The sequence below is a fragment of the Streptomyces sp. NPDC028289 genome, from assembly GCF_055565975.1.
Genome location: NZ_JBVHTI010000001.1, coordinates 55,382 through 111,557, shown reverse-complemented (window position 1 = coordinate 111,557; position 56,176 = coordinate 55,382). Strand labels below are relative to the sequence as shown.

Here is a 56,176-nt window from a genome sequence, read left to right as displayed (position 1 = left end):
TGCCCGAACACGGCGGCGGGCGGGCCCGTTCGGTGCCCGCCCGCCGCCGTGGGTGACCGTTTTCCGCCGCCCGGCGTGCTGCTCAGTACGGCCAGACGGGCGGGTCGTCGACGAAACGGCCGCCGAGGTGGGTGTGGGCGGGCTTCTCCGGGTCCAGTTCGCCGTGCTCGGCGATCAGCTTCGCGGCGAACTGCTCGGAGTCGTCCTGCGGCTCGTAGCCGAGCGTCCGCGCGGTGCTCAGGTCCCACCACAGCCGGGTGTTGGCGGAGGAGCCGTAGACGACGGTGTGGCCGACCTCCTCGGCGGTCAGCGCCGCGTGGAAGAGGCGGGCGCCGTCGGCGGGGCTCATCCACACCGAGAGCATCCGTACGTCGGCCGGTTCCGCGAAGCAGGAGCCGATGCGGACGGAGACCGTCTCCAGGCCGTGCTTGTCCCAGTACAGCTGGGCGAGGTCTTCGCCGAACGCCTTGGACAGGCCGTAGAAGGTGTCCGGGCGGCGCGGGGTGTCGACCGGGATCAGCGGGTCGCCCGCGGTCGGTGCCGGGGTGAAGCCGACGGCGTGGTTGGAGGAGGCGAAGACGATGCGCGGCACGCCGGCCTCGCGGGCGGCCTCGTACAGGTTGTAGGTGCCCTCGATGTTCGAGCGGAGGATCTTCTCGAAGGGCGCCTCCAGGGAGATCCCCGCGAGGTGCAGGACCGCGTCCACCCCTCGTACGGCCTCCCGCAGCGCGTCCCTGTCGCCGAGATCGGCGGTGATCGCGTCCGGTTCGCCCTCGACCGGACGCACGTCGAACAGGCGCAGCTCGTAGCCGTACTCCGGGAGCAGGGACCGCATCAGGGTGCCGAGTCCGCCGGCGGCACCGGTGAGCAGTAGCGTGCGGGGCGTGGGCATCCACGGTCTCCTTGGATCGGTGCCGGTCGCGTCCGTGTATGGCATTCACATTCATGGACACGCTAGGGAGATATGGCGTACCGAGTCAAGTGTGCCGTGGAGTGCGGCAATCCGCTCGACTGTTGGTCGTTTGTCGCCTTGACCGGCCCTAAGGCGGCCTCGTAACGTGGTCGCGTTCATGAATATGGACGCCGATCAGAGACATGCATCAGCAGCACGATCTGCGTCGACCGCCTCGACAGGGAGCGCCCGTGACGCCAGCCCCTCTCGCCGCCCGGCTCCGTGACCCGCGCGGGCCGCTCTTCTTCCCCGTCACCGCCTACGGCCCCGACGGCTCCCTCGACCTCGACGCCTACCGCGAGCACGTCCGCCGGGGCGTCGAGGCCGGCGCCGCCGCCGTCTTCGCCTGCTGCGGCACCGGGGAGTTCCACGCGCTGCTCCCGGAGGAGTTCGAGGCCTGCGTGGGCGCGGCCGTGGAAGCGGCCGGCGGGAGGGTACCGGTGGTGGCCGGCGCCGGCTACGGCACCGCACTCGCCGTACGCTACGCGCGTCTCGCCGCGGCCGCGGGCGCCGACGGCCTGCTCGCCATGCCGCCCTACCTGGTGGTCGCCGGCCAGGAGGGCCTGCTCCGGCACTACCGCGAGGTGGCGGCGGCCACCGAGCTCCCCGTGATCGTCTACCAGCGCGACAACGCCGTGTTCACCCCGCCCACGGTCGTCGAACTCGCCCGCACCGAGGGCGTCATCGGCTTCAAGGACGGCCTCGGCGACCTGGACCTCATGCAGCGCATCGTCAGCGCCGTCCGCACCGAGGTTCCCGGCGACTTCCTCTACTTCAACGGCCTGCCCACCGCCGAACAGACCCAGCTCGCCTACCGGGCCATCGGCATCGACCTCTACTCCTCCGCCGTCTTCTGCTTCGTCCCCGAGATCGCCCTCGCCTTCCACGCCGCCCTGCGCGAGGGGGACCGGGCGACGGCCGAGCGCCTGCTGGACGGCTTCTACCGCCCGTTCGTCGAACTCCGCGCCCAGGGCCGGGGATACGCCGTCTCGCTGGTCAAGGCGGGCGTACGGCTGCGCGGCCTGGACGTCGGCGAGGTCCGCCCCCCGCTGCACGAGCCGGCCGAGGACCATGTGAAGCAGCTCGCGCAGCTGATCGAACGCGGGTACGCACTGCTGGAGGGGAACGCGTGACGCATCCCGGAGAGAGCCGGGCAGGGCGGCTGAAGACGTCGGCGTTCGTGTACCCCTGGGACGTCAACGGGGACCCCGCGGCCGCCGACCGCATCGCCGCACTCGGCGTCGACCAGGTGACCCTGGCCTCCGCCTACCACTCCACCCGCGCCCTGACCCCCCGCCACCCCCGCCACCGCATCGTCACCGCCGAACACGCGGCCGTCTACTACCCGGCCGACGATCGCTGGACGGGCCGGGAACTGCGCCCGTACCCGGCCGGCGACTGGGCCCCCGGCGACGCCCACGGCGAGGCGGCCGAAGCCCTGCGCGGCGCCGGCCTCGAAGTCCACACCTGGGTGATCCTCGCCCACAACTCCCGCCTGGGCGCCGAGCATCCGGACACCTCCGTCATCAACGCCTACGGCGACCGCTACCCCTGGGCCCCCTGCATCGCCCAGCCCGCCACGCGCGCGTACCTGGCCGACCTCGCCGCCGAGGCCGCCGTACGCCCGGGCGCGGCCGGCACCGAACTGGAGTCCCTCGGCTGGTACGGCCTCCAGCACCTGCACGCCCACGACAAGACCGCCGGGGTCGGCCTCGGGGACGCCGGCCAGTACCTGATGGCGCTGTGCTTCTGCCCCACGTGCCGGGCCGGGTACGGCGAACAGGGACTGGACGCCGACGAGCTGGCCGCCGCCGTACGGGAGGCCCTGGAGCCGCTGTGGCGGGGCACGGGCGACGAGGCCGGCTGGCCGACGGTGGAGAAGCTGCTCGGCGCACCGGTGGCGGCGGCCACGCGCGCGTGGCGCGACGGACAGGCCCGCACGCTCCAGGAGACGGCCGTCGCCGCGGTGCGGGCGGCGGCCTCCGAAGGCTTCCAGGTGCTGCTGCACGCCGACCCGGTGACGTACCACTGCGGGGCCAACGCGGGCGTGGACCCGGCCTGGATCCTCTCCGTGGCGGACGGCGTCGTGGTCCCCTGCGCGGGCGGTACGGCCCTGCTCGCGCCCTTCGCCGGACACGCGCGCGCGGACACGGTCCTGGCCGCCAACTTCACGGTGGTCTCCGGGATGGGCGGCAGCCCCGGGACCCTCGCGGTCGACGCGGACCGCGCCCGTGCGCTGGGCGCGACCGAACTACGGCTGTATCACGCCGGGTTGGCGTCCGACGGCGACCTGGCGGCGGTGCGGGAGGCGCTGCGCTGAGCCAGTGAGCCGGCGGTGAGGAGCAGCGCCCCGCCGAAGACCGGCAACAGCAGCCGGTGGTCCACGAGTTCGACGAGGGCGGCCCCGGCGGCCAGTCCGGCCACGTTCGGTGTGAACATCAGCGTGTCGGCCGTCGCGGTCGCCCGCCCCAGCGCGGCGGCCGGGACCTCGCGCTGTACGGCGGTGTAGGCGGCGATCAGCACGCAGGGGAGGCCCAGACCGCCGGCGAGACTGCACGCGAGGAGTGCCATGTCACATGGCACCACCCGCCCGGCCACCGCCACCCCCGTCAGCGCGATCCCGCACGCCGCGAACCGCCGCTCCCCGAGCCGCCGCAGCGCGGGCCCAGCGACCAGCCCGGCGCCGACCGAGCCGACACCCTGGACGGCGTACATCACCCCCGTGTAGGCGGGGGAGTGCCCGAGGGCGTCCACGACGGCGTAGTTCATGCTGCTGCCGAGCGAGGCGAGGCACATCGTGGCGCCGCCGGCGCACACCAGCGGCCGCAGGGCCGGATGCGCCCAGAGCAGCCGGACCCCCTCGGCCGCCTGCCCGCGCCGGCTGCCGGGCGCCGCCCGTCCGGGTCGCTCGTCCCGCACCCGGAGCAGCGCGCACAGCCCTGCCGCCAGCACGAAGGTGCCGGCGTCCAGCAGCGCCACGCCCGGCCCGCCGTACGCCGTGTACAGGGCCGCGCCGGTCAGCGGAGCGACCAGCTTCATGCCCTCGCGGGCGGTCATCCGCAGCCCGTTGAAGTCGCCGAGCAGAGCCGGGTCGACGGCGGTGACGACCAGCGCGGAGCTCGCCGCGTCCTCGATGACGCCCGCCGCGCCGTAGAGCACGAGGACGGCGAGGAGCAGCCAGACGGAGGCGGGGGAGGAGACCGTCCACAGGGGCAGCAGGAGAAGCGCGAGGGCGAGGTTCGTCCGGACCACCAGGGGTTTGCGGCGGACGCGGTCGGCGAGGGCGCCGAGGACGGGGCCGAGCAGGGTGGGGGCCCAGAGGGCGGCGGTGCAGAGGGCGGCGAGCCCGTCGGAGCCGGTGAGGTCCTTGACCCAGACGCCGGACACGAGCCAGAGCGCGGAGGTGCCGAAGCCGGACACCACGACACCGGTGAGGTACAGGGCGGCGTTGCGATCACGCAGCAGGCGGGCCACGGCCCAGGAGGTGGTGGTCGTCATGCCTGGTCATCGTGGGCCTAAGGCGGGGGCGGGGGGATCGGGAAGGTGCCTTAGAAGGACGCCGGAACGACGCCGGAACGAGGCTGGAACGACGCCGGAACGGGGCGAGAGCGAGGCGGGAACGAAGCGGCGAAACGTCGGTGGACAGAGCGCGGGCCCCCTGCGGCCCGCCCGGCGGAAATCCGTCGGAACCTGTCGGCAATGCCCATGGGGCGGGTGCGGCCGCGACCCTACCGTCGGCCTCATGCGCTACATCGCACCGATCCTCATCGGCCTCGTCTACGTCCTCCTCATGTCCCTCGTCCGCGAACCGCACCGGCGCCGCCTCAACGCGGTGATGGTGGCCGGAGCGGGCGCCGCAGTACCTGAGCGGCGGCGGCCTGGGCGGCTGGGAGTTCGCGTTCACCGCACTGGCCACTCGTGTCGCCTATCGCGGCCTGGACTCCTGGACCTTCATCGGCGTCGGCTGGCTGATGCACACGACGTGGGACATCGTCCACGACATCAAGGGTTCGCCGCTGATCCCGTTCTTCCTCGACTCGTCGTTCGGGTGTGCGATCTGCGACCCGGTGATCGCGCTGTGGTGCTTCCTGGGCGGGGTGTCGGTGTGGCGGACCGATGAGTTTCGGAAGGCCGTGCGGTCCACCTCCTGACGGAGACGGAGCAGACGACCGAACCGGTGCACCGGGAGGCAGCACGATGACTGGTACGACCATGATCGACCTCGCCCCGCAGACGAGGATCGTGGCGGAACTCGCGGAGCGGGTGACGGACGGGCAGCTGGCGGTGCCGACGCCCTGTCCGGACTACGCCGTCCGCCACCTGCTGGGCCATGTGGCGGGCCTGTCCGTGGCCTTCCGGGACGCGGCCCGCAAGGATCTGGGGGCCACCACCGACCACCGCCCCGACGCGTCGCTGCCGGCGCTCGTACCGGAGTGGCGGCAGGAACTGCCCAAGGCGCTCGACGCACTGGCGGAGGCCTGGCGGGACCCGTCCGCGTGGGACGGCATGACGCGCGCGGGCGGGATCGACCTGCCGGGCGGGGTGGCGGGCGCGGTCGTCGCCGACGAACTGGTCGTCCACGGCTGGGACCTGGCCCGGGCCACCGGCCAGGAGTACGTCCCCGATCCCGCGGCCCTGGAGGCGGCCTACGGCTTCCTATGGATGGCGGCGGAGGGCGACCGCGGCCCGTTCGGCCCCCTCGTGCCGGTGCCGGAGGGCGCGCGGCTGCTGGACCGGGCGGTGGGGCTGAGCGGCCGGGACCCGGGGTGGAAGCCGTAGAAGGACGCAAACGGTGAGCGGGCGAGGACCAGGATCCGTACTCTCCTCGCCATGCCCTTGAGCCTCACCGTCCTCGGCACCGCCTCCCCCTACCCCCGACCCGGCCGCCCCTGCTCCGGGTACCTGGTACGGGGCGGTGGCGCCGAGGTATGGGTGGACGCGGGGACCGGGACCTTCGCGGAGTTGCAGCGGCACACGGATCCGGCGCGGCTCACGGCGATCTGGCTCTCGCACCTGCACGCGGATCACAGCGCGGATCTGCTGGCCGCCGCGTACGCGTACGCCTTCGGTGGCCTGACCCCGGCCGCACCGATCCCGGTCTACGCGCCGCAGGAGTGCGCGGCGCGCCTGGCGGGCTTCTTCGGCCGGCCGGACCCGGGCTTCCTGAGCGGAGTCTTCGACTTCCGGCCCCTGTACGACGGCCACGCCGTCCAGCACTGGAACCTGCGGCTCGCCGCCCGGGCGGTGTCCCACGACACGGAGGCCTACGGGCTGCGCGCCGAGTGCCAGGGGAGCGTGCTGGCGTACTCCGGCGACAGCGGCCCGTGCGCCGCCCTGATCGAACTGGCCACTCGGGCGGACGTTTTCCTGTGCGAGGCCGACCTCGATCGGCATCGCGAAGGCGAACGCATACACCTCACCCCCGAAGACGCGGGACGGATCGCCCGGGAGGCCGGAGTACGCGAACTCCTCATCACCCACGTGGGCCCCGCCCTGACCCGCGAGATGGCGGCGGCCCGGGCCGGGGCGGCATCGGGACGGCCCACCGGTGTGGCGCGGGAGGGGGAGGCGAGGGGGTTCTGAGGCGGCCGTGGCCGAAGCCGCGTCACTCTCCGCGGGCCGCCGCGCCCCGCTCCGCCCACCATGGCCGCAGGCTCCGCTCCGCGGCGCTCAGCACCTCGCCCGGAGGCAGCTCGTCCGCGCGCTCGATCACCACGACGTTCCACCCGTTCCGGGCGACCGCGGCGAGGGTCACCGCACGCTCGCGCGCCAGGTACGTCACCGCTGACGCGACATCCGTCACCGGCGGGCGCACCTCGTACCGGGCCAGCTTTCCGACATACCGGTCCAACCATCCCTCCCCCTCCCTCCCGGCGGCTCGGGACAGGGCGGACCCGGCGTTCCCGTCGAGAAAGACCATGACCGGGGAAACGGGCGCGAGCACCCTGGTGAGGTCGGTCAGGAACGCGTCGATCGTCTCCTCGTCGTGGCCCATGGCCAGCAGCGTCGGCACGAACGGCACCAGGGCGTCGGCGATCACCACGTCGACGCCGCTCGCCAGGACCGAGTCGACGAACTCGGCGGTCGCCGCGATCAGCAACCCCGGGCCGACGGTGCCGGTGGTACGGAAAGCCTCGGCCACCGCCGCGAACTGGGGCCTGGTCAGGACCTCCTCCTCACGGAAATGGTCCACCCGCAGTCCGGCGTCGGCCAGCCGGCGGGCCAGTCCGCCGCACAGCGTCGACTTGCCCACCCCGGGAGACGCTCCCCACACGCTGATCAGAACCGTCATGGCAGGCGAGCCTATGGTCCGGGCTCCCTCTCCCCGGCCACCTTTGTCAGAAGCATTGACGAAACACAGCCGCCCTCCTACCTTCGTCCGCGTCGTACTTCATACGTCATATATGAGACGCGATATGCGAGATCAGATACGTCAGATCAGGCTCCGTACCTGATACGTGACCCCGAGAGGCGCGCATGACCTCTGTGCCCATGCCGATTCCGTCGCGCACGCAGTTCGTGCTGGACGCGATCAAACACCGCATCCTGACCGGGCAGCTGACGCCTGGTCAGGCCCTGGTGGAGACCGAGCTCGCCGCGCAGTTCGGGGTGTCCAAGACCCCCGTGCGGGAGGCGCTCAAGACCCTCGCCGGGACCGGGCTGGTCGTGATGAGCCAGTACAAGGGCGTCACGGTGCGCATGGTGGACGCGGACATGGCGCGGGAGGTCTACGACGTACGGCTGCTCCTCGAACCCGAGGCCCTCCGGCGGGCCGTGCAGCGCGCTGCTTCCCTCGACGCCGCCCGCGACGCCCTCACCCGCGCCGACAACGCCACCGACACCGCCGAACGCTCCCTCGCCAACCGCGACTTCCACCGCGCCCTCTACCTCCCGTGCGGCAACCCGCTCCTCGGCCGGATGCTCGACGAGGTCCGCGACCAGGCCGCCCTCGTCTCCGCCGTCGCCTGGGCCGCCTCCCCCTCCTGGGAACAGGAGGCCGGTGAGCACCGCGAGATCCTCCGGCTGGCGCTGGACGGCGACGCCGACGGCGCCGCCCGCACCCTGCACACCCACATCGCGTCCTTCGTCGACCGGGCGTTCCCCCGGGCAGCCTCCCAGGAAGGCCGGCAATGAGCAGCGTGGCGTTCGAGACCCAACGGGCTGCCCTGGCCGACGTGGTGGCCATCCCGGTGACCCCCTTCGCCGCGGACGGCAGCGTCGACCAGGACGCCCACCGGGCCCTGCTCCGCCGGCTCCTCGACGGCGGGATCCGCACCCTCACCCCGAACGGGAACACCGGCGAGTTCTACGCCCTGACCCTCGAAGAGCGGCGGCTGGTCACCGAGCTGACCCTCGACGAGACCGGGGACCGGGCGGTCGTCCTGGCCGGGGTCGGGCACGACGTCGCGACCGCCGTCGCCGCCGCCCGGCACGCCCGCGCGCACGGCGCACAGATGGTGATGGTCCATCAGCCCGTCCATCCGTACGTCTCGCAGGCCGGCTGGGTCGACTACCACCGGGCCGTCGCCGCGTCCGTCCCCGAACTCGGCGTCGTCCCGTACGTCCGCAACGCCCAGCTCTCCGGCGCCCGCCTCGCCGAACTCGCCGACGCCTGCCCCAACGTGATCGGCGTCAAGTACGCCGTCCCGGACGCCGCCAAGTTCGCCGCCTTCGCCCGGGACGCGGGGCTCGACCGCTTCGTCTGGGTCGCCGGGCTCGCCGAGCCCTACGCACCCTCCTACTTCTCGGCCGGCGCCACCGGTTTCACCTCCGGCCTCGTGAACGTCGCCCCGGCCGTCTCGCTGAACATGATTGAAGCGCTTCGATCCGGCGACTACCCGGCCGCCATGAAGGTCTGGGAGCAGATCCGCCGGTTCGAGGAACTCCGGGCCGCGAACGGCTCCGCCGACAACGTCACCGTCGTCAAGGAGGCCCTCGCCGCCCTCGGCCTCTGCCGTCGCGACGTCCGTCCGCCCAGCAGGCAGCTGCCGGAGGAAGGGCGCGCCGAGGTCGCCGCCATAGCCGCCGGGTGGTCCCTGTGAGCCGCAGCGAGAACACCCCGCGCAAGCTGCCCGAGGAACTCCGCAGCCACCAGTGGTACGGCACCGAAGGGCTCCGCTCCTTCAGCCACCGCGCCCGCACCCGCCAGCTCGGCTACCTCCCCGAGGAGCACCTCGGCAAGCCGGTCATCGCGATCCTCAACACCTGGTCGGACATCAACCCCTGTCATGTGCACCTCCGTGACCGGGCGCAGGCGGTCAAGCGGGGCGTGTGGCAGGCGGGCGGATTCCCGCTGGAGTTCCCGGTCTCCACCCTCTCCGAGACCTTCCAGAAGCCGACCCCGATGCTCTACCGCAACCTCCTCGCCATGGAGACGGAGGAGCTGCTGCGGTCGTACCCGGTCGACGGGGCCGTGCTGATGGGCGGCTGCGACAAGTCCACCCCGGCCCTCCTCATGGGCGCGGCCTCGGTGGACCTGCCGGCCGTCTTCGTGCCCGCGGGACCCATGCTCCCGGGCCACTGGCGGGGAGAGGTCCTCGGTTCGGGCACCGACATGTGGAAGTACTGGGACGACAAGCGCGCCGGTCTCATCGGCGACTGCGAGATGGCGGAGCTGGAGAGCGGTCTGGCCCGGTCGCCCGGTCACTGCATGACCATGGGGACGGCCTCCACCCTCACCGCCGCCGCCGAGGCACTCGGCGTGACCGTGCCGGGCGCGTCCAGCATCCCGGCCGTCGACTCCGGGCACGACCGCATGGCCGCCCGAGCGGGGATGCGGATCGTCGAACTCGTCCACCGCGACCGGCGGCTCTCCCACCTCCTCACCCGCGACGCCTTCGAGGACGCCGTCACCACCGTCCTCGGGCTCGGCGGCTCCACCAACGCCGTCATCCACCTCATCGCCATGGCCGGCCGGGCCGGGGTACGGCTCACTCTCGACGACTTCGACCGCATCGCCCGCACCGTGCCCGTCCTCGCCAACGTCCGCCCCGGCGGCCGGAAGTACCTCATGGAGGACTTCCACTTCGCGGGCGGCCTCCCCGGCTTCCTCTCCCGCATCCCGGACCTGCTCCACCTGGACCGGCCCACGGTGTCGTACGACACCTACCGCGAGCAGCTCGCCGGCGCCCGGGTGCACGACGACGACGTCATCCGGCCCCGCGGCAACCCGGTGGCCGCCGAAGGCGGGGTCGCCGTGCTGCGCGGCAACCTCTGCCCGGACGGCGCCGTCATCAAGCACATCGCCGCCGAACCGCACCTGCTGAAGCACACCGGTCCCGCCGTCGTCTTCGACGACTACCGGACCATGCAGCGCACCATCGACGACCCCTCCCTCGGGATCACCGCCGAGAGCGTGCTCGTGCTGCGCAACGCCGGGCCCAAGGGCGGTCCCGGCATGCCCGAGTACGGCATGCTGCCCATCCCCGACCACCTCCTCAAACAGGGGGTGCGGGACATGGTGCGGATCTCCGACGCCCGGATGAGCGGCACCAGTTACGGCGCCTGCGTGCTGCACGTCGCACCCGAGTCGTACGTCGGCGGGCCGCTCGCACTCGTCCGCAGCGGCGACTCCATCACCCTGGACGTCGAGGCACGCACCCTGCAGCTCGACGTGGACGACGAGGAGCTGGACCGGCGCAGGGCGGAGTGGACACCGCCGCCCGTGCGGTACGAGCGCGGGTACGGCGCGCTCTACGACCAGCAGATCACCCAGGCCGACACCGGCTGCGACTTCGAGTTCCTGGCCCGGCCGGGAGAAGTCCCGGATCCGTACGCGGGCTGACCCCCGTACGACGATCGTCGAAGCGCTTCAACCACGTGCATAGAGCAAGCGCTTCCCACACGCACCGTAACCGCCCACCCGTCACCCGGCCACCACCCCTCCCGGACGCCCTTCGGGCGGCCCCTGTCCATCGCGAACGGAGAACAGGTCATGGCCCAAGCCGCAGCCGTGGCGAAACCGCCCGCGCCACCCCGGCGGCGCCGTGCCTCCGCGACGCCGCGCAGACTGCCGTATCTGCTGATCGCCCCGGCGGCCCTGCTCATGCTGGGCTTCATCGCCTACCCGGTGCTCAGCGTCTTCTACTACAGCCTGCAGAACTACAACCCGACCAAGCCGTGGCGCAACGGGTTCGCGGGCTTCGGCAACTTCACGCAGGCCTTCGCGCACGACCCGCAGTTCTGGGACACGCTGACCTTCAGCGCCAAGTGGGTCGTGGTGGAGGTCGGGTTGCAGCTGCTGTTCGGGCTCGCGCTCGCGCTGATCGTCAACCAGACGTTCGTGGGGCGGGCACTGGGACGGGCGCTGGTCTTCTCGCCGTGGGCCGTCTCCGGGGTGCTGACCTCCGCGATCTGGGTGCTGCTCTACAACTCCCAGACGGGCATCACGCGTTACCTCGCCGACGCGGGCATCGGGTCGTACGGCACCAGCTGGCTCTCCGACCCCTCGACCGTCTTCCCTGCGGCCGTGGTCGCCGACCTGTGGCGGGGCGTGCCGTTCTTCGCGATCCTCATCCTCGCCGACCTGCAGTCCGTGTCCAAGGACCTGTACGAGGCGGCGGAGGTCGACGGGGCGAGCCGCCTCAAGCAGTTCTGGCACATCACCCTGCCGCACCTCAAGGACGCCATCGTGCTGTCCACGCTGCTGCGCGCGGTGTGGGAGTTCAACAACGTCGACCTGCTCTACACCCTGACCGGCGGCGGCCCGGCGGGGGAGACCACGACCCTTCCGCTCTACATCGCCAACACCAGCGTCGACGCCCACGACTTCGGCTACGCCTCCGCGCTGACCACGGTGGCCTTCGTGATCCTGCTCTTCTGCTCGATCGTCTACCTGCGGCTGAGCAAGTTCGGAGGCGAGGCGAAGTGATCACCGAGATCGCCCCCGAGGCCGAACCCTTCGTGTCCGCGCCCGCCCGGCCGCACCGGCGGCGCCGCGCCTGGGACGAGGTCCCCCGCTGGCAGATCTACCTCCCCCTCGGGATCTACCTCCTCTTCACGCTGGTCCCCTTCTACTGGATCCTGCTCTTCGCCCTCCGCCCGGCCGGCTCCACCTCGCTCGTCCCCTGGCCGGTCACCTTCGACCACTTCCAGAAGGTGTGGACCGAGCGCAGCTTCGGCACCTACTTCACCAACAGCGTCTACGTCGGCGTCGCGACCCTGCTGCTGACCACGGTCGTCGCGCTGGCCGGCGGCTACGCCCTGGCCCGCTTCGACTTCCGGCTCAAGCGCGGCTTCATGCTGGCCCTGCTCTGCTCGCAGTTCGTGCCGGGCGCGCTGCTCCTGGTCCCGCTCTTCCAGATCTTCGCCAGGCTCCAGATGATCAACTCGCTCGGCAGTGTCGTCATCGCCGAGACGGTCTTCCAGCTTCCGCTGTCGATGATCCTGATCAGCGGCTTCATCAGGAACGTGCCGTACTCCCTGGAGGAGGCCGCCTGGGTCGACGGCTGCAACCGGCTCACGGCCTTCCGGATAGTCGTCCTGCCCCTGCTGCGGCCGGGGCTGGTCGCGGTCGGCTCCTTCGCCTTCGTGCACGCCTGGAACCACTTCCTGTTCGCCCTGATGTTCCTCTCCGACCAGAGCAAGCAGACCATCCCGGTCGGCCTCAACACCCTGATGAGCGCCGACAGCGTGGACCTGGGCGCGCTGGCCGCGGGCGGGATCATCGCCGCCGTACCCGTCGTGATCGTCTTCGCCTTCATCCAGAAGTGGCTGATCACCGGCTTCAGCGCGGGGGCGGTGAAGGGATGAGACACCTCGCGGACGGACCGGGGCAAACGCTTACCCTGCACCCAAAGATCGACAACGCAGGGAGGACGCTGTGAACACTTCGCCCATCGACCTCGTTCTGGCAGGGGCGCGCGGACACGGCCGCTGGCACCTGGAGAACATCCGACGGCTCCAGGAGAAGGGCGTCGTACGCCTGGCCGGCATCTGCGAGCTGACCCCGCTGGGCGCCGACGAGCTGCCGGAAGGGCTCGGGCAGCCCGCCCAGTCCGCCGACTTCGGTGCCCTGCTCGACGCGACCGGCGCCCGGATCGCCGTGATCTGCACGCCCATCCCCACCCACACGGACCTCGCCCTGACGGCCGCCGAGCGGGGCGTGCACCTGCTCCTCGAGAAGCCGCCGGCGCCGTCGTACGCCGAGTTCCGGCGGATGGCCGACGGGGTCGCGAAGGCGGGCGTGGCCTGCCAGATCGGCTTCCAGTCGCTCGGCTCGCACGCCGTGCCCGCGATCCGGCGGCTGATCGCGGACGGTGCCGTCGGCGACGTGGTGGGGGTGGGGGGCGCGGGCGCCTGGGCCCGCCCCGAGGCCTACTACCGGCGGGCACCCTGGGCCGGCAGGCGGCGGCTGAACGGCGTCGACGTCGTCGACGGGGTCCTCACCAACCCCCTCGCGCACGCCGTCGCCACCGGCCTCGCCCTGCTCGGCACCGACCGCGCCGAGGACGTCACCCGCATCGAGACCGAGCTGCTGCGCGCCAACGACATCGAGTCCGACGACACCTCCTGCGTCCGCGTCACCACCCCGCGCGGCCCGGTCACGGTCGCCGCCACGCTCTGCGCCGAGGAACCGGGGGACCCGTACGTCCTGGTGCACGGCACCGGCGGCCGGATCACCCACTGGTACAAGCAGGACCGGGTGCTGGTGCAGCGGGCGGGCCACGGCCCGGAGGAGATCGAGTACGGCAGCACGGACCTGCTGGAGAACCTCGCCGACCACCTCACCACCGGCGCCGCTCTGCTGGTGGAACCGGACGCCACCGGCGCCTTCATGAAGGTCGTTGAAGCGATTCGACTGGCCGACGACCCGGTCGCGCTGCCCGCCGACGCCTGGCACCACCTGCCCGAGGACGGGCGCCGGGTGGTGACCGGTATCGACGGACTCGTCGCGGCCTGCGCCGACACCCTCTCCCTCTACTCCGAACTGGGCACCCCCTGGGCCCCGCCGAACGAGGTGAGCCCATGACCGATGACGGACAGACGTACACCAACCCCGTCCTGAACGCCGACTGGTCCGACCCGGACGTCGTCCGCGCCGGCGACGACTTCTACCTCACCGCCTCCAGCTTCGGCCGCGTCCCCGGTCTGCCCCTGCTGCACTCCCGCGACCTGGTCAACTGGACCCTGGTCGGCCACGCCCTCGAACGCCTCGAACCCGAGGAGCGGTTCACCGCCCCGCGCCACGACCGCGGGGTCTGGGCACCCTCCTTACGGCACCACGACGACCGTTTCTGGATCTTCTGGGGCGACCCCGACCAGGGCATCTTCCAGGTCAACGCCCCGGAGATCAGGGGCCCGTGGAGCCGCCCGCACCTGGTGAAGGAGGGCCGGGGACTCATCGACCCCTGCCCGCTGTGGGACGACGAGACCGGCGAGGCGTATCTCGTCCACGCGTGGGCGAAGTCCCGCTCCGGCATCGACAACCGGCTGACCGGCCACCGGATGCACCCCGACGGCACCTCGCTGCTCGATGCCGGCAAGGTGATCGTGGACGGGGACCGGATACCGGGGTGGTTCACCCTGGAGGGCCCCAAGCTCTACCGGCACGACGGCTGGTTCTGGATCCTCGCCCCCGCCGGGGGAGTGGCGACCGGCTGGCAGGGCGCCCTCCGCTCCCGGGGCTTCTTCGGGCCGTACGAGGAACGGATCGTACTGGAGCAGCGGGACACCGACGTCAACGGACCGCACCAGGGCGGCTGGGTGCGGACCCGGGGCGGCGAGGACTGGTTCCTGCACTTCCAGCAGCGGGGTGCGTACGGCAGGGTCGTCCACCTCCAGCCGATGCGGTGGGGTGCGGACGGCTGGCCGGTGCTCGGGGACGCCGGCGCGCCCGTCGCCGTACACCCGAAACCCGCGCTGCCGGCGCAGCCGCCGGCCGCGCCCGCCACCGGCGACGACTTCCCCGGCGGGCGGTTCGGCCGGCAGTGGCAGTGGACGGCCAATCCGGGTGCGGGCTGGGCCACCCAGCACTCGGGGGACGGTCTGCGGCTGGCGTGCGTGCGCTCGGGGGATGCGCACGACCTGCGCCGGTTGCCGCATGTGCTGACCCAGCGGCTGCCCGGGGCGCCGTGCGCGGTCGAGGTCGGACTTCGGCTGGACGGCGCCGAGCCGGGGGCGCGGGCCGGGCTCGCCGTGCTCGGGGACGCCTTCGGCTGGATCGGGCTGGAGTGCGGGCCGGGCGGCGGCGTGCGGCTCGTGCACCGGTTCGCGCAGGCCACCGCCATGGGGGCGCCTCCCACGCCTTTCGGGCCGTGGGGGAGCGAACGGGACGCCGGTCCCGCACGGCCCGCGCCCGAGGGGCGGGCCCGGCTGCGCATCGACATCGGCGCGGGGGCACGGTGCCGGTTCTCGTACGACGTCGGAGCGGGCCTCGTGCCGTCCGGACCGGTGTTCGCCGCCACGCCCTGGCGCTGGGTCGGCGCCCTGCTCGGCCTCTTCGCCGCCGCGCCCGAGGGACCGGGCGCCGCCGGGGCCGCCACCTTCACGCACTTCCGCGTCACTCCCTGCTGACCCCAGACAGAAGAGAGCCGATCAATGAAGAGCAGCATCCGCAGAAGCAGGCGCGCGGCCGTCGCCGTCGCCCTGGGTTCCGTGCTCGCGCTGACCGCCACCGCCTGCGGCGACGACGGCAGCGGCAGCGCGGGCGACAAGGGCGGCGAGGGCTCCGGGAAGGGCACGATCACCTTCTGGGACAACAACGGCGGTGTCCGCACCGACGTCTGGAAGGAGATCATCGCCGACTTCGAGAAGCAGAACCCCGACATCAAGGTCAAGTACGTCGGTGTGCCCGCCGCCAGTGTCCAGTCCAAGTACGACACCGCCATCCAGGGCGGCGGGCTGCCCGACGTCGGCGGGGTCACCACCGCGATGCTCGCGGAGGTCGCCGCACAGGGCGCGCTGGAACCGCTGGACAGCCGGCTCGCGAAGAGCTCGCTGAACGGCAAGCTCAACGAGAAGTTCCTGGAGAGCGTGAAGTCGGCGGGCGGCGACGGAAAGACATACTCCGTGCCGACCTCCGCGAACAACGGCACGCTCTGGTACCGGACCGACCTGTTCAGCGCGGCCAAGCTGGACCCGCCGACCACCTGGACGAACTTCTACGCGGCCGCCGACCAACTCACCGACCAGGCGAAGAACAGGTTCGGGTACACCATCCGTGGCGGCGAGGGCTCCATCGCCCAGGCGCTGGACGCCACGTACGGGCAGAGCGGGATCACCTCCTTCTGGAACGGTGACAAGACCACCGTCAACGACCCGAAGAACGTCACCGCGCTGGAGAAGTACGTCGGGCTGTACAAGAAGGACACCCCGTCCGCCGACGTCAACAACGACTTCACCAAGATGGTCGCGCAGTGGGATTCCGGCACGATCGGGATGCTGAGCCACAACCTCGGTTCCTATGCCGACCACGAAAAGGCGCTGAGCGGGAAGTTCAAGGGCATTCCGAATCCGACGCTGGACGACGGGACCCGGGTGCAGGTGTCCAACCCCGTGGACGGGCTCGGTCTCTTCAAGTCCGGCAAGAACAAGGCCGCCGCCTGGAAGTTCGTCGAGTTCGCCGCGGCCCACGAGGCCAACAGCAAGTGGAACGAGTCGGCGGGGCAGGTGCCGGCGAACAACGAGGCGGCACAGGACGCGTGGGTGCAGGCGTCGGAGCCGACGAAGCTGGCCGCCGAGGCGCTCAACGGGGCTACGACGAAGATCGTGCAGCTTCCTTACTATCTGCCGGACTGGAACACGATTTCCAAGGCCGACAACGAGCCGAACTTCCAGAAGGTGCTGCTCGGGAAGATGACGGCGAAGGAGTTTCTGGACACGCTGGCCGATCAGCTGGACAAGGCCCAGGCGGACTGGAAGAAGAACCACTGAGATCGGGTGGTTGCGGTTGTGGGGGACTGCGGGCTCGTTGTGGGCGGTCGCGCAGTTCCCCGGGCCCCCAAAAGAAACCTGAAAGGTGGACCCTCATGTCACTCACCCGCAGACAGGTAACCTCGGCCGCCCTCGCCGCCGTTCCTCTCCTAGGGCGTTCTCCCGAGAACAACCGGCGCACTCTCTATATCGCCGGCGATTCCACCGGCGCCCAGAAATACGCCGACGCGGCGCCCGAGACCGGGTGGGGAATGGCGCTTCCCTTCTTTCTCCGGAAAGAGGTCGCCGTCTCCAACCAGGCGGTCAACGGCCGGAGTTCCAAAAGTTTCGTCGACGAAGGGCGGCTCGACGCCGTCCTCGCGGCCATCCGGCCGCACGACCTGCTCCTCGTCCAGTTCGCGCACAACGACGAGAAGAGCGACGACCCCACCCGGTACACCGAGCCCTGGAGCACGTACCAGGACTACCTGCGGCTCTACATCGAGGGCGCCCGCGCGCACGGTGCCCGGCCGGTGCTCGCCACGCCCGTCGAGCGGCGGCGGTTCGACGCCGACGGCAACGCCGTGCCGACGCACGGCGACTACCCGGCGGCGATGCGCGCGCTCGCCGCGCAGGAAAGGGTCGCGCTGCTCGACATCGAGGCGCTGTCGCTCGCGCTGTGGCAGGCCCTCGGGGCCGAGGCGACCAAGACGTACTTCAACTGGACGGACACCGAGCAGGACAACACGCACTTCAACCCGCCGGGGGCCATCGCCGTGGCCCGGCTCGTGGCGCAGGAGCTGCTGCGTACCCGGGTGCTGGCCCGGCACGACGTCGTCCGGCTGCACAAGGACATCCCCACCTCCTGGATCACCTGGCCACCCGCAAGCTGAGGAGACCCGCACAGTGCGCACACAGAAATGTCATGGACGCGTCATAACTGCGGTGGCGGCCGTGGGCTGCACCGCTCTCGTGCTGGCCGTGACCGGAACCGCCCAGGCCGCGGCCCCCCACCGGGTCGCGCCCGACCGGCAGGTGCTGGCCGCGAACGACGGCTGGGGAGCGGCCACCACCGGGACCAGCGGCGGGGCCGCCGCCGACGCCGCACACGTCTACACCGTCACCACCTGGGACCGGTTCAAGGCCGCCCTCGCCGACGGCGGCAGCGCGCCGAAGATCATCAGAGTCAAAGGGACGATCGACGCGGACGGGCCCGGCTGTGACTCGTTCGCCGTGCCCGGCTACGACTTCGACGCCTACCTTGCCAAGTACTCACCGGAGGCCTGGGGCCACTCCACCAACCTCGACAACGAGCCCGACGACAGCCCGGAGGGGCTGCGCCGCGCCTCCCAGGCGCAGCAGGACGCCTACATCAAGGCGTACGTCCCGGCCAACACCACCATCGTCGGCATCGGCAAGGACGCCGGCTTCAAGGGCGCCAGCCTGCAGATCAAGGCCGTCGACAACGTCATCGTCCGCAACCTGGGCTTCGAGAGCCCCCTCGACTGCTTCCCGCAGTGGGACCCGACCGACACCGCCGACGGCAACTGGAACTCCGAGTACGACAGCGCGGTCATCTACGGGTCGACCCATGTGTGGATGGACCACAACACGTTCACGGACGGTGATCATCCCGACAGCACGCTCCCCTATTACTTCGGGCGGATCTACGAGCAGCACGACGGTGAACTGGACATCGTCAAGGGTGCCGACTACGTCACCGCCTCCTGGAACGTCTTCGCGGACCACGACAAGACGATCCTCATCGGCAACAGCGACAGCGCGTCCACCGCGGCCGTCGACCGGGGTCACCTCAAGGTCACCTTCCACCACAACCTGTTCTCCAACCTGGTGGAGCGGGCACCCCGGGTGCGGTTCGGACAGGTCGACTCCTACAACAACCACTTCGTCGCCGAGGACGGCTACGGCTACAGCTACGGCATCGGGATCGAGTCCCAACTCGTCGCCGAGCACAACGCGTTCACCCTCCCCGACACCGTCAAGGCGGGCTCGGTCCTGAAGAAGTGGAACGAGTCGACGCTCACTGCCGACGACAACTACGTCAACGGTGAGCCGACGGACCTGATCGCCGTCCACAACGCGCAGATCCCGGCCGAGACCCTCACCGCCGGCTCCACCTGGACCCCGACCCTGCGGACGAGGATCGACCCGGCGCAGGCCGTGCCGCGCATCGTCGACTGCGGCGCGGGCGCCGGTCACCTGCGCTGACGCGCGTCCGTCGCGGCCGGGGCGCCCACCGGAGGCCGCCCCGGCCCCACCCCACCAAGGAGTACCGCCACCCCTCTCTCCCCTGAAGGAGCACCCGCATGTCCTCGCCCCACCCTCCCCTGTCCAGACGGGGTTTCCTCGCCGCGGGCGCCGGGGCGGGCGCCGCGCTCGCACTGGCCGCCCTGCCCGCACAGGCAGCCGCCCGCCCCTTCGGGCGGTACGGCTCCCCGGAACGCCGCCGCAGTCCGCAGACCCTGTACGTCGACCCGCACGGCCGCGGCGACTTCACCACCGTCCAGGCGGCCGTCACGGCCGCCGCCGGCAGCGGCTGGATCCTGGTCCTCGCCCCGGGCGTGTACCGGGAGACGGTCGCCGTCGACACCACCCGCACCGAGGCCACCTGGATCGGCGCCGCCGAGAACCCGGGTGCCGTCGTCATCGTCCACGACCACGCGGCCGGTACCCCCAAACCCGGTGGCGGCACGTACGGCACCACCGGCTCCGCCACCACCACCGTGCAGGCCGACGGCTTCACCGCCCGCTGGATCACCTTCGCCAACGACTGGCTGCGCGCCGACCACCCCGACATCACCGCCACCCAGGCCGTCGCCCTCAAGGTGCAGGGCGACCGCAGCGCCTTCCACCACTGCCGGTTCCTCGGTCACCAGGACACCCTGTACGCCGATTCGACGGCCCTGGGTGTGTTCGCCCGGCAGTACTTCGAGCACTGCTATGCCGAGGGTGACGTCGACTTCGTCTTCGGGCGGGCCACCGCGGTGTACGAGGGGTGTCACTTCCGCACCCTGAACCGGACCGATCTGACCGCGGCTCCGTACGGGTTCGTGTTCGCGCCGTCCACGGCGGCCGCCAACCCGTCCGGCTACCTGGTGTCCCGGAGCCGGGTCAGCAGTGAAGCTCCGGACACCTACTACAAGTTGGCCCGCCCCTGGGTGCCCAGCTCCGACACCACGGCCCGCCCCTCGCTCGTCGTCCGCGACTCGTACCTCGGTCCGGGCATCGACGCCGTCGCGCCCTACACCAACATGTCGGACGCCTTCCCCTGGCAGAGCCAGCGCTTCGCCGAGTACCGGAACTCAGGGCCGGGTGCGGTGATCACCGCACCCGGGAACCGGCCCCAGCTCACCACCGAACAGGCCGGGTCCGCCACCCGGGAGGCCTACCTCGGTGACTGGACTCCCTGGAAGGAGTGCTGAGGTGCCGACCCGACGCGCACTTCTCGCCGCCGGAGCGGCGGCGCTGGCCACGGGACCGGTCACCGCCTTCACCCACGACCGCCGTGTCCTGCACGTCCGCCCCGGTGACTCCGTCCAGGCGGCCGTGGACGCGGTGCCGGGCCCCGGGTGGACGATCGTCGTGCACCCGGGGACGTACCGCGAGGTCGTCGACGTGCCCGCGGACAAGACGCAGTTGACCCTGCGAGGAGCGAGCCGAGACCCCCGGGCCGCCGTCATCGTCCACGACAACGCCAACGGGACGCAGAGACCGGACGGTTCGGGGACCTACGGCACGGCCGGCTCGGCCACCTTCACCTCGGCGGCGCCCGGCCTCGTGGTCCGCGACCTCACCCTCGCCAACGACTGGCTGCGCGCCGACCACCCGGAGATCACCGGGACCCAGGCCGTCGCCGCGTACCTGACCGGGGACCGTACGCACGTCGAGAACGTGCGGCTGCTCGCCCATCAGGACACGCTGTTCGCCGACACCACCGAACTCGGTTCCTTCGGGCGGCAGTTCTTCCACCGCTGCCACATCGAGGGCGACGTCGACTTCGTCTTCGGGCGGGCCACGGCGGTGTACGAGCACTGCCACTTCCGCACCCTGCAACGGGACGTGGCCTTCACGCCCAAGGGCATGGTGTTCGCCCCTTCGACCGCCCGTGCCAACCCGCACGGGTTCCTCGCCGTCCGCTGCCGGTTCTCCTCCGGCGCGGAGGACGGGGCGTACAAGCTGGCGCGGCCCTGGGTGCCGACGTACGAGACCACCGCCTGGCCCTCGCTGGTCGTGCGGGACAGTCTCATCGGCCCCGGGATCGACCCCGTCGCGCCCTACACGAACATGCGGGACGCCTATCCCTGGCAGTCCATGCGGTTCGCGGAGTACCGCAACTCCGGGCCGGGCGCGGTGATCACCGTCCCCGGGAACCGGCCGCAGCTCACCGCCGCCGAGGCCGCGTCGCACACCCCCGCCACCTACCTCGGCGACTGGAAACCCGTCCGCCCCCTCTGAATCCCTCTGATCGACGAAAGGACCCGCACGTCATGCGTCGTATCAGCACCTTCACCGCCCTCGCCGTGACCACGGCATCGCTCGGCCTCGCCGTGCTCGCCACCCCGGCGCACGCGGCCACCGTCGTGGTCAGCAACTCCACCGACCTGTCCAACGCCATCAAGAACGCCACCGCCGGCGAGGTCATCCAGGTCCGCGGCGGCACCTACTACCCGACGGCCACCCTCCAGTCCACGGTCAACGGCACCTCCTCCGCGCCGGTCACGCTCACCGCGTACGGCTCGGAGACGGTCAAGATCGACGGCTCCTCGCTGCCCTCCGGCCAGTGGATCTTCAAGCTGACCGCGGACTACTGGAACGTCTCCGACATCACCTTCCAGAACTCCCCGGACAGCGCGGTGGTCTGCCAGTCCTGCACCGGCACCAACTGGACCGACATCAAGACCATCAACGGCGGCGACTCCGGCTTCACGCTGACCGGGGACGGGACCGTGAACAACACGGTCAGGAACCTCGACTCGTACGGCAACTACGACGCCGCCGCGCACGGCCAGAACGCCGACGGGGTCGCCATCAAGTTCGGCTCCGGCACCGGCAACCTCGTCACCGGAGCCCGTCTGTACAACAACTCGGACGACGGGATCGACCTGTGGTCCTTCTCCTCGCCGGTCACCATCGAGCACACCTGGTCCTTCGGCAACGGCGTCAACCGCTGGGGCGACTCCGCCTTCGAGGGCAACGGCAACGGCTTCAAGCTGGGCGGCAACGGCGTCACCGTCGCGCACGTCGTCAACAACTCGGCCGCCTGGGGCAACTCCGGCAACGGGTTCACCGAGAACTCCAACACCGGCGCGATCGTCATCAACCGCACCACCGCCTACGCCAACGGCGGCTGGGGCTACTACTTCGCCACCAGCGCGGCCCGGCTCGGCAAGAACCTCGCGGTGAGCAACGGCAGCGGGCTGGTCAGCAAGGGCTCCTCGGTGGTGTCCGCCGGCAACAACTGGGACAGCGGCATCAGCACCCCGGCCTTCAAGTCGACGGACGCCTCGACGACGTACAACGCCCGCCAGTCGGACGGTTCGCTGCCGGCGACCACCTTCCTGACGACGGGGAGCACGACCATCGGGGCCACCATGAACTGAACCGGAGACAACCGGAGACAACCGGAGGGACTCCTTCCAGGGTGCTTGACCCGCTTTTTGCCCGCCGATGAGATATCGATCGGGCAACGGGTCTCGCGCCCACCCCGGTGACGCGCGTAGAACTCCTGTCATGCATAAGTCACTTCGCTTTGCGGCGATCGCCTCGGCCTGTGCGCTCGCCGGCGGTGCCCTCTACGGCGCCGGCGCCGCCACGGCCGGCCAGTCGACCGCGAACTCCACCCACGAGCCGTACAACATCGGGCTCCTGGTGAAGGACATCGACACCTACTACGGCACCGCCGCCGACGCCAACGGCGTCTACCAGGCCTCGCCGACCAGCCCGTACGCCAACGACCTGGCGCGCATCGACGCGGACGCCAAGCGCTACATCGACCGGGCCGCGCGCAAGGCGCACCGCAAGGGCGAGAAGCCCGCGGTCGTCTTCGACATCGACGACACGCTGCTGCTCAGCCTGGACTACGAGAAGCGCTACAACTACACGTACAACTCGACCACGTGGGCGGACTACGTCAACAAGGCCGACCGTCCGGGCGTGTTCGGCAGCGCCGAGCTCGTCCGGTACGCGCAGAGCGAGGGCGTCGAGGTCTTCTACAACTCCGGTCTCAGCGAGGCGCAGCGCACCGCCGCCGTCGAGAACCTGAAGAAGATCGGCGCCGACGTCAACCTCGACGCCGCCCACATGTTCCTCAAGGACAAGGCCAACCCGCCGTCCTACCTGAGCGCCTGCGCCACCCCGGGCACCTGGACCTGCACGACCGTGCAGTACAAGTCCGGCACCCGCGAGCACATCGAGAAGGACCTCGGGTACGAGATCGTCGCCAACTTCGGCGACCAGTACTCGGACCTGGACGGTGGCTACGCGAACCGTACGTACAAGCTGCCGAACCCGACGTACTTCGTGTCGTAGTCGAGAAGGACGGCAACCCTTTCCGGTCACTGCGGCGACTGGGAGACAGAAACGGGCCGGGGCGGCCCCTCCGGCCCGTTTCGCTCCCTCGTCGAACACGTCCAGCACGCCATGGACGTCAAGGAAAGGAACGGCCAGTGCGCTTCAGCACCGGACGCCACCGCAGGACGCGTACCCTCTCGATCGCCGCGGCGGTGGCCGTCGCCGCGGGGGCGGGCGGCGTCTACCTCGGCCTGTCGAACGGCGGTGCCCAGGCCGCCACCAGCACGGTCACCGTCTCCACCACCGCCCAGCTGGAGTCGGCCGTCGCCAACGCTGTCGCCGGCACCGTCATCCAGGTGCGGGCGGGTACCTACTACCCGACCGCCACCCTCAAGTCGACGGTGAGCGGCACCGCTTCGAACCGCATCACGCTCGAGGCGTACAGCGGTGAGAAGGTGAGGATCGACGGTTCCAAGCTGCCCGCCGGCCAGTGGCTCACCGGGATCTACGGCAGTTACTGGACCGTCCAGGACCTCACCTTCCAGAACTCCCCGGCCCAGGGCTTCGTCGTCACCTCGTCCACGGGCGGGATCTTCAAGAACCTCGTCACCGCGGACAACGGCGACTCCGGGTTCACCCTGCGCGGCGACAACACCGTGAACAACCTCGTCCAGAACCTGGACAGCTACGGGAACTACGACAAGGCCGGGCACGGGCAGAACGCCGACGGTATCGCCATCAAGTTCGGCTCGGGCACCGGCAACAAGGTGACCGGCGCGCGCCTGTACAACAACTCGGACGACGGGCTGGACCTGTGGCAGTTCTCGTCCCCCGTCAGGATCGAGCACAGCTGGGCCTTCGGCAACGGCAAGAACCGCTGGAACGACTCCGCGTTCGAGGGCAACGGCAACGGGTTCAAGCTGGGCGGCGGGGGTGTCGCCGTCGCGCACGTCGTCAACGACGACGCGGCCTGGGACAACACGCTGAACGGGTTCACCGAGAACTCCAACACGGGTGCGATCGTGCTGAACCGCAACACCGCCTATGCGAACGCCCAGGCCGGGTTCTTCTTCGAGACCGGCAAGGCCCGGCTGGCGCGGAACCTGGCGGTGGGCAACGGGGGCGGGGCGGACAAGCGGGGGGCCAGGGCCGTGTCCGCCGCGAACAGCTGGGACGCCGGGGTGGCCACGCCGGCCTTCAAGTCGACGGACGCGACGTCCGCGTATGCGGCGAGGCCTACGAGTGGGGCGTTGCCGGTGACGGTGTTTCTGACCACCGGGTCCACGACGATCGGCTCCACCATGGACTGACGGGTGCGTCGCGGGGTGCGCGGCCGTCGGGGCTGGTCGCGCAGTTCCCCCAGCCTTCGGCCGGGGGGACCCCCAGCGCCCCTGAAGGGCGCGGAGAGGTGCTGTTTTCCTATGAGTCGCCGTCGGCTGTCGTGTGCGTCGCGAAGTCGCCCGTCACCGCGTACTGCTTGCCGCTCGCGGTGCCCGTGATCGTGTAGGTGTCGTTCTTCGCGTCGCGGCCGCCCTGCCGGTGGTTGTACTGGCCCGCGAACACCCACTCGCCGACCGCGACCCTGCTGCCCGGCTTGAGTGTCCACGTGTAGACGAGGAAGCCGTCCTGCTCGGTGACCGTCTGCGTGAAGTCCGTCTCCGGCAGGGAGCGCCATGCTCCGGTGTTGGACACCCCACCTGTCTGGGCCACCTTCAACTGCACCGTGAGCGCCGTCAGCTGCCCGGAGGTCTTCAGGGTCACGTCGGACTGCGCCCAGAAGTCGTTGCTGTGCGGGTCCACCGAGCCGTCGGACCAGAGCGGGCCGTCCTCCTCGCCCTTCGCGACGGGTGCCGCGGGGGTGGCGGAGGTCTTCGGGGTCGACGAGGGCGTCGAACTCGCCTTGGGGGACGAGCGCGTCGAGGTCACGCCGGGAGCCGGCGGGGCGGCCGTGCGGGACGGCGGGCGGCTGGTCGCGTCCGGGGACGCGGAGGGCGTGGGCGACACCGCGACCGTCTTCTCGGTGGGCGGGTCCTTCACGGCCGAGGCGACGGCGTAGCCGCCCACCCCGAGGACCGCGGCGACCGCGGCCGTGGCGCTGACCACCCGGACCCACCCGAACACGGGCGGAAGGGTGGCCCGATGGCTCGGGCGGCCCTGTGCGGCCATGCCCCGCTCGACCCGGGCCAGGATGCGGGCGCGGTCGGGTTCGTGCGCCTCGGCCGCCTCGTGCAGCCGGGCGCGCAGCTCGTCGTGCACGTCCTGCTGCCTCATCGGTTCCTACCTCCGCTCTCGCCGGTCCGGGGCGCCATCGCCGCGTGCACCCTCTGCGGAACCCCCTGGGACCCGCCGAGCAGCCGTTGCAGCTCCGCCATGCCCTTCGACGTCTGGCTCTTAACGGTACCCACCGAGATCCCCAGGGCGAGTGCGGTGTCCTTCTCCGACAGGTCGAACGCGTGCCGGAGCACCACACACGCCCGCTTGCGGAACGGCAGGCGTGCCAGCGCCCCCTGGACGTCCACCACTCCGGCGACGTCCGGGTTCTCGGTGGTCTCCTCGCGGTGCGACCAGAACAGGGCGATACGGCGCCGCTCGCGCACGGCGCCGCGGATGCGGGTGCGGGCCAGGTTGGCGACGACACCCCGGGCGTAGGCCACCGGATGGTCGGCGGCCCGCACCCGGTCCCAGCGGTGCCACAGCGCCAGCAGGGCGTCGGCGGCCAGGTCGTCGGCGGCGTCCGCCTCGCCGGTCAGCAGGTGCGCGAGACGCGAGAGTTCGGCGTAGTGGCGTTCGAAGAAGGCATGGAACTCCGCGGAGGCGGCGTCGTCGACGACTGTGCCCACGGGTGACCTCTTCTGTCAGGGATTCTGTGTCATGTAGATGACATGCGGTGACATATGGATGTCTGGAGGAACGTTCCGGCGAGATCCGGAGCGTACCAGTGATCATTTCGTGTGTGCCGTACGGGGGTTCGGTGTGCTCCGTGCGAGGGGTCGGACGCGGTGTGGTCCACCGAACCACACCGAGCCCGATTCCGTAACACGGGGAAAACCTGAAACCGGTGCGACGCGGGAACAATCCAGCCAGCATCCGCACACGCACGCTCAGGGGACGAGGAGTTCGACCATGTCCGAGACGCAGAAGGCGGCCCGGCCGCAAGGAGCCGCGCCACCTGCCGGGAACGGCGTCGACCGGTTCTTCAGGATCTCCGAACGGGGATCCACCTTCGGCCGGGAGATACGCGGCGGCTTCGCCACGTTCTTCACCATGGCCTACATCCTTGTCCTGAACCCCATCATCCTCGGCAGCGCCAAGGACAAGTTCGGCCACACCCTCGACACCGGCCAACTCGTCACCGCCACCGCGCTGGTGGCCTGTGTGATGACGATCATCATGGGCGTCGGCGGCAACCTGCCGCTCGCCATCGCGGCCGGCCTCGGCCTCAACGCCGTCGTGGCCTTCCAGCTGGCGCCGCTGATGAGCTGGTCCGACGCGATGGGCCTGGTCGTCCTCGAAGGACTGCTGATCTGCGTGCTGGTCCTGACCGGTCTGCGCGAGGCCATCATGAACGCCATCCCGCAGCAGCTGAAGCAGGCGATCGGCGTCGGCATCGGCCTGTTCATCGCCTTCATCGGCTTCGTCGACGCGGGCTTCGTCAGCCGGATCCCGGACGCCGCGGACACCACCGTGCCGGTGCAGCTGGGTGCCGTCGGGCGGCTCACCGGCTGGCCCGTGCTCGTCTTCTGTATTGGCGTGCTCCTGACCATCGCGCTGGTCGCGCGGAAGGTGAAGGGCGCGATCCTGATCAGCATCGTCACGATGACCCTGGTGGCGATCGTCATCAACTCCGCCGCCGACATCAAGAGCTGGGGCCTGACCACGCCGAAGATCCCCGACAAGGTCGTGGGCACGCCCGACTTCGGGCTCATCGGTCACTTCAGCCTGTTCGGCGGCTTCGGCAAGGCCGGTGTCCTCACCGCCGTGCTGCTCGTCTTCACCCTGATCCTGTCCGACTTCTTCGACGCCATGGGCACGATCGTCGGCATCAGCGCGGAGGCCGGGCTGCTCGACGAGCAGGGGCAGGTACCGGGCATCGGGCGGGTGCTGTTCATCGACGGCGCGGCGGCGGTGGCCGGCGGCCTCGGCTCGGCCTCCTCCAACACGGCGTACATCGAGTCGGCGGCGGGGGTGGGGGAGGGTGCCCGCACCGGCTTCGCCAACCTGATCACCGGCGGCCTGTTCGGTCTCGCCCTCTTCCTCACGCCGCTGCTGACGATCGTCCCGCTCCAGGCGGCGGCGCCCGCGCTGATCGCCGTGGGCTTCCTGATGATGACCCACGTCAAGCACATCGACTGGGACAAGTACGAGATCGCGATCCCGGCGTTCCTGACGATCGCCGCGATGCCGTTCACCTACTCCATCACCGACGGCATCGGGGCGGGGTTCCTGGCGTACGTCGTGATCAAGGCGGTGCTGGGGAAGGCGAAGGAGGTCAACTGGCTGCTGTGGGCGGTGTCGGCGCTGTTCCTGGTGTACTTCGCGATCGATCCGGTGGAGCAGGTGCTCGGCGTGAAGTGAAGCGCCCCGAAGGGGCGCTGGGGGGAGGAACTGCGCGATCGGCCACGACGAAACCCGCGGCCGATCGCGCAGGGAACCCCCTAGTTCTTCAACGCCGCTTCCATCATGGCCTTGGCCACAGGCGCCGCCAGCCCGTTGCCGCTGACCTCCGACCGGGCCGCGTCCGACTGCTCGACCAGGACCGCCACCGCGACCTCCTTGCCGGTGCTGTCGGACTTGCCGAACGACGTGAACCAGGCGTACGGCGTCTTGCTGTTGTTCTCGCCGTGCTGGGCCGTGCCCGTCTTGCCGCCCACCGTCACGCCGTCGATCTTCGCGTTCGTGCCCGTGCCCTCCTCGACGACCGTCTGCATCGCGGACTGGAGCTGCTCCGCGGTCGAGGAGCTGACGATCTCGTTGCTGCTCGTGTCGTCGTCGTAGTTCTTCAGCACGTCGCCGCCGCTGTCGGTGATCTGCGAGACCATATGCGGCGAGACCAGCTTGCCGCCGTTGGCTATGGCGGCCGACACCATGGCCATCTGGAGCGGGGTCGCCGTGACGTCGAACTGACCGATGCCGGAGAGGCCGGTCTGGGCCTTGTCCATGTCCGACGGGTAGACACTGGCGTAGGCGCGCACCGGCACGTCCTGCTTGGCGTCGTTGAAGCCGAACTTCTCGGCCATCGCCCTGACCTTGTCCTGGCCGAGGTCGACGGCCATCTTGCCGAAGACGTTGTTGCAGGAGTAGCGCAGGGCGGTGCGGATGGAGGCGTCCTCGCAGGGCGCCGAGGTGCTCTCGTTCTTCAGCGGGGTCGTCGTGCCGGGCAGGGTGTAGGGGTTGGGGCTGTCGGTCTTGGCGTCGACGTTCGCGTAGAGACCGTCCTCCAGGGCGGCCGCCGCGACCACCAGCTTGAACGTCGAGCCGGGCGGCAGGGGCTGGCGCAGCGCCCGGTTGGTGAGCGGCTTGTCGCTGTCGGCGTTCAGCTTCTTCCAGGCCGTACCGGCGGTGTTCGCGTCGGTGAGCGCGGAGGGGTCGTACGACGGGGTCGACGCAACCGCGAGGATCTTGCCGGTCTTCGGGTCGATCGCGACCGCCCCGCCCTTCTTGCCGCCGAGGGCCTGGTACGCCGCCTTCTGGACGGCCGGGTCGATCGTCGTGATCACGTTGCCCGGTTCGGCGCGCTGGTCGGTGACCGTGTCCATCACCGTCTTGAGCCGGCTGTCGGTGCCGTTGAGCAGGTCCTGGTATACGCCTTCCAGCAGGGTCGGGGCGTAGGCCTGCGAGGCGTAGCCCGTCACCGCCGCGTACAGCTTGCCGTTCGTGTAGGTGCGCTTGTACTTGAGGTCGCTGTTGCTCAGGGTCTGTGCCGAGCCGGTGATCGACTCACCGGCCACGATGATGTTCCCGAGCGGCTGCGAGTACGTCTCGATCGCATTGCGCCGGTTGTCTGTGTCGTCCGCGAGGGCCTGACCGTCGTAGAACTGCACCCATGTCGCCCTGACCAGCAGAGTGACCACGAGCAGCAGCGCGAAGACGGACGCCCGCCTGATCGTCTTGTTCATTCCGCTCAGACAGACGATCGAAAGCGGGGTCCTCGTTCCCGTACGACCGAATTCTCATCGGCCGCTCATCCGGGGGGCCGGAAACCTAGAGCCGCCGCGTGGCCAGCGTCAGGCGGTCCCGGGCGTCGAACAGGGCGTCCTTGATCATCTGTTCGTGGGCGGGGGTGAGGCGGGCCACCGGGACCGAGCAGCTGATCGCGTCGCGCGCCGGGGTGCGGTAGGGGATCGCCACGCCGAAGCAGCGCAGCCCCAGTGTGTTCTCCTCGCGGTCGATCGCGAAGCCCTGCTCGCGGATCTGGCGCAGCTCCTCGATGAGCTTCTCGCGGTCGGTGATGGTGTGCTCGGTCAGCGCCGGCAGGGTCTCCGGCAGCAGCTTGCGGACCTGCTCGTCGGTGTGGGTGGCGAGCAGCGCCTTGCCGAGCGAGGTGGAGTGCGCGGGCAGGCGGCGGCCGACCCGGGTGAAGGGGCGCAGGTAGTGCTGGGACTGGCGGGTGGCCAGGTAGACCACGTTCGTGCCGTCGAGGCGCGCCAGGTGGATGGTCTCCGTGGTGTCGTCGGAGAGCCGGTCGAGGGTCGGGCGGGCCGCCGCGACCACCTCGTCGCCGTCGATGTACGACGTGCCGACCAGCAGGGCCCGTACCCCGATGCCGTACCGGGTGCCGGTCGCGTCCGTCTCCACCCAGCCCAGCTCCACCAGGGTGCGCAGCAACATGTAGAGGCTGGACTTGGGATACCCGACGGCCTCCTGGACGGCCGCGAGGGAGTGCATACCGGGCCGGCCCGCGAAGTACTCCAGCAATTCCACGGTCCGAACCGCGGACTTGACCTGTGCCCCGCCGCCTGTCTCGCCTGCCGACATCGCCCTTGACCCCTTCGTTGGACGAGAAACCGAGGTTATAGTCTCCAACAGCATATTCATCATCAGAGACAACGTTCAGTATATCGAACGTCCCTGGTGAATGACCCGGATATGACCCGGGTACTGCGGCAGAACGCAACTCATGGAGGGACCCGCGGTGGCAGCAGCACCAGTCTGGAGCGTCGACCCGCGCACCGGGAAGCAGCGTGAACAGGTTGCGGTGGAGGCCACAGCCGAGGAGGTCGACGCCGTCGTCACGGCCGCGCACGCGGCCCGTGGCTCCCTCGCCGACCGCACGGTCCGCGCGGCCTTCCTGCGCTCGGCCGCCGCCGGACTCGAGGCGGCCAAGGACCGGCTGGTGGAGGCCGCCGACGCGGAGACCGCGCTCGGTCCCGTCCGGCTGACCGGTGAACTCGCCCGCACCGCCTACCAGCTGCGGGCCTTCGCCGACATCGTCGACGAGGGCGCCTTCCTCGACGTCATCATCAACCACCCCGACGCCACCGCCACCCCGCCCGTTCCGGACCTGCGCCGCTACAAGGTCCCGCTGGGTGTCGTCGCCGTCTACTCGGCCTCCAACTTCCCCTTCGCCTTCTCCGTCGCCGGCGGCGACACCGCGAGCGCGCTGGCCGCCGGGAACCCGGTCGTCGTCAAGGCCCACCCCGACCACCCGGCCCTGTCCGAACTGGTCGCCAAGGTGCTGCGCCGGGCCGCCGCCGGGCACGGCATCCCCGAGGCCGTGGTCGGTCTCGTGCACGGCTTCGAGGCCGGCATCGAGCTGATCAGGCACCCGCTGATCGCCGCCGCGGGCTTCACCGGGTCCGTCCGGGGCGGGCGTGCGCTCTTCGACGCGGCCGCCGCGCGTCCGGTGCCGATCCCCTTCCACGGCGAACTGGGCTCCCTGAACCCGGTTCTCGTCACCGAGGCCGCGGCCACCGAGCGGGCCGAGGAGATCGGCACCGGGCTCGCCGGCTCGATGACGCTGGGCGTCGGGCAGTTCTGCGTGAAGCCGGGCCTGGTGCTGGTGCCCGCCGGCGCCGCAGGTGACGGCCTGGTCAAGTCCCTCACCGACGCGGTCAGCAACACCGACGCGGGCGTGCTGCTCGACCACCGGATGCGGGACAACTTCGTCGCCGGGGTCGCCGAGCGCGCCGGACTCCCCGACGTGGAGAGCCCGGTGACACCGGGGGCGGGCGGCGAGCACACCGTGAGCGCCGGGTTCCTGACGGTGCCCGCGGGCAGGCTGGCCGAGGCCGGGGCGTACGACCTGCTCCTGGAGGAGTGCTTCGGGCCGGTGACCGTGGTGGTCCGCTACGAGGACCGGGGCGAGGCGACGGCGGTGCTGTCGCGGCTGCCGGGGAACCTCACGGCGACGGTGCACGTCTCCGCCGAGGAGGCCGCGGGGGAGGGGCTGGGGGCGGAGATCCTGGCGGAGCTGACGCCGCTGGCGGGACGCGTGCTGGTGAACGGCTGGCCGACGGGGGTCGCCGTGGCCCCGGCCCAGCATCACGGCGGCCCCTACCCGGCCACCACGTCCACGTCGACTTCCGTGGGCGGTACGGCCATCGAGCGGTGGCTGCGGCCGGTGGCCTATCAGGGGGCGCCCGCTGCGTTGCTGCCGGCGGAGCTGCGGGACGAGAACCCGCTGGGGCTTCCTCGGCGGTTCAACGGGGTTCTGGAGCGGTAGCGCAGTGGGGGCGTGGGGTGGTTCGGCGGCTGCGGGTTGTCCGTGGTCGCTCGCGCAGTTCCTCCCCCAGCCTTCGGCCCGGGGGACCCCCCAGCGCCCCCTCCGGGACGCGTGCACCTGACACAATCCGACCATGGACGTCGAACTTCCCGAACTTCCTTTTCTTCTCCGTACCTACGGGCCCGACGGGCACTGGTTCCATGAGGACGGGGTGCTCACCGGGTGGGCCGGGGCCCGGCAGGATCGGTTCGTGCCACCGACCGGGGAGGCGCTGGATCCCGCCTCGGACGCGCCCCGGCTGCTGGGGGCACCCGAAGGGGACTTCCAGCTGATCGCGCGGGTCACCGTCGGGTTCGGTGCCGCCTTCGACGCCGGCGTGCTGTACGTCCACGTCGGCGACCGGGCCTGGGCCAAGCTCTGTCTGGAGAACTCCCCGGACGTGCCCACCGTCTGCACGGTCGTCACCCGGGGCCACTCGGACGACGCCAACGCCTTCACGGTGGAGGGCAGTTCGGTCTGGCTGCGGATCAGCCGGACCGGCCGCGCGTTCGCCTTCCACGCCTCCCGGGACGGGAAGAAGTGGGTCTTCGTCCGGCTCTTCACCCTGGGCGGCGAGAAGGAGACGGAGGGCGCGCTGGTCGGCTTCATGACCCAGTCGCCGATGGGGGAGGGGTGTGTGGTGACGTACGACCACATCGAGTTCAGGCCCGACTGGCCGGCCGACCTGCGCGACGGCAGCTGATCACGAGGCTCTCCGCGAACGACCCGAGGGGCGCCCCTTACGGGGCGCTGCAGAACCGAGGCGACTCCCCCCGCGTCCTCAGTTGCATGATCAGTGACCACGTGAAAGGGCCCCGGGTGATCCGTACGGCCCTGTCCGCCGAGGCGGGGACCATCGCCGCACTGCACCACCGGGCCCGGTCGACGTACTACCCGGACGGCCTACCGGACGACGGCGTCGACTGGACGGCCGCCTGGCGCGGGGCCGTCGAACGGCCGGACGGGCAGGTGCTGTGCGTGGTGGAAGGGGGGACGATCATCGGGGTCGCCTCCTTCCGCCCCCCGGAGGGCGCCGCCGCCGAAACGGTCAAGCTGTTCCAGTTCCACGTCGACCCCGGCCGCTGGCGGGCCGGTGTCGGTACCGCCCTGCACACCGCCTGTGTGGAGCAGTGGCGGGCCGACGGCAGGCGGACCGCCGTGCTGGACGTGCACGTCGACAACCGGCGGGCCCAGGCCTTCTACGCCCGCCAGGGCTGGGTGCCGGACCCGGAGAACCCGCCGGCCGAGGGGGACCACCACCTGTACCTGCGGTACGCGGTGGGCGGGGAATGAAGCGGGTTGTTTGAAGGTTCAGGTAGTTGAGAGAGCTGTTGTCGCTACCTGGAGAACCCACATGCGCGTCGAGATCTGGTCCGATATCGCTTGCCCCTGGTGCTATGTCGGAAAGGCGCGCTTCGAGAAGGCGCTCGCCGCCTTCCCGCACCGTGACGACGTCGAGGTCGTGCACCGCTCCTTCGAGCTGGACCCCGGCCGCGCCAAGGACGACGTCCAGCCGGTGCTCGCCATGCTCAGCAAGAAGTACGGCATGAGCGAGGCCCAGGCCCAGGCGGGCGAGGAGAACCTGGGCGCGCAGGCCGCCGCCGAGGGGCTCGAGTACCGGACCCGGGGGCGCGACCACGGCAACACCTTCGACATGCACCGGCTGCTGCACTTCGCCAAGGAGCAGGGCCGCCAGGACGAGCTGATCCAGATCCTGTACCGGGCGAACTTCGCCGAGGAGCGGTCCGTCTTCAGCGAGGGCGAGGACCGGCTCGTGGAGCTGGCCGTGGAGGCCGGGCTGGACGCGGCGGCCGTGCGCGCGGTGCTCGCCGATCCGTCCCGCTACGCCGACGAGGTCCGCGCCGACGAGCGCGAGGCCGCCGAGCTCGGCGCGAACGGGGTGCCGTTCTTCGTCCTCGACCGGAAGTACGGGGTCTCCGGGGCCCAGCCCGCCGAGGTGTTCACGCAGGCGCTCAGCCAGGCCTGGGGTGCGCGTTCCCCGCTGAAGCTGATCGACGAGGGTGGCGCGGAGGCCTGTGGGCCGGACGGGTGCGCGGTGCCGCAGAACTGAGAGAAGGTGCAGGTCAAGGGCGTCGTATAAGCGTCGCTTAGCGGATCCAGGTAAAAATCCGCAATGGACGGGGGATTCCCCGGACCGCAGAGTGGACGCATGGAGACCACGGAGACGTTCGAGAGCCTCGTCCGCGCCGAGTTCGCCCCGAAGACCACCTACCTCAACACCGCCAGCAACAGCCTGCTGCCCGCCCGTACCGTGGCCGCCCTGCACCGGGCGGCCCTGCTGCGGGCCGAGGGCCGGCCCCTGACCTCGCTCTACGAGGACGTGGAGGCGTGCCGGGCCGCCTACGCCCGGCTCGCCGGCGTCCCGGCGACCCGGGTCGCGGCGGGCGCCTCGGTCGCCGCGCACTCCGGCGTGATCGCGGCCTCGCTGCCGGCCGGCGCCGAAGTCCTGACCGCCGAGGACGACTTCACCTCCGTACTGAACCCGTTCCACGTCCGCGGCGACCTGAAGGTCCGCGCGGTGCCGCTGGAGCGCATCGCCGAGTCCGTGCGTCCGGACACCGCCCTCGTCGCGGTCAGCGCGGTCCAGTCGGCGGACGGGCGGCTCGCCGACCTGCCCGCGCTCCGCGAGGCCGCCCGCGCGCACGGGACCCGCACCTACGTCGACTTCTCCCAGGCCGCCGGCTGGCTGCCGATGGACGCCGACGCGTACGACTTCACCGCGACCGTCTCCTTCAAGTGGCTGCTCGGCCCGCACGGCGTGGCCTTCCTCGTGCTCCCCGAGGACTTCGGCGGGCTGACCCCGCTGCTCGCCGGGTGGGTCGCGGGCGAGGAGCCGTGGGACAGCTGTTACGGCCCGGTCACCGAACTCGCCCACTCCGCACGGCGGTTCGACCTCACCCACGCCCTGTTCACGTTCGCCGGCCTGCGCCGCTCGCTCGACCTGATCGAGGAACTCGGCGTGCCCGCCGTACACGCCCACGACGTGGGCCTCGCCGACCGGTTCCGCGCCGGGCTCGCGGCCCTCGGGCACGAGCCGGTGCCCGCCCCCGGCTCGGCGATCGTCTCGGTCCCCGGGCTCGGCGCCCGCCAGCCCGAACTGAGCCGGGCCGGCATCGAGGTCTCCAACCGGTCCGGCAACCTGCGCGCGGCCTTCCACCTCTTCAACACGCCGGCGGACGTGGACCGCCTGCTCGGCGCCCTCGCGGGCTGACCCGGGGGCACGGTGAAACGCCGCGGGGGCCGCCACGTCAGACGTGGCGGCCCCCGCGGCGAACGACGCGCTCAGCGGATCGGCGTGAAGTCCCGCGCCCCGATGAACTCGGGCCTGCGCACCGGCGCCGCGAACGGCTCCACCGCCGTGTTCTCCACGCTGTTGAACACGATGAAGACGTTGCTGCGCGGGAACGGCGTGATGTTGTCCCCGCTGCCGTGCATGCAGTTGCAGTCGAACCAGGTCGCCGACCCGGCCCTGCCGGTGAACAGCCTGATGCCGTGCCGCGAGGCCAGTTCCGTCAGGGCCTCGTCGGAGGGCGTGCCCGCGTCCTGCATCTGCAGCGACTTCTTGTAGTTGTCCTCGGGCGTGGCGCCGGCGCAGCCCAGGAACGTCCGGTGCGAGCCCGGCATGATCATCAGGCCGCCGTTGGTGTCGTGGTTCTCGGTCAGGGCGATCGAGACGGACACCGTGCGCATGTTCGGCAGGCCGTCCTCGGCGTGCCAGGTCTCGAAGTCCGAGTGCCAGTAGAAGCCGCTGGCGCCGAACCCGGGCTTGACGTTGATCCGGGACTGGTGGACGTACACGTCCGAGCCGAGGATCTGCCGGGCCCGGCCGACCACCCGCTCGTCGTGCACCAGGTTCGCGAACACCTCGCTGATCCGGTGCACCTCGAAGACGGACCGGATCTCCTTGGACTTCGGCTCCACGATGGAGCGTTCGTCGGCCCGGATCGCCGGGTCGGTGATCAGCCGCTCCAGCTCCCGCTGGTAGACGGCGACCTCGTCGTCCCCGATGAGCTGGTCGACGGTGAGGAAGCCGTCGCGCTCGAACGCCTCCAGCCGGTCCGTGGCGATCGGGCCGGGAGCGCCGGGTGCCGACCAGACGACGGGGTCCTTGCGGGGGACCGAGACCTCGACGGGGCCGCGGCTCGGGTAGAGGTCGGTGATCGTGGTCATGGTCAGCCCTCCTCCGTCAGCAGGGGATAGACGCCGTTCTCGTCGTGGTCCTCCCGGCCGGTGACCGGCGGATTGAACACGCAGATGCAGCGGAAGTCCTCCTTGACGCGCAGCGTGTGCCGCTCGTGCCCGTCGAGGAGGTACATGGTGCCGGGCGTGATCGTGTACGACGTCCCGGTCTCGCGGTCGGTCAGCTCGGCCTCGCCCTCGACGCAGACGACGGCCTCGATGTGGTTGGCGTACCACATCGACGTCTCGGTGCCCGCGTAGAGGATCGTCTCGTGGACCGAGAAGCCGACCCGCTCCTTGGCGAGGACGATGCGTTTGCTCTCCCAGGTCCCGGACGCCGCCTTCACATGGCGGTCGGTGCCTTCGATCTCCTTGAACGAACGGACGATCACGGTTCTGCGATGCCTCCTAGCTGGTGTTTCAGATGGTTTCCCGGACGGCCCGGGCGAGGATGCTCAGCCCCTCGTCCAGTTCCTCCGGGGTGACGGTCAGGGCGGGCAGCAGCTTGACGACCTCGCTCTCCGGCCCCGACGTCTCGATGAGCAGCCCGAGTTCGAAGGCGCGCCTGGCGATCCGCCCGGCCCGCTCCTTGTCGTGGAACTCCAGGCCCCACACCAGGCCCCGCCCCCGGTACTCCCGCACGTCGGCGAGGTTCTCCTCGACGATCGCGATGAGCCCCTGCTCGACCTGCTCGCCCTTGGTCCGGGTCTGCTTCTCCATCGCCGGGCCGTCGGCCCAGTAGCTCTCCAGGGCAGCGGTCGCGGTGACGAAGGCGGGGTTGTTGCCGCGGAAGGTGCCGTTGTGTTCGCCCGGCTCCCACACGTCCAGCTCGGGCCGGAACAGGCACAGCGACATCGGCAGCCCGTACCCGCTGATGGACTTGGACACGGTGACGATGTCCGGGACGATGCCCGCCTCCTCGAAGGAGAAGAAGGCGCCGGTGCGGCCGCAGCCCATCTGGATGTCGTCGACGATCAGCAGCATGTCCTGCCGCTCGCAGAGCGCCTTGAGGGCGCGCAGCCACTCGGGCCGCGCGACGTTGATGCCGCCCTCGCCCTGCACGGTCTCCACGATCACCGCGGCCGGCTTGTTGAGCCCCGACCCCTGGTCCTCCAACAGCCGCTCGAACCAGAGGAAGTCCGGCACGGTCCCGTCGAAGTAGTTGTCGAACGGCATCGGCGTCCCGTGCACCAGCGGGATCCCGGCCCCGGCCCGCTTGAAGGCGTTGCCGGTGACGGCGAGCGAGCCGAGGGACATCCCGTGGAAGGCGTTGGTGAACGACACGATCGCCTCGCGCCCCTTCACCTTCCGGGCGAGTTTGAGCGCCGACTCGACGGCGTTCGTCCCCGTCGGCCCCGGGAACATGACCTTGTACGGCAGCTCGCGCGGCCGCAGCACCAGGTCCTGGAAGGTCTGCAGGAACGACCGTTTGGCCACCGTCGACATGTCGAGGCCGTGGGTGACGCCGTCCCGTTCCAGGTAGTCGAGCAGCGCCCGTTTCAGTACGGGGTTGTTGTGGCCGTAGTTGAGTGATCCGGCGCCGGCGAAGAAGTCGAGGTACTCGTGGCCGTCCTCGTCGTACATGCGGCTGCCCCGCGCCCGGTCGAACACGGTCGGCCAACCGCGGCAGTAGCTGCGAACCTCGGACTCCAGGGTCTCGAAGACGCCGAGGTCGGGCTGGATGATGGTCACGGCGGGGCTCCTCAGTGCGATGTGGGGGTCAAGGGGCCTATGCGGTACAGGACTTCGGGGTCGTGCGGACCGTCGGGGAACTCACCGGCCTCGAACAGCACCGAGCGCTCGACGACGGCGCCGTGCCGGGCGGCGTACGAGGTGAACAGGCGCTCGGAGGCGGTGTTGCCGGGGGTGATGGTGGTCTCGACGGCGGTGAGCGGCCGGTCGGCGGCCACCTGCGCCGTGAGCCCGTCCAGCAGTCGCGCCGCGATGCCGCGCCCGCGCTGCGCGGCGTCCACGGCCACCTGCCAGACGAGCAGCGTGTCCGGCCGGTCCGGCCGGGTGTACCCGGTCACGAACCCGACGGGCTCGCCGTCCGCGCCACGCGCCACCGCCGAGGTGCCGGCGAAATCCCGGCACCACAGCAGATAGCTGTACGAGGAGTTGAGATCGAGGCTTCCGGAATCCTTGGCGATACGCCAGAGAGCGGCACCGTCGGTCACCAGCGGACGGTCGACGATCAGGTCTGCTTGTGGGGCAGTCATGCGAATTGAATTTAGCGAGGCAAATGCAAAAACGCACGGTGGGTGTCGGTGGTGGCTGAATCTGGACTGGCGCTATGTCCCGATATATCCCGCCATAAATCGGGCAAATTGCCCGGCTGTGTGGAGTGTGTCACAGGGTTGAAACCCGGACGAAATTCCCCCTGTTTAGCTGCGCAAAAAGCGGGCAGAAGAACTCGGGTAAGCCATCCACTGAAAAGGAATTCGAGATTTCCTTGAATTCAGGCGCCGGTAACGTTGTCTATACGCTCCCGAGGCCGGCCGCCCCGCTACCGCCAGGCGGAATCGACCGCCCGCCGGGCGCCCTCCGGGTCCACCGTCAGCCCCCGCTTCGCCAGCCCCGCGCCGATCGCCGCCAGGCTCGACCGGACGGCACCGGCCGTCGCGTCCACCCCGTAGTGGTTGACCCGGATCATCTCCCCGGCCAGGGCGCCCCCGCCCGCGGCCAGCGGCAGGGTGCCGTCGCCCGCCAGGGCCTCGGCGACCAGTTCCGACGCCACCACACCCGACGGCACCCGCAACGTCGTGGCGACCGGTGCCGCGTCCGACTCCGCGTACACGTACGGCTCCAGGCCGCCGCCGAGGGCCACCGCCCCGGCCCGGGTGGCCAGCGCGGCCGTACGGTGCCGGGCCATCACGGTCTCCGGGCCGTCCGCCTCGATCCGCTCGACGCACGCCTCCAGCGCCAGCATCTCCAGCTGCGCCGGCGCGTGCAGCAGCACCTTGCGGCCGCCGTCGACCCAGCGCTCCTTCCAGTCCAGCAGGGAGAGGTAGGAGCGGCGCGGGGCGCTCGGGTTCGCCGCCATCCGGGCCCACGCCCGCGCGCTCACCGACACCGCCGAGACGCCGGCCGGGCCGCCCATCGCCTTCTGGGCCCCGATCACGCACAGGTCCACGCCCCACGCGTCGGGCAGCACCGGCTCGGCGCCGACCGAGGCGACCGCGTCCAGGTAGAAGAGGGCGCCGTGGGCCCGTACCACCTCGCCGATCTCCGCGACCGGGTTGGTGTTGCCGGTCGCCGCCTCCGCGTGCACCAGGGAGACGAAGTCGATCTCCGGGTGCTCGGTGAAGGCCTCCCGGATCTGCGCGGCCGTCACCGCCGTGTGGAACGGCACGGAGAGGTCGATCACCGTCGCGCCGCAGTCCCGCAGCCAGTTCCCGAACGTCTGCCCGTACGGGCCGGTGATCACGTTCAGCGCGGTCGTCCCCGGCCCCGCTGTCGCCCTGATCGCGCCCTCCAGGGGCAGCAGTGCCTCGCCCTGCATGATCACGACGTCCTGGCGGGTGTCCAGCAACCGGGCCACCCGGTCCTCGATCGCGGCGAAGCGGGCGGCGGTCAGCGGGGGCAGGTCGAGGAAGGGGTGGGTCACGACAGTGCTCTCTTCGCTCATGGGCTCATGGAGGGGCGTACGGGGCAGATCAAGACGAGCGTAACCGGCACCCGCCGCACCGCCCCGACCGGCGACTTCTTAGGCCGGACAGGCCCACGGCCATCGGTTTGGTTTGAGAGGCCCAAACATCTCCTTATAATCGGAACCCGCAGAACCGGAATCCAAAGCTCCCTCACAGATCGTCGGGAGCTTCCCCACAGACTCACGGGAGGTCTCGTGACCACGCTCCTCGGGCGCCGCCGGGCTCGCGTCCTGGCCGCCGCCACCGCCGCGGCCGGGCTGGCCCTCGTGGCCGGCTGCACGTCGAGCGGCAACGGCTCCAGCGCCTCCAGGACGGCCGCAGGCGGGGTCGAACTCGTCAAGGCCGGGCAGCTCACCACCTGCACCCACCTGCCGTACCCGCCGTTCCAGTCGGAGATCGACGGCAAGGTGCAGGGCTTCGACGTGTCGATGATCGACCTGGTCGCCAAGAACCTCGGCGTGAAGCAGCAGATCCTCGACACGCCGTTCGAGAACTTCAAGACCGGCGCCTTCCTCAACTCCGGCGAGTGCGACCTGGCCGCGGCCGGCATGACCATCACCGCCGAGCGCAAGAAGAACGTCGACTTCTCCGCCCCGTACTTCGACGCCACCCAGGCCCTCCTCGTCGACAAGAACAGCGGCATCACCTCGCTCGCCGACGCCAAGGCCAAGAAGGTCCGGCTGGGCGCCCAGGCACAGACCACGGGTGAGGACTACGTCCGGAAGCAGGGCTTCGATCCGGTCTCCTTCGAGTCCTCCGACGCCGTCCTCAACGGCCTGCGCACCGGCCAGGTCAAGGCCGTCGTCATCGACTACCCGGTGGTCCAGGGCTGGCTGAAGGACAAGGCCAACGCGAGCGCCTTCCAGGTCGCCGACAACATCAACACCGGCGAGCAGTACGGCTTCACGGTGAAGAAGGGCAACACCAAGCTCCTCGCTGCCGTCAACAAGGCGATCGCCGACGCCAAGGCCGACGGCACGTACAAGAAGCTGTACGAGAAGTGGATCGGTCCCTACGACGCCTCGGCCGCGTCCCCCGCCGCCTCATGACCACGGACACGGACACCGCACTCCAGCCCCGCAGGAAGGGCCTGACCCGGCGACAGAAGCGCCGCCTGTCGCGCGGCGCCCAGTACGTCGTCTTCGTCGCCGCCGTCATCGCCTTCGCGGTCGGCGCCGACTGGGGACGGCTGCAGAACCAGTTCGCCCAGTGGGACATCGCGAAGCAGATGTTCCCGGACGTCATCACGCTGGCGCTGAAGAACACGGTGCTCTACACCCTGTCCGGCTTCGTCGTCGGACTGGCCCTCGGCATGGTGATCGCGCTGATGCGGCTGTCGTCGGTCGGGCCCTACCGCTGGGTCGCCGGCGTCTACATCGAGATCTTCCGCGGCCTGCCCGCCCTGCTGATCTTCATCTTCATCGGGGTCGCCGTCCCGCTGGCCTTCCCCGGCACCGAGATCATCGGCGGCACCTACGGCAAGGTGGCCCTCGCACTCGGCCTGGTCGCCGCCGCCTACATGGCCGAGACGATCCGCGCGGGCATCCAGGCGGTGCCCAAGGGGCAGATGGAGGCGGCCCGTTCGCTGGGCTTCTCACCCGCCCGCGCCATGGTCTCGATCGTCATCCCGCAGGCGTTCCGCATCATCCTCCCGCCGCTGACCAACGAACTGGTCCTGCTCTTCAAGGACTCCTCCCTGGTCCTCTTCCTCGGCGTCACCCTGGAGGAGCGCGAACTGTCCAAGTACGGGCGCGACCTGGCCAGTACGACCGCCAACTCCACGCCGATCCTCGTCGCCGGCCTGTGCTACCTGCTGGTCACGATCCCGCTCGGCTTCGTCGTCCGCCGCATGGAGGCGAAGGCCCAGGAGGCCGTCAGATGAGCCGACCCGAGATCGAGGTGAAGGGCCTGCACAAGTCCTTCGGCGACAACGAGGTGCTGCGCGGCATCGACCTGGAGATCGGCCAGGGCGAGGTCGTCTGCGTGATCGGCCCGTCCGGCTCCGGCAAGTCCACCCTGCTGCGCTGCGTCAACCTGCTCGAAGAGCCCACCCAAGGGCAGGTGTTCGTCGGCGGCACCGAGTTGACGGACCCGGACGTCGACATCGACGCCGTGCGCCGCAAGATCGGCATGGTCTTCCAGCAGTTCAACCTCTTCCCGCACCTCACGGTCACCGAGAACCTCACCCTGCCGCAGCGCCGGGTGCTGCGCCGGGACAAGGCGACGGCAGCACGGGTCGCCGCCGAGAACCTCGCCCGCGTGGGTCTCTCCGAGAAGGCGGACGCCTACCCCGCCTCCCTCTCCGGCGGCCAGCAGCAGCGGGTGGCGATCGCCCGGTCGCTGTCCATGGGCCCCGAGGTGATGCTCTTCGACGAGCCGACGTCCGCCCTCGACCCGGAGCTGGTCGGGGACGTCCTGGCGGTCATGCGGATGCTGGCCCGGGAGGGCATGACCATGATGGTGGTCACCCACGAGATGACCTTCGCGCGGGAGGTCGCCGACCGGGTGGTCTTCATGGACGGCGGGGTGATCGTGGAGGACGGCGCACCGGACCGTGTCATCGGCGACCCGAGCCACGAACGGACCCGCCACTTCCTGTCCCGGCTGCTCGACCCGGCCATGGCGCAGGTGGAGGAGGAGTCCTCGGACTAGGCGGGCGAGGCCCTGCTGTCAGTGCCGTGTGCGACCGGCGAACTCGTCCTGATCCACGACGATCTGCGGGCCCGGGTCACCGTCCTGTCCGGCGAGTTCAGCCCGGACCTCGTCGGCGGCACGCTGCACGGCGCCGTCGTCGCGCCCGCCTACCTCGACCTCGCCCAGGACGTCGACCCGGCCTCGGTCCTCGTCCCCGAGGTGCCGCGCGGCGACGGCGAGGACGACTGGCGCTCCTTCGACGCCCCGCGGGTGCACGGCGGCCGGCTGCTGGGCCGCATCGATGAGGGGCTCCCGGTCGTCCTAGGCTGAGGCCCATGAGCGATCAGGCGGTGCTGCACGTGAGGGGCAGGGTCCTCGTGGGACCCGAGGACGTCCGCGACGAGCTGTGGGTGGTGGACGGCCGGGTCTCCTACGACCGTCCCGCCGGCGCCCGTGACATCCGGACCGTGGAGGGCTGGACGCTCCCCGGTCTCGTCGACGCCCACTGCCACGTCGGCCTCGGCCCGCACGGCCCGGTCGACGCGGCGACGGCCGAGAAGCAGGCCCGCACCGACCGCGAGGCCGGCACCCTCCTCATCCGGGACGCCGGCTCACCGTCGGACACCCGCTGGGTCGACGACCGCGACGACCTCCCGAAGATCATCAGGGCCGGCCGGCACATCGCGCGCACCCGCCGCTACATCAGGAACTTCGCCCACGAGATCGAGCCGGCGGACCTGGTCGCGTACGTCGCCGAGGAGGCCCGGCGCGGCGACGGCTGGGTCAAGCTGGTCGGCGACTGGATCGACCGCGACCTCGGCGACCTGGCGCCCAGTTGGCCCCGTGACGCGGTGGAGGCGGCCATCGCCGAGGCCCACCGGCTCGGCGCCCGGGTCACCGCACACTGCTTCGCCCGGGACTCGCTCCCGGACCTGGTCGAGGCCGGCATCGACTGCATCGAGCACGCCACGGGCCTGACGGAGGACCTGATCCCCCTCTTCGCCTCCCGTGGTGTCGCGATCGTCCCCACCCTGGTCAACATCGCCACCTTCCCGGACCTGGCGGCGGGCGGCGAGGCCAGGTTCCCCCGCTGGTCGGCCCATATGCGCAGGCTGTACGAGCGCCGCTACGACACGGTCCGGGCCGCCTACGACGCGGGGATCCCGGTGTACGTCGGCACGGACGCAGGGGGCAGCCTGGCCCACGGCCTGGTCGCGGGCGAGGTCGCCGAGCTGGTGACCGCCGGGATCCCGCCCGTCGACGCGCTCGCGGCGACCAGCTGGGCGGCCCGCGCCTGGTTGGGCAGGCCCGGACTGGAGGAGGGCGCACCGGCGGACCTGGTGGTGTACGAGAGCGACCCGCGCGCGGACGTGCGCGTCCTCGCGTCCCCCCGGAGAGTGGTGCTGAACGGGCAGGTCGTGGAGTAAGGGAACTGCTGTGCCTGCCGACTCGAATAGATGCGCGGAAAGTCCACTATTGAGTGAAGTAACGCAGGATTGCTGCCCGTTCACCCACAGTGCGTAATTCTTGGCGGGTCCCGAGCACGTTTCCTCTGGGGGTCCCACCACCTTGAACAGCGACACATTCCGTATGCCCGCACGCCGTCTCGCGACCTTCGCGACGGCCACGGCCCTGGCCGCCGGTCCCGCGGCCCTGGCCGGCGCGGGCACCGCACACGCGACCACCGGCCACGGTCGCGCGAGCGCGGTCGTCCTGCGCACCGGCCTCGACGTCTCCCTCCTCAGCAAGACCGTGAACGTCCCGCTCGCGGTCTCCCTGAACGAGGTCCGGGCACCGCAGAGCGCCGACCGGACGGCGCTGACCGCCACCCTCGACGGAGTCGACGGCGGCAAGCCCTTCAACGTCCTCGGCGCGGACGTCGCCTCGGCGAAGGCGACGGTCTCCGCCGACCGCGCCGAGGCCGCCGTCCACCTCGCCCACGCCCGGCTGCACCTGCCGGGCCTGCCCCTGCTGTCCCTCGTCGAACTCGACACGGTCACGTCCAAGGCCACCTGCGAGACCGGCGAACAGCCGCGGGCCTCCGCCGACGTGCTCGGCGCCGTCACCGTGCTCGGCAAGCGCGTGACGCTGAGCGCGGGCGGCCCCACCGACGTCAAGGTCCCCGGCGTCGGCGAGGTCCGTCTCGACCTCTCCAGGCGCGAGACGACCTCGACCACGGCGGCGGCCGGCGCCCTCGAACTCAAGGTCTCCATCAACCCGTTGAAGCTCAACGTGGCCGAGGTGACGGGAACCCTGACCCTGGCGAAGACGACCTGCCAAACACCGCCCGACCCCGCGGCGGCCCCGGCCGATCCCGCGGATCCCTCTGATCCCGCCGACCCGGTGTCCGACGTGAAGGTGCAGGGCGCCCCGGTGAAGGAGACGAAGCTGGCGGAGACGGGCGGGAGTTCGGTGACGCCGTATGTCGTGGGAGGAGCGCTCGCCTTGGTACTGACGGGCGGGGGAGTGGTTCTCCTGGCGCGCCGCAGGCGTTCTTAGAGGCGCCCACTGAAGCGCCCCGAAGGGGCGCTGGGGGTACCCCCGGCCGAAGGCTGGGGGAGGAACTGCGCGACCAGCCACAACGCACCCGCGCTCGCCCACGGTCCGCAGTTCCCCAGCCCTTCCCCTCACGCCCGTGTCAACATCAACGCCTGATCAAGCGCCTGCAGGAACCGGTTCACCGTCACCCGGTCCCGCACCGCGATCCGCACCCACTCCTCGTCCAGCCCGGGAAACGTGTCCCCCCGCCGCACGGCGTACCCCAGCACCCGCAGCTGCCGCCGCACGGCCGCCGCCCCCGCCATCCGGACGAGCACGAACGGCCCTTCCGCCGGCCCCGCCACCCGCACCCCCTCGGGCGCGAACTCCTCGAGGCCCGCCACCAGATGGGCCCGGTCGGCGGCGACACGGTGCGCCGCATGCGCCGCCTCCGCCAGCGCGCGCGGCGCCACACACGCCTCGGCCGCGGCCAGCGCGGGTGTGGACACCGGCCACAACGGCTGCGCCCGCTCCAGCTCCGTGATGATCTCCGGCTCGGCCAGCACGTACCCGATCCGCAGCCCGGCCAGCCCCCACGTCTTCGTCAGGCTCCGCAGCACCACCAGACCCGGCACATCGGCCCGCCCGGCCAGCGCCTCCCGCTCGCCCGGCACCGCGTCCATGAACGCCTCGTCGACCACCAACGTCCGCCCGGGACGCGCGAGTCGGGCGATCACCCCGGCCGGATGCAGCACCGACGTCGGGTTCGTCGGATTGCCGATCACGACCAGGTCGGCGTCCTCCGGGACGGCCGCCGGATCCAGCCGGAACCCGTCCGCCTCCCGCAGCAGCACCCGGTCCACGGTGTGCCCGGCGTCCCGCAGCGCCGCCTCCGGCTCGGTGAACTGCGGGTGGACCACCACCGGCCGGCGCACCTTCAGCGCCCGCGCCAGCAGGACGAACGCCTCCGCGGCGCCCGCCGTCAGCAGCACCCGCTCCACCGGCAGCCCGTGCCGCGCCGCGACCGCCGCCCGTGCCGCCCGCCCGTCCGGGTAGGCCGCCAGCCCGCACAGCGACTCCGCTATCCGCTCCCGCAGCCAGACCGGGGGAGTGCCGGTGCGCACGTTGACCGCGAGGTCGACGAGCGCCGGACCGCCGTCCCGGACCTCGGCGTCGCCGTGGTGCCGCAGATCGTGCCCGCCCGGGGCACCTCCGGGGTCTTCGGGGCCTCTGTCGCCTCCTGGGCCGCCGGGACCGTCCTCAGTGCGCATGCGCGTGCCCGCCATGGTGATGGTGTCCGTGTCCGTGGTGGTGGCCGTCGTCGTCCGGGTGGAAGTGCGGCTGCTGCGGCAGCCCGACCTTGTCCTCGAAACCGGGCAGCGCGATCCGGTAGACGCACGAGTCGCAGTTCATCCGCAGATCACCCTCTACCGCCTCCCGGTACCGCTCCATCACCAGGTCCAGCAGTTCCGGCTCGGGCCCGATGACGTCCGCCGAACACACCTCGATCTCCGGGTGCGCGGCCGCCCAGCCCTCGGCCTGCTGGCGCACCCGGTCCGGCAGGATCCCGGTGAAGAGAAAGTACGGCAGGACGACGATCCGGCGCGCCCCCAGTCTCAGACACCGGTCGAGGCCGCTCGGCACGTCCGGCGCCGCCAGCGACACGAACGCCGTCTCCACCCCGGCGTACCCGCGGCCCTCCCACAGCAGCCGGGCCGCCTTGTGCACCTCGGCGTTGGCGTCGGGGTCCGTCGAACCGCGGCCCACCAGCAGCACGGTCACCTCGGCGCGGTCCCGTGCGGCCCGCGAGGAACCGCCCAGCGCCTCGTCCAAGCGCCGCTCCAGGACCGACAGCAGGGAGGGGTGGGGTCCCAGCGGACGGCCGTAGGTGTACGAGATCCCCGGGTGCCGCTCCTTCTCCCGGGCGAGCGCCGCCGGGATGTCGCCCTTGGCGTGCCCGGCGGAGACCAGCATCAGCGGTACCGCGGCGAACCGCCGTACGCCCTGCTCCACCAGCTCGGCCACGGCGTCGCCGAGCGGCGGCGGGGACAGTTCGATGAAGCCGCCCGCGACGGGCAGTTCGGGGTGGCGGCGTCCCAGCTGCCGCACGAAGTCGCGGAACGCCTCGGCCCCGGCTTCGTCCCGGGTGCCGTGGCCGGCGATGAGCAGGGCGGGCGGGGTGGTCACAGGGTCTCCTCGGAAGTGGGGTGGTACAGCAGGGCGTTGAGCGCGGCGGCGGCGACCGCCGAGCCGCCCTTCTCGGACACGTTGCTCACGGCGGGCAGCCCGCTCGCCCGCAACGCGGCCTTGGACTCGGCCGCGCCGACGAAACCGACGGGCAGACCGATGACGAGCGCGGGGGCGGCGTCCAGCGTCAGCAACTCCTCCAGCGCGGTCGGCGCGTTGCCGATCACCCACAGGGCGCCGGGCCCGACCTGCTCGTAGGCGAGCCGGATCGCGTGCGCCGAACGGGTCAGACCGGGTTCGGACCCGGCGTCGCGCAGCCGGCACACCGTCTCCCTGCGGGTGATCCCGGCGGCGACCATCTCGACGTCCACGACGACCGGCGCCCCGGCGTGCAGCGCCGCGTGTGCCTTCACCAGGTCGGCCTCGTCGGTCACCAGGTCGGCCGCGTACTCCAGGTCGGCGGCGGAGTGGATGACCCGCTCCACGACCGCCCGGGTCAGCGGCGGGAAGTGCGAGGTGTCCAGGCGGGCGCGCAGCCGCCGGTAGGACTCCTGCTCGATGGGATGGACGACCCGGTTCACTTGCCCTCCTCCTGAGCGCTCGCCTGCCAGCGGTAGCCGCGCGGGGTGACCATGCGCCCGGCGATGTTCCGGGTCGCCGTGTTGCCCACGGTCACGACGGTCATCATGTCGACCCACGCCGGGTCCAGCGCACCCAGGGTGGTCAGCCGGCTCGACTCGTCGGGGCGCGAGGCGTTGCGTACGACACCGACGGGCGTCGCCGGCTCCCGGTGCCCGGCGAGGATGGCGAGCGCCTTCGGCAGCTGCCAGTCGCGGCCCCGGGAACGCGGGTTGTAGAACGTCACGACGATGTCCGCCTCGGCCGCCGCGCGCACCCGGCGCTCGATGACCTCCCACGGCGTGTGCAGGTCGGACAGGCTGATCGAGACATGGTCGTGGCCGAGCGGCGCGCCCAGGATCGCCCCGGCCGCGAGCGCGGCCGTGACACCGGGGACGCCGATCACGTCGATGTCGTCGGAGGCCTCGGCCAGCGCCGGGGAGGCCATGGCGTACACGCCCGCGTCCCCGCTGCCGATCAGCGCGACGGCCTGCCCGGCGCGCGCCTCGGCGACCGCGGTACGCGCCCGCTCCTCCTCCGCGCCGAGCCCCGACTCCAGGATCCGGGTGCCGGGCCGCAGCAGGTCACGGATCTGGTCGACGTACTGGTCGAGGCCGACGAGCACCGCAGCGCGCCGTAGTTCGGCCCTGGCGCGCGGGGTGAGCAGGTCCCGGGCACCGGGACCGAGGCCGACGACGGCGAGCCGCCCGCGCGCCGGACGCCGTACGACGGCACAGGTCGCCATGGCGGGCCGGTCGTCCTCGCGCTCCGACTTCCGCTTGGGGACGAGGAGTTCGCCGCCCCGCGCGAGGGCCGCCGCCTCGGCGACGGAGGGGGTGCCGACGGCGGCGAGGGGGGCGTCCGAGGGGTTGGGGACCCGGACGCCGGCCAGTTCCTCGGCGGAGTACGTCACCAGCGGGACCCCGAGCCGCGCGGCCGCCGCGACGATCCCGGGTTCCCCGGCCTTGGCGTCGACGGTGGCGAGTTCGGCGATGCTGCGCGGCGACAGCCCCGCGTCCCGCAGCGCCGCGTCGACGAGGCCGAGCACCTCGTCGACGGGGGCGCCCTTCGAGGCACCGACGCCGACGACCAGGGACGGCGGCCGCAACAGCACCTCGTTCTCGCCGGGTTCGACCGCGCGGTCGGTCAGCCGGACGTGGTGGGCGCCCTCCTCCGCCAGCGGCAGCGGCGGCAGCGGCCACGCCGACTCGGCGTGCAGCGCCACCGGTTCGCCGTCCAGCAGGGCCCGCGACACGGCCGCCACCGAGCCCTCGACCGGGAAGCCGAGGGTGTCGAGCCCGGGCAGCCCGACCGAGTCGGTCGCGGTGGTCACCACCGGCTGCGCGGCCAGCACCTCACCCACCTCCCGGGCGAGTTCGTTCGCGCCGCCCCCGTGCCCGCCGACCAGCGACACGGCGAACCGCCCGCCCTCGTCGACGCACACCACACCCGGGTCGGTCGCCTTCCCGCCCAGCAGCGGGGCGATCAGCCGGACCACCGCACCCGTGGCCAGGAAACACACCAGCTGCTCGCACTCCGCGAACGCGGACCGTACGGCGTCCTTGACGGGACCGTCGTACACCCGCGTGCGGTCCGGCCACGCCGCGGCCAGCCGGTCGCGCGCCGCCGCCCCCGCCGCGGTGGCGGAAATGAGGCCGATCACAGAGCAACTCCTTCGTCAGACAAGGGGGTTCGCGTTCCCCACAGCAGGAACACGGGATTGGTCGCCGCCAGCCGGGTCACCTCGCCCGGCAGCGGCGCGAGACGGGAGGACTGCAGCAGTACCCCGTCACAGGAGAACCCGGCACCGGTGAGCGCCGCACGCGCCGCCGGTACCCGGTCCAGCGCGGCCATCGCGACCACCACCGTCCGCCGGGCGCGCGCGGCGCAGGTGCCGACGATCGCGGGCAGTTCGGCCCCGCCCCCGCCGATGAACACGGCGTCGGGGTCGGGGAGGCCGGTCAGAGCGTCCGGTGCCATGTCACACACCACATCCACGTACACCCCGTGCGCCCGGGCGTTGGCCGCGATCCGCTCCACCCCGTCCGCCGCCTTCTCCACGGCGACGACGGCGGCGCCGAGGCGTGCGCACTCCACCGCCACCGACCCGGAGCCCGCGCCGACGTCCCAGACCAGGTCGCCGAGGCGGGGCCCGAGCCGGGCCAGCGCCAGCGCCCGTACCTCGAACTTGGTGATCATCGAGTCGCGGTGCGCGAACTCGTCCTCGCCGAGGGCCCACCCGGCGGGTTCCGCCCGGCCCCCCGCCACCGTCCGCACGGCGCCCGGCGCCCGCGTCCGCGCCTCGTCGAGGCACAGCACCACGCTGACGTCCGGCCCCCAGTCGCGGTCCGCGGCCTCGGCGGGCGTGACCCGCTCGACGCGCTCCCGCGCGGAGCCGAGCGCCGAGGCGACGACGAGGACGCGCGCGTCGGACCCGCCCACGGGCCCGCCCGGTGGCGTGCCCGGGGGTGTGCCGATGGTCTGCCGCAGCGCCGCCCCCAGCTCCGCCGGACCCGCCCCCGGCCCCGTCAGCACCGCGACCTTCGGATGCGCCCGGCAGACGTTCACCGCCGTGCGGGGGTCGCGTCCGTGCGCGCTCACCACCACGGCGTCGTCCCAGGGCAGCCCGATGCGGGCGAAGGCGACGGCGACGGACGACACCCCGGCCCGCACGTCCAGCCGGTCCGTGCCGAACCGCTCGGCCAGCACCCGCACGATCCCGAAGAAGCCGGGATCCCCCGAGGCCAGCACGGTCACGGGCAGGTCCTTGCCGACGTACTCCCCGATGGTGTCGAGGGCGGGCGCCAGCGGCCCGAGGACGACCCGCTCGGCCCCCTCCGGCAGCCGTACGGCGTCCAGATGCCGCCGTCCCCCGACGACCAGCCGGGCGCCGGCGAGCACGCCGGGCGGCAGCGGGGTGCCCGTCCCCGTACCGACGACCGTGATCATGTACTGGCCCCCCGCTCGCGCAGCTCCCGCCGGGCCTGCGGATCGGCTTTGCGGAAACCGTGGAAGTGGCCGGGGTGGTAGAGGTGCGAGCGGGTGCCGTGGGCGGCCAGGGCCGGGCCGACCAGGAAGAGGGTGTGCTTCCAGAGCTTGTGCTCCTTGACCGTCTCCTCCAGCGTCTCGATCGTGCACCGCACGACCAGCTCCTCCGGCCAGGTCGCCTGGTAGGCGATGACGACCGGGGTGGACGTGGGGTAGCCGCCCTCCAGCAGCTCGCGCACCAGCTGCCCGCTGCGCGCGGCGGAGAGGAAGATCGCCATGGTGGTCCCGTGCCGGGCGAACTCCCGCACCTCCTCCCCGGGCGGCATCGGCGTCTTGCCACCGCCGAGCCGGGTGAGCACGACGGACTGCGCCACCTCGGGAATGGTCAGCTCGCGCTGGGCCAGCGCGGCCACGGCCGAGAAAGAGGAGACACCGGGCACGATCTCGACCTCGATGCCGATCCCGGCACACCGGTCGACCTGCTCCTGGGTACCGCCCCAGAGCGCCGGGTCCCCGGAGTGGATACGGGCCACCCGCAGCCCCTCCGTCCGGGCCCGCTCGTAGACGGCGACGACGTCTTCGAGGGACATCGTCGCGGAATCCAGAACCTCCGCGTCCTCGCGCGCGTGCTGGAGGACCTCCGCCTGGACCAGGCTCGCGGCCCAGATCACGACGTCGGCGTCGGCGATCGCGCGCGCGGCCCGGAACGTCAGCAGATCGGCTGCGCCGGGGCCGGCACCGACGAAGGTCACCTTGCCGGTGGGAGCGTCGCCGGCGGCAGCGGCGGAGGCGGCGGCATCGGCCATGGAAAATCGGTCCTCTCTGGACAAAGGGTGTTACTCGTGGTGCTGGATGTGCGCTGAGGCGGGTCGATCGGATAGCAAGGGCACATGGCGGTCTTCGTCGCGCTCGGCGCGTTCCTGATGACGCTGGCCGGCGGCTGGACGGCACAGCGTGTGACCGACCGTCGTCACCTGGTCCTCGGACTGGCCGGCGGTCTGATGCTCGGTGTGGTCGGCCTCGACCTGCTGCCGGAGGCGCTGCGCGCGGCCGGCCGCGAGGTCTTCGGCGTACCGGCCGCCCTGCTCCTGTTCGTGGCCGGCTTCCTCCTGGCCCATCTGGTGGAACGCACCCTGGCCCTCCGCCAGGCCGCCCACGGCGCCGACGAGCACGGCCACCGGGCGCCCGAGGTGGGCCTGACGGCGGCCGGTGCGATGGTCGGCCACAGCGCGATGGACGGTGTGGCGATCGGTGCGGCCTTCCAGGTGGGTGGCGGCATGGGCGCGGCCGTGGCGCTCGCGGTCATCGCGCACGACTTCGCGGACGGCTTCAACACGTTCACGATCACGAGCCTGTACGGCAACGCGCGCCGCCGGGCGATAGCGATGCTGGTCGCCGACGCCTGCGCACCGGTCCTCGGCGCCCTCTCCACGATCTTCTTCACCATCCCGGAGGGCCTGCTCGGCGGCTATCTCGGCCTCTTCGGCGGCGTCCTGCTCTACCTGGCCGCCGCCGAGATCCTCCCGGAGGCCCACCACGAGCACCCGGCCCGCTCGACGCTGCTGTGCACGGTCGCCGGCGCGGCCTTCGTCTGGCTGGTGGTGGGCATCTCCGGCTGACGCCCGACCGCTCACAGCTTCCCGCCTCTGCCGCCGTCCCGGCGCGGGGGTGCGATGAGCGTGGAGAGGTACGGCAGCGGGGAGCCGTCGAGCTCGGCGGCGGGCCGGACGGACTCCTCGGTCAGCCCCAGCGCCGACCCCCACACGGCGTCCTCGATCCGCCCGGTCTCCCGCAACGCCTCCAGGACCGCCCCGGCCTGCCGCCCGAACTTGTACGCCACGACGGTCCCCGGCCCGCTCAGCGCGTCCTTGAGCACCTCGGCCCCCGCCGTCACCGGCACCAGCGTCAGCGGCTCGGTCCCCTCGGTGAGCACGGCCCCGGACCGGGCGGCGAGATCCTGCATGGCCGTGATCCCGGGCACGGTCTCGACGACCACGTCCGGCACCAGCTCGGCGATGGTCTGCGCGAGATACGTGAACGTCGAATAGACATTCGGATCCCCGATGGTGGCGAAGGCGACCGCCCCGTTGCCCCGCAGCAACTCGGCGACCCGGGCCCCCGCCGCGTCCCAGGCAGCCTCCCGCCGCCCCCGGTCACTGCGCTCGTTCAGCGCGAAGACGACCCGTACGACCTTCTCCGCGCCGACGTAGTGCAGCACGGTGGCCTCGGCCCGCCCACGCTCACCGGTGTCCATCACCGGCACCACGACGACATCGGCCGCACGCAGGGCGTTGACCCCCTTGACGGTCACCAGCTCGGGGTCACCGGGCCCCACCCCGACTCCGATCAACCTGCTGCTGCTCATGACGTCCGGCACCTCTCCACGAACCTTCGGGCCACACCGGGTTCGGACGCCCAGTGCGTGTGCAGATAACTCGCGTGCACACCCCGCTGTACAAAACCTTCGACCCGCGGCCGGGGCGCACGCACCCCCCACGCGGGAGCCGCTCCCGCCCCCGGCTCCACCACGGTCCGGTGAAACTCGTGCCCCCGCATCCGCGTCCCCGCGACGGCCAGCACACTGTCACTCACGGCAACGGCGTCCCGGTACCCCAGGGTCAGCCGTTCCGACATCCGCGCGCTCGCGTCCAGCACCCCGCACATGGGCAGCCCGTCCAGCTCCCGGCACAGGTAGAGCAGCCCGGCACACTCGGCGGCGACGGGAGCACCGCGCTCCGCGAGGGCGGCGACGTCCTTGCGCAGCACCTCATTGGCCGACAACTCCGCGCCGTACACCTCGGGAAACCCGCCCCCGATCACCAACCCGTCCGTCCCGTCGGGCAGCCGCTCGTCCCGAAGCGGATCGAACACGACGACCTCAGCCCCGGCAGCGGCAAGCAACTCGGCATGCTCGGCGTAGGAAAAGCTGAAGGCAGCCCCGCCGGCAACAGCGACGCGCACCCCCACCAGCCCGTCCGGCGTTTGAGGACGAGGCCGTTCAGGCCGAAGCGGGGGTCCGGGGGCGGCAGCCCCCGAAGGCGGGGTCGAAGGGGCGGCAGCCCCTGGTGACGGGACGGGTAGGGGCGGCGGGGGCGAGGAAACCAAGGCCGCACCCGCATCCCACGCCGCACCACCCGGCACCGCCCCGGCCCCCCGCGCCAACCCCATCAGCGCCTCCAGGTCACACCCGTCGGAAACCTGCGCGGCCATCGCCGCCACCGCATCCACGGCCGCCCCCCGCCGCTCGGCGACCGGCACCAACCCCAGATGCCGAGACGGCGTACCCACCTGCGCCACCCGCCGCAACACCCCGAACACCGGCACCCCCGCAGCGTCCAGCGCCTCCCGCAGCAACTCCTCGTGCCGGTCCGACCCCACCTTGTTCAGGATCACACCCCCGACCCGCACCTCCGGATCCCACGACGCGAACCCGTGCACCAGCGCCGCCACCGACCGCGACTGCGACGACGCGTCCACGACCAGCACCACCGGCGCCCGCAACAGCTTCGCCACATGCGCGGTGGACGCCAGCTCCCCTTCCCCCGCGGCCCCGTCGTACAGCCCCATCACGCCCTCGACGACGGCCAGGTCACAGCCCCGCGCACCGTGCGCGAACAGCGGGCCGATCAGCTCCGGCCCGCACAGGTACGCGTCGAGGTTCCGCCCCACCCGCCCGGTCGCGAGCGCGTGGTACCCGGGGTCGATGTAGTCGGGCCCCACCTTGTGCGGAGACACGGCGAGCCCGCGGGCGGCGAACGCGGCCATCAACCCGGTGGCAACGGTGGTCTTGCCGCTGCCGGACGACGGCGCGGCGACGACCAGCCGGGGCACGGACGAGGACATCACCACTCGATGCCCCTCTGCCCCTTCTGCCCCGCGTCCATCGGGTGCTTGACCTTGGACATGTCGGTGACGAGGTCGGCGAGGTCGACGAGCTTCCCGGGCGCGTTCCGCCCGGTGATCACGACATGCTGGGTCCCCGGCCGGTTCCGCAGCACGTCGACGACCTCATCGGTGTCGACCCACCCCCAGTGCATCGGGTACGCGAACTCGTCCAGCACGTAGAGCCGGTAGGTCTCGGCCGCCAGATCCCGCTTGACCTGCTCCCAGCCCTCCCGCGCCTTCTCCTCGTTGTCCATCTGCGCGTCGCGCTGCACCCAGGACCAGCCCTCGCCCATCTTGTGCCAGTCGACCGTCCCGCCCTCGCCGGAGGCGCCCAGCACCCGCAGCGCGTTCTCCTCGCCGACCTTCCACTTCGCCGACTTGACGAACTGGAACACCCCGATGGGCCACCCCTGGTTCCAGGCCCGCAACGCGAGCCCGAACGCGGCGGTGGACTTGCCCTTCCCGATCCCCGTGTGCACGACGACGAGCGGCCGATTACGGCGCTGACGAGTCGTCAGCCCGTCGTCGGGCACCACACTCGGCTGTCCCTGCGGCATTACGCGGCCCTCCTCGAACGCCCCTGAACGTCCTTCACCAGTCCGGCGATCGAGTCCGCCCGCAGTTCGTCGAGCGTCACCGCGGTACCGCCCAGCTCACCTGCCAACTGCCCGGCGAGCCCCAGCCGCACCGGCCCCGACTCGCAGTCCACGACCACCGAGGCGACCCCGCCGGCGGCGAACAGCCGCGCCGCGCGCCCGGCGAGCGCGACCGGCTCGGGGCCACCGGTGGCGCGGCCGTCGGTCACCACGACCACCAGCGCCCGCCGTGCCGGGTCCCGCAACCGCTCCACCCGCAGCACGTCATGCGCCTTGAGCAGCCCGGCGGCGAGCGGCGTGCGCCCACCCGTCGGCAGCGACTCCAGCCGGGCCGCCGCCGCGTCCACCGACGAGGTCGGCGGCAACGCCACCTCGGCCGCGGCCCCCCGGAAGGTCACCAGCCCCACCTTGTCCCGCCGCTGGTAGGCGTCGAGCAGCAGCGACAGCACGGCACCCTTCACCGCACCCATCCGCTGCCGGGCCGCCATCGACCCGGACGCGTCGACCACGAACAGCACGAGGTTGCCCTCACGCCCTTCCCGGGCCGCCTGCCGCAGATCGTCCCGCCGGAGCACGAGCCCCGGCCCCGACCGTCCGCGGGCCCGCTGATGCGGGGCGGCGGCCTGGACGGTCGCCGCCAGATGCAGCTTGGTCAGGGCACCGCGCGGCCGTCGGGCACCCGTCGTCCGCCCGTGCTCGGTCCGCGCCCGGGACCGCCGCCCGGCGGCACCCTCGCCGATCCCCGGCACGCTCAGCACCTTGGTCCGAAAGGGCTCGGCCGCCCGTACGGGCGCCTGCTCCCCGGCACCGGCCTGCTGCGGCACGCCGTCGCTCTCCCCGGCCTCGGGCCGGGCGGCGTCCCCCGTCGCACCGTCGCCCTGCGGCCCCTCGTCGGGCTGCGGCT

Annotated in this window: 54 protein-coding genes and 1 pseudogene (1 of these 55 only partly in view); 33 read left to right on the top strand and 22 right to left on the bottom strand. The window is 71.6% G+C overall.

Annotated elements, in window-relative coordinates; translation table 11 throughout:
- Positions 1–82 precede the first annotated feature (82 nt).
- Positions 83–892, bottom strand: coding sequence for an NAD-dependent epimerase/dehydratase family protein (locus ACZ4UV_RS00540; RefSeq protein WP_467835055.1), 810 nt, complete (start codon positions 890–892; stop codon positions 83–85).
- Positions 893–1,143: 251 nt separating this feature from the next.
- Between ACZ4UV_RS00540 and ACZ4UV_RS00535 the strand changes: the two genes are divergently transcribed.
- Positions 1,144–2,085, top strand: a complete 942-nt coding sequence (locus tag ACZ4UV_RS00535; protein ID WP_390038423.1) for a 5-dehydro-4-deoxyglucarate dehydratase — start codon at positions 1,144–1,146, stop codon at positions 2,083–2,085.
- Between the two features lie 29 nt (positions 2,086–2,114).
- Positions 2,115–3,272 carry a hypothetical protein gene (locus tag ACZ4UV_RS00530; RefSeq protein ID WP_451022122.1) on the top strand — a complete coding sequence of 386 codons (1,158 nt, stop codon included), beginning with the start codon at positions 2,115–2,117 and terminating at the stop codon, positions 3,270–3,272.
- Here the strand turns inward: ACZ4UV_RS00530 and ACZ4UV_RS00525 are convergent.
- Positions 3,215–4,450, bottom strand: a complete 1,236-nt coding sequence (locus ACZ4UV_RS00525; RefSeq protein ID WP_467835052.1) for an MFS transporter — start codon at positions 4,448–4,450, stop codon at positions 3,215–3,217. The genes ACZ4UV_RS00530 and ACZ4UV_RS00525 overlap by 58 nt on opposite strands.
- A 244-nt stretch (positions 4,451–4,694) precedes the next feature.
- Between ACZ4UV_RS00525 and ACZ4UV_RS00520 the strand changes: the two are divergent.
- From ACZ4UV_RS00520 to ACZ4UV_RS00510, 3 genes and pseudogenes are all read left to right on the top strand, one after another.
- Positions 4,695–5,103: pseudogene (locus ACZ4UV_RS00520) on the top strand (DUF6010 family protein).
- Between the two features lie 46 nt (positions 5,104–5,149).
- Positions 5,150–5,731, top strand: a complete 582-nt coding sequence (locus ACZ4UV_RS00515) for a TIGR03086 family metal-binding protein (protein ID WP_451022120.1) — start codon at positions 5,150–5,152, stop codon at positions 5,729–5,731.
- 51 nt (positions 5,732–5,782) lie between these two features.
- Positions 5,783–6,535 carry an MBL fold metallo-hydrolase gene (locus tag ACZ4UV_RS00510; protein WP_451022119.1) on the top strand — a complete coding sequence of 251 codons (753 nt, stop codon included), beginning with the start codon at positions 5,783–5,785 and terminating at the stop codon, positions 6,533–6,535.
- 22 nt (positions 6,536–6,557) lie between these two features.
- Here ACZ4UV_RS00510 and ACZ4UV_RS00505 read toward each other — a convergent pair whose 3' ends face one another.
- Positions 6,558–7,244, bottom strand: a complete 687-nt coding sequence (locus tag ACZ4UV_RS00505) for a hypothetical protein (RefSeq protein WP_451022118.1) — start codon at positions 7,242–7,244, stop codon at positions 6,558–6,560.
- A 185-nt stretch (positions 7,245–7,429) separates the two neighbouring features.
- Between ACZ4UV_RS00505 and ACZ4UV_RS00500 the strand changes: the two genes are divergently transcribed.
- The 15 genes from ACZ4UV_RS00500 (at position 7,430) to ACZ4UV_RS00430 (ending at position 24,645) form a co-directional block, all read left to right on the top strand.
- A complete protein-coding gene (locus ACZ4UV_RS00500) occupies positions 7,430–8,086 on the top strand; it encodes a GntR family transcriptional regulator (RefSeq protein ID WP_451022117.1) in 657 nt (218 codons plus the stop codon).
- On the top strand, positions 8,083–8,994 hold the full coding sequence (locus ACZ4UV_RS00495) for a dihydrodipicolinate synthase family protein (RefSeq protein WP_451022116.1): 912 nt from the start codon (positions 8,083–8,085) through the stop codon (positions 8,992–8,994). Before ACZ4UV_RS00500 ends, ACZ4UV_RS00495 begins: the two co-directional genes overlap by 4 nt.
- Complete coding sequence (gene araD / locus ACZ4UV_RS00490; RefSeq protein ID WP_467835046.1) at positions 8,991–10,736, top strand: L-arabinonate dehydratase; 1,746 nt, start codon at positions 8,991–8,993, stop codon at positions 10,734–10,736. The genes ACZ4UV_RS00495 and araD overlap by 4 nt, the downstream gene beginning before the upstream one ends.
- 150 nt (positions 10,737–10,886) lie before the next feature.
- The gene (locus tag ACZ4UV_RS00485) at positions 10,887–11,822 is read left to right on the top strand and encodes a carbohydrate ABC transporter permease (protein ID WP_351496156.1); all 936 of its coding nucleotides are present in this window, start codon (positions 10,887–10,889) and stop codon (positions 11,820–11,822) included.
- Positions 11,819–12,703 (top strand): carbohydrate ABC transporter permease, encoded by an 885-nt coding sequence (locus tag ACZ4UV_RS00480; RefSeq protein ID WP_451016338.1) that lies wholly within the window; start codon positions 11,819–11,821, stop codon positions 12,701–12,703. The genes ACZ4UV_RS00485 and ACZ4UV_RS00480 overlap by 4 nt, the downstream gene beginning before the upstream one ends.
- Before the next feature lie 70 nt (positions 12,704–12,773).
- Positions 12,774–13,922, top strand: a complete 1,149-nt coding sequence (locus tag ACZ4UV_RS00475; protein WP_451016339.1) for a Gfo/Idh/MocA family protein — start codon at positions 12,774–12,776, stop codon at positions 13,920–13,922.
- The gene (locus tag ACZ4UV_RS00470) at positions 13,919–15,466 is read left to right on the top strand and encodes a glycoside hydrolase family 43 protein (protein ID WP_467835043.1); all 1,548 of its coding nucleotides are present in this window, start codon (positions 13,919–13,921) and stop codon (positions 15,464–15,466) included. Before ACZ4UV_RS00475 ends, ACZ4UV_RS00470 begins: the two co-directional genes overlap by 4 nt.
- Before the next feature lie 24 nt (positions 15,467–15,490).
- The gene (locus ACZ4UV_RS00465; RefSeq protein ID WP_467835040.1) at positions 15,491–16,825 is read left to right on the top strand and encodes an ABC transporter substrate-binding protein; all 1,335 of its coding nucleotides are present in this window, start codon (positions 15,491–15,493) and stop codon (positions 16,823–16,825) included.
- A 95-nt stretch (positions 16,826–16,920) separates the two neighbouring features.
- The gene (locus ACZ4UV_RS00460; RefSeq protein ID WP_467835038.1) at positions 16,921–17,697 is read left to right on the top strand and encodes a rhamnogalacturonan acetylesterase; all 777 of its coding nucleotides are present in this window, start codon (positions 16,921–16,923) and stop codon (positions 17,695–17,697) included.
- Positions 17,698–17,710: 13 nt separating this feature from the next.
- Complete coding sequence (locus ACZ4UV_RS00455) at positions 17,711–19,033, top strand: pectate lyase family protein (RefSeq protein WP_467835036.1); 1,323 nt, start codon at positions 17,711–17,713, stop codon at positions 19,031–19,033.
- A 98-nt stretch (positions 19,034–19,131) separates the two neighbouring features.
- Entirely contained in the window at positions 19,132–20,247 is a 1,116-nt protein-coding gene (locus tag ACZ4UV_RS00450; protein ID WP_451021598.1) for a pectinesterase family protein, read from the top strand.
- A 1-nt stretch (position 20,248) separates the two neighbouring features.
- Complete coding sequence (locus tag ACZ4UV_RS00445; protein WP_467835033.1) at positions 20,249–21,280, top strand: pectinesterase family protein; 1,032 nt, start codon at positions 20,249–20,251, stop codon at positions 21,278–21,280.
- 41 nt (positions 21,281–21,321) lie between these two features.
- Complete coding sequence (locus ACZ4UV_RS00440; RefSeq protein ID WP_467836436.1) at positions 21,322–22,425, top strand: right-handed parallel beta-helix repeat-containing protein; 1,104 nt, start codon at positions 21,322–21,324, stop codon at positions 22,423–22,425.
- 130 nt (positions 22,426–22,555) lie between these two features.
- Positions 22,556–23,353, top strand: coding sequence for an HAD family acid phosphatase (locus tag ACZ4UV_RS00435; protein ID WP_451021600.1), 798 nt, complete (start codon positions 22,556–22,558; stop codon positions 23,351–23,353).
- Positions 23,354–23,490: 137 nt separating this feature from the next.
- Positions 23,491–24,645 (top strand): right-handed parallel beta-helix repeat-containing protein, encoded by a 1,155-nt coding sequence (locus ACZ4UV_RS00430; RefSeq protein WP_390038460.1) that lies wholly within the window; start codon positions 23,491–23,493, stop codon positions 24,643–24,645.
- A 109-nt stretch (positions 24,646–24,754) separates the two neighbouring features.
- Here ACZ4UV_RS00430 and ACZ4UV_RS00425 read toward each other — a convergent pair whose 3' ends face one another.
- Positions 24,755–25,606: a hypothetical protein gene (locus tag ACZ4UV_RS00425; RefSeq protein ID WP_467835029.1), complete on the bottom strand. Its 852-nt coding sequence runs from the start codon at positions 25,604–25,606 to the stop codon at positions 24,755–24,757.
- Complete coding sequence (locus ACZ4UV_RS00420) at positions 25,603–26,175, bottom strand: SigE family RNA polymerase sigma factor (protein ID WP_467835026.1); 573 nt, start codon at positions 26,173–26,175, stop codon at positions 25,603–25,605. Before ACZ4UV_RS00420 ends, ACZ4UV_RS00425 begins: the two co-directional genes overlap by 4 nt.
- Positions 26,176–26,458: 283 nt before the next feature.
- Between ACZ4UV_RS00420 and ACZ4UV_RS00415 the strand changes: the two genes are divergently transcribed.
- Positions 26,459–27,910 (top strand): NCS2 family permease, encoded by a 1,452-nt coding sequence (locus tag ACZ4UV_RS00415; RefSeq protein WP_390038466.1) that lies wholly within the window; start codon positions 26,459–26,461, stop codon positions 27,908–27,910.
- Positions 27,911–27,990: 80 nt separating this feature from the next.
- Here the strand turns inward: ACZ4UV_RS00415 and ACZ4UV_RS00410 are convergent, their stop codons facing one another.
- Both ACZ4UV_RS00410 and ACZ4UV_RS00405 read right to left on the bottom strand, forming a co-directional pair.
- Positions 27,991–29,451 (bottom strand): peptidoglycan D,D-transpeptidase FtsI family protein, encoded by a 1,461-nt coding sequence (locus ACZ4UV_RS00410; RefSeq protein ID WP_467835022.1) that lies wholly within the window; start codon positions 29,449–29,451, stop codon positions 27,991–27,993.
- 85 nt (positions 29,452–29,536) lie between these two features.
- A complete protein-coding gene (locus ACZ4UV_RS00405; protein ID WP_234539677.1) occupies positions 29,537–30,310 on the bottom strand; it encodes an IclR family transcriptional regulator in 774 nt (257 codons plus the stop codon).
- A gap of 157 nt (positions 30,311–30,467) precedes the next feature.
- Here ACZ4UV_RS00405 and ACZ4UV_RS00400 point away from each other — a divergent pair, with 157 nt between their 5' ends.
- From ACZ4UV_RS00400 to ACZ4UV_RS00380, 5 genes are all read left to right on the top strand, one after another.
- Positions 30,468–31,997, top strand: a complete 1,530-nt coding sequence (locus ACZ4UV_RS00400; protein WP_451017990.1) for an aldehyde dehydrogenase (NADP(+)) — start codon at positions 30,468–30,470, stop codon at positions 31,995–31,997.
- A 133-nt stretch (positions 31,998–32,130) separates the two neighbouring features.
- The gene (locus ACZ4UV_RS00395) at positions 32,131–32,739 is read left to right on the top strand and encodes a DUF1349 domain-containing protein (protein WP_351496125.1); all 609 of its coding nucleotides are present in this window, start codon (positions 32,131–32,133) and stop codon (positions 32,737–32,739) included.
- A gap of 86 nt (positions 32,740–32,825) precedes the next feature.
- The gene (locus tag ACZ4UV_RS00390) at positions 32,826–33,329 is read left to right on the top strand and encodes a GNAT family N-acetyltransferase (RefSeq protein WP_467835018.1); all 504 of its coding nucleotides are present in this window, start codon (positions 32,826–32,828) and stop codon (positions 33,327–33,329) included.
- Positions 33,330–33,390: 61 nt separating this feature from the next.
- The gene (locus ACZ4UV_RS00385) at positions 33,391–34,107 is read left to right on the top strand and encodes a DsbA family oxidoreductase (protein ID WP_451017992.1); all 717 of its coding nucleotides are present in this window, start codon (positions 33,391–33,393) and stop codon (positions 34,105–34,107) included.
- 99 nt (positions 34,108–34,206) lie between these two features.
- Positions 34,207–35,268, top strand: coding sequence for an aminotransferase class V-fold PLP-dependent enzyme (locus tag ACZ4UV_RS00380; protein ID WP_467835014.1), 1,062 nt, complete (start codon positions 34,207–34,209; stop codon positions 35,266–35,268).
- Positions 35,269–35,339: 71 nt separating this feature from the next.
- On the opposite strand, the gene thpD is transcribed toward ACZ4UV_RS00380, so the two are convergent.
- The 5 genes from thpD to ACZ4UV_RS00355 form a co-directional block, all read right to left on the bottom strand.
- Positions 35,340–36,227 (bottom strand): ectoine hydroxylase, encoded by an 888-nt coding sequence (thpD, locus tag ACZ4UV_RS00375; RefSeq protein WP_390038480.1) that lies wholly within the window; start codon positions 36,225–36,227, stop codon positions 35,340–35,342.
- A 2-nt stretch (positions 36,228–36,229) separates the two neighbouring features.
- A complete protein-coding gene (locus ACZ4UV_RS00370) occupies positions 36,230–36,628 on the bottom strand; it encodes an ectoine synthase (RefSeq protein ID WP_351496114.1) in 399 nt (132 codons plus the stop codon).
- Positions 36,629–36,656: 28 nt separating this feature from the next.
- Positions 36,657–37,928, bottom strand: a complete 1,272-nt coding sequence (ectB, locus tag ACZ4UV_RS00365; RefSeq protein WP_451022728.1) for a diaminobutyrate--2-oxoglutarate transaminase — start codon at positions 37,926–37,928, stop codon at positions 36,657–36,659.
- Between the two features lie 11 nt (positions 37,929–37,939).
- The gene (ectA, locus tag ACZ4UV_RS00360) at positions 37,940–38,455 is read right to left on the bottom strand and encodes a diaminobutyrate acetyltransferase (protein ID WP_351496110.1); all 516 of its coding nucleotides are present in this window, start codon (positions 38,453–38,455) and stop codon (positions 37,940–37,942) included.
- 287 nt (positions 38,456–38,742) lie between these two features.
- Complete coding sequence (locus tag ACZ4UV_RS00355; RefSeq protein ID WP_451022727.1) at positions 38,743–39,864, bottom strand: pyridoxal-phosphate-dependent aminotransferase family protein; 1,122 nt, start codon at positions 39,862–39,864, stop codon at positions 38,743–38,745.
- 216 nt (positions 39,865–40,080) lie between these two features.
- Between ACZ4UV_RS00355 and ACZ4UV_RS00350 the strand changes: the two genes are divergently transcribed.
- The 6 genes from ACZ4UV_RS00350 to ACZ4UV_RS00325 all read left to right on the top strand — a co-directional run bounded on the left by ACZ4UV_RS00350 (position 40,081) and on the right by ACZ4UV_RS00325 (position 45,019).
- Entirely contained in the window at positions 40,081–40,935 is an 855-nt protein-coding gene (locus ACZ4UV_RS00350; protein WP_451022726.1) for an ABC transporter substrate-binding protein, read from the top strand.
- The gene (locus ACZ4UV_RS00345; RefSeq protein ID WP_390038488.1) at positions 40,932–41,768 is read left to right on the top strand and encodes an amino acid ABC transporter permease; all 837 of its coding nucleotides are present in this window, start codon (positions 40,932–40,934) and stop codon (positions 41,766–41,768) included. Before ACZ4UV_RS00350 ends, ACZ4UV_RS00345 begins: the two co-directional genes overlap by 4 nt.
- Positions 41,765–42,538: an amino acid ABC transporter ATP-binding protein gene (locus ACZ4UV_RS00340; RefSeq protein ID WP_390038490.1), complete on the top strand. Its 774-nt coding sequence runs from the start codon at positions 41,765–41,767 to the stop codon at positions 42,536–42,538. The genes ACZ4UV_RS00345 and ACZ4UV_RS00340 overlap by 4 nt, the downstream gene beginning before the upstream one ends.
- A 21-nt stretch (positions 42,539–42,559) precedes the next feature.
- On the top strand, positions 42,560–42,850 hold the full coding sequence (locus tag ACZ4UV_RS00335) for a hypothetical protein (RefSeq protein WP_451023086.1): 291 nt from the start codon (positions 42,560–42,562) through the stop codon (positions 42,848–42,850).
- Between the two features lie 5 nt (positions 42,851–42,855).
- A complete protein-coding gene (locus ACZ4UV_RS00330; RefSeq protein ID WP_390038494.1) occupies positions 42,856–43,947 on the top strand; it encodes an amidohydrolase family protein in 1,092 nt (363 codons plus the stop codon).
- Between the two features lie 142 nt (positions 43,948–44,089).
- On the top strand, positions 44,090–45,019 hold the full coding sequence (locus ACZ4UV_RS00325; protein ID WP_467835007.1) for an SCO1860 family LAETG-anchored protein: 930 nt from the start codon (positions 44,090–44,092) through the stop codon (positions 45,017–45,019).
- Positions 45,020–45,147: 128 nt separating this feature from the next.
- Here the strand turns inward: ACZ4UV_RS00325 and cobC are convergent, their stop codons facing one another.
- Genes cobC through cobM form a run of 6 tightly spaced genes read right to left on the bottom strand, consistent with a single transcriptional unit; the run spans position 45,148 to position 51,597 of the window.
- Positions 45,148–46,269 carry an Rv2231c family pyridoxal phosphate-dependent protein CobC gene (gene cobC, locus ACZ4UV_RS00320; protein WP_467835004.1) on the bottom strand — a complete coding sequence of 374 codons (1,122 nt, stop codon included), beginning with the start codon at positions 46,267–46,269 and terminating at the stop codon, positions 45,148–45,150.
- On the bottom strand, positions 46,259–47,185 hold the full coding sequence (locus ACZ4UV_RS00315) for a sirohydrochlorin chelatase (RefSeq protein ID WP_451022248.1): 927 nt from the start codon (positions 47,183–47,185) through the stop codon (positions 46,259–46,261). Before ACZ4UV_RS00315 ends, cobC begins: the two co-directional genes overlap by 11 nt.
- A complete protein-coding gene (locus tag ACZ4UV_RS00310) occupies positions 47,182–47,766 on the bottom strand; it encodes a precorrin-8X methylmutase (protein WP_451022247.1) in 585 nt (194 codons plus the stop codon). Before ACZ4UV_RS00310 ends, ACZ4UV_RS00315 begins: the two co-directional genes overlap by 4 nt.
- Positions 47,763–49,466 carry a precorrin-3B C(17)-methyltransferase gene (cobJ, locus tag ACZ4UV_RS00305; protein ID WP_451022246.1) on the bottom strand — a complete coding sequence of 568 codons (1,704 nt, stop codon included), beginning with the start codon at positions 49,464–49,466 and terminating at the stop codon, positions 47,763–47,765. Before cobJ ends, ACZ4UV_RS00310 begins: the two co-directional genes overlap by 4 nt.
- Positions 49,463–50,752 (bottom strand): precorrin-6y C5,15-methyltransferase (decarboxylating) subunit CbiE, encoded by a 1,290-nt coding sequence (gene cbiE, locus ACZ4UV_RS00300; protein ID WP_451022245.1) that lies wholly within the window; start codon positions 50,750–50,752, stop codon positions 49,463–49,465. Before cbiE ends, cobJ begins: the two co-directional genes overlap by 4 nt.
- Positions 50,749–51,597 (bottom strand): precorrin-4 C(11)-methyltransferase, encoded by an 849-nt coding sequence (cobM, locus tag ACZ4UV_RS00295; RefSeq protein WP_467834999.1) that lies wholly within the window; start codon positions 51,595–51,597, stop codon positions 50,749–50,751. Before cobM ends, cbiE begins: the two co-directional genes overlap by 4 nt.
- An 84-nt stretch (positions 51,598–51,681) precedes the next feature.
- On the opposite strand from cobM, the gene ACZ4UV_RS00290 reads away from it, so the two are divergent.
- Positions 51,682–52,410 (top strand): ZIP family metal transporter, encoded by a 729-nt coding sequence (locus ACZ4UV_RS00290; RefSeq protein WP_451022243.1) that lies wholly within the window; start codon positions 51,682–51,684, stop codon positions 52,408–52,410.
- An 11-nt stretch (positions 52,411–52,421) separates the two neighbouring features.
- Here ACZ4UV_RS00290 and cobI read toward each other — a convergent pair whose 3' ends face one another.
- The 4 genes in view from cobI to ACZ4UV_RS00270 are tightly spaced (each overlapping or abutting the next) and all read right to left on the bottom strand, a layout consistent with a single transcriptional unit that may run on beyond the window.
- The gene (cobI, locus tag ACZ4UV_RS00285; RefSeq protein ID WP_390038509.1) at positions 52,422–53,168 is read right to left on the bottom strand and encodes a precorrin-2 C(20)-methyltransferase; all 747 of its coding nucleotides are present in this window, start codon (positions 53,166–53,168) and stop codon (positions 52,422–52,424) included.
- Positions 53,153–54,634: a cobyrinate a,c-diamide synthase gene (locus tag ACZ4UV_RS00280; RefSeq protein WP_467834995.1), complete on the bottom strand. Its 1,482-nt coding sequence runs from the start codon at positions 54,632–54,634 to the stop codon at positions 53,153–53,155. Before ACZ4UV_RS00280 ends, cobI begins: the two co-directional genes overlap by 16 nt.
- Positions 54,634–55,233 (bottom strand): cob(I)yrinic acid a,c-diamide adenosyltransferase, encoded by a 600-nt coding sequence (cobO, locus tag ACZ4UV_RS00275; protein WP_293997213.1) that lies wholly within the window; start codon positions 55,231–55,233, stop codon positions 54,634–54,636. Before cobO ends, ACZ4UV_RS00280 begins: the two co-directional genes overlap by 1 nt.
- On the bottom strand, positions 55,233–56,176 hold the 3' portion of the coding sequence (locus ACZ4UV_RS00270; protein WP_467834992.1) for a putative cobaltochelatase. 1,066 nt of this gene lie beyond the right edge of the window; the window shows 944 of its 2,010 coding nt (coding positions 1,067–2,010); its start codon lies beyond the right edge, outside the window; its stop codon occupies positions 55,233–55,235. The genes cobO and ACZ4UV_RS00270 overlap by 1 nt, the downstream gene beginning before the upstream one ends.

What these genes read in the sequence shown, in the direction of transcription:
- ACZ4UV_RS00540 (WP_467835055.1), bottom strand. Translation starts at nt 892, where the DNA reads ATGCCCACGCCCCGCACGCTACTGCTCACCGGTGCCGCCGGCGGACTC.
- ACZ4UV_RS00525 (WP_467835052.1), bottom strand. Translation starts at nt 4,450, where the DNA reads ATGACGACCACCACCTCCTGGGCCGTGGCCCGCCTGCTGCGTGATCGC.
- ACZ4UV_RS00515 (WP_451022120.1), top strand. Translation starts at nt 5,150, where the DNA reads ATGACTGGTACGACCATGATCGACCTCGCCCCGCAGACGAGGATCGTG.
- ACZ4UV_RS00510 (WP_451022119.1), top strand. Translation starts at nt 5,783, where the DNA reads ATGCCCTTGAGCCTCACCGTCCTCGGCACCGCCTCCCCCTACCCCCGA.
- ACZ4UV_RS00505 (WP_451022118.1), bottom strand. Translation starts at nt 7,244, where the DNA reads ATGACGGTTCTGATCAGCGTGTGGGGAGCGTCTCCCGGGGTGGGCAAG.
- ACZ4UV_RS00500 (WP_451022117.1), top strand. Translation starts at nt 7,430, where the DNA reads ATGACCTCTGTGCCCATGCCGATTCCGTCGCGCACGCAGTTCGTGCTG.
- ACZ4UV_RS00495 (WP_451022116.1), top strand. Translation starts at nt 8,083, where the DNA reads ATGAGCAGCGTGGCGTTCGAGACCCAACGGGCTGCCCTGGCCGACGTG.
- ACZ4UV_RS00485 (WP_351496156.1), top strand. Translation starts at nt 10,887, where the DNA reads ATGGCCCAAGCCGCAGCCGTGGCGAAACCGCCCGCGCCACCCCGGCGG.
- ACZ4UV_RS00470 (WP_467835043.1), top strand. Translation starts at nt 13,919, where the DNA reads ATGACCGATGACGGACAGACGTACACCAACCCCGTCCTGAACGCCGAC.
- ACZ4UV_RS00465 (WP_467835040.1), top strand. Translation starts at nt 15,491, where the DNA reads ATGAAGAGCAGCATCCGCAGAAGCAGGCGCGCGGCCGTCGCCGTCGCC.
- ACZ4UV_RS00460 (WP_467835038.1), top strand. Translation starts at nt 16,921, where the DNA reads ATGTCACTCACCCGCAGACAGGTAACCTCGGCCGCCCTCGCCGCCGTT.
- ACZ4UV_RS00450 (WP_451021598.1), top strand. Translation starts at nt 19,132, where the DNA reads ATGTCCTCGCCCCACCCTCCCCTGTCCAGACGGGGTTTCCTCGCCGCG.
- ACZ4UV_RS00435 (WP_451021600.1), top strand. Translation starts at nt 22,556, where the DNA reads ATGCATAAGTCACTTCGCTTTGCGGCGATCGCCTCGGCCTGTGCGCTC.
- ACZ4UV_RS00425 (WP_467835029.1), bottom strand. Translation starts at nt 25,606, where the DNA reads ATGAGGCAGCAGGACGTGCACGACGAGCTGCGCGCCCGGCTGCACGAG.
- ACZ4UV_RS00415 (WP_390038466.1), top strand. Translation starts at nt 26,459, where the DNA reads ATGTCCGAGACGCAGAAGGCGGCCCGGCCGCAAGGAGCCGCGCCACCT.
- ACZ4UV_RS00410 (WP_467835022.1), bottom strand. Translation starts at nt 29,451, where the DNA reads ATGAACAAGACGATCAGGCGGGCGTCCGTCTTCGCGCTGCTGCTCGTG.
- ACZ4UV_RS00405 (WP_234539677.1), bottom strand. Translation starts at nt 30,310, where the DNA reads ATGTCGGCAGGCGAGACAGGCGGCGGGGCACAGGTCAAGTCCGCGGTT.
- ACZ4UV_RS00395 (WP_351496125.1), top strand. Translation starts at nt 32,131, where the DNA reads ATGGACGTCGAACTTCCCGAACTTCCTTTTCTTCTCCGTACCTACGGG.
- ACZ4UV_RS00390 (WP_467835018.1), top strand. Translation starts at nt 32,826, where the DNA reads ATGATCAGTGACCACGTGAAAGGGCCCCGGGTGATCCGTACGGCCCTG.
- ACZ4UV_RS00385 (WP_451017992.1), top strand. Translation starts at nt 33,391, where the DNA reads ATGCGCGTCGAGATCTGGTCCGATATCGCTTGCCCCTGGTGCTATGTC.
- ACZ4UV_RS00380 (WP_467835014.1), top strand. Translation starts at nt 34,207, where the DNA reads ATGGAGACCACGGAGACGTTCGAGAGCCTCGTCCGCGCCGAGTTCGCC.
- thpD (WP_390038480.1), bottom strand. Translation starts at nt 36,227, where the DNA reads ATGACCACGATCACCGACCTCTACCCGAGCCGCGGCCCCGTCGAGGTC.
- ectA (WP_351496110.1), bottom strand. Translation starts at nt 38,455, where the DNA reads ATGACTGCCCCACAAGCAGACCTGATCGTCGACCGTCCGCTGGTGACC.
- ACZ4UV_RS00355 (WP_451022727.1), bottom strand. Translation starts at nt 39,864, where the DNA reads ATGAGCGAAGAGAGCACTGTCGTGACCCACCCCTTCCTCGACCTGCCC.
- ACZ4UV_RS00345 (WP_390038488.1), top strand. Translation starts at nt 40,932, where the DNA reads ATGACCACGGACACGGACACCGCACTCCAGCCCCGCAGGAAGGGCCTG.
- ACZ4UV_RS00340 (WP_390038490.1), top strand. Translation starts at nt 41,765, where the DNA reads ATGAGCCGACCCGAGATCGAGGTGAAGGGCCTGCACAAGTCCTTCGGC.
- ACZ4UV_RS00330 (WP_390038494.1), top strand. Translation starts at nt 42,856, where the DNA reads ATGAGCGATCAGGCGGTGCTGCACGTGAGGGGCAGGGTCCTCGTGGGA.
- cobC (WP_467835004.1), bottom strand. Translation starts at nt 46,269, where the DNA reads ATGCGCACTGAGGACGGTCCCGGCGGCCCAGGAGGCGACAGAGGCCCC.
- cbiE (WP_451022245.1), bottom strand. Translation starts at nt 50,752, where the DNA reads ATGATCACGGTCGTCGGTACGGGGACGGGCACCCCGCTGCCGCCCGGC.
- cobM (WP_467834999.1), bottom strand. Translation starts at nt 51,597, where the DNA reads ATGGCCGATGCCGCCGCCTCCGCCGCTGCCGCCGGCGACGCTCCCACC.
- ACZ4UV_RS00290 (WP_451022243.1), top strand. Translation starts at nt 51,682, where the DNA reads ATGGCGGTCTTCGTCGCGCTCGGCGCGTTCCTGATGACGCTGGCCGGC.
- ACZ4UV_RS00280 (WP_467834995.1), bottom strand. Translation starts at nt 54,634, where the DNA reads ATGTCCTCGTCCGTGCCCCGGCTGGTCGTCGCCGCGCCGTCGTCCGGC.
- cobO (WP_293997213.1), bottom strand. Translation starts at nt 55,233, where the DNA reads ATGCCGCAGGGACAGCCGAGTGTGGTGCCCGACGACGGGCTGACGACT.